This window comes from Nocardioides sp. LML1-1-1.1 (assembly GCF_040676175.1).
Classification (GTDB): domain Bacteria; phylum Actinomycetota; class Actinomycetes; order Propionibacteriales; family Nocardioidaceae; genus Nocardioides.
The window spans coordinates 664711-720574 of record NZ_JBEGHK010000002.1 but is presented as its reverse complement, the minus strand read 5'-3'; the positions used below and the strand labels follow the sequence as shown (position 1 = coordinate 720574).

At 72.3% G+C, this 55864-nt stretch carries 53 protein-coding genes and 1 pseudogene (2 of these 54 running past the window's edge); 40 read left to right on the top strand and 14 right to left on the bottom strand.

The window, feature by feature from the left end:
* The 17 genes and pseudogenes from MRBLML1_RS10265 to MRBLML1_RS10185 all read left to right on the top strand — a co-directional run.
* Positions 1–594 carry the 3' portion of a hypothetical protein gene (locus tag MRBLML1_RS10265; protein ID WP_364515160.1) on the top strand. 18 nt of this gene lie to the left of the window's left edge, so only the last 594 of its 612 coding nucleotides appear in the window; its start codon lies beyond the left edge, outside the window; its stop codon occupies positions 592–594.
* Positions 595–604: 10 nt separating this feature from the next.
* Positions 605–1222: a hypothetical protein gene (locus tag MRBLML1_RS10260; protein ID WP_364515156.1), complete on the top strand. Its 618-nt coding sequence runs from the start codon at positions 605–607 to the stop codon at positions 1220–1222.
* 9 nt (positions 1223–1231) lie between these two features.
* Positions 1232–1849, top strand: coding sequence for a hypothetical protein (locus tag MRBLML1_RS10255; protein ID WP_364515153.1), 618 nt, complete (start codon positions 1232–1234; stop codon positions 1847–1849).
* A gap of 286 nt (positions 1850–2135) precedes the next feature.
* Entirely contained in the window at positions 2136–3233 is a 1098-nt protein-coding gene (locus MRBLML1_RS10250) for a hypothetical protein (protein ID WP_364515151.1), read from the top strand.
* Between the two features lie 36 nt (positions 3234–3269).
* Positions 3270–3713: pseudogene (locus MRBLML1_RS10245) on the top strand (ABC transporter ATP-binding protein); the annotation flags it as partial.
* Positions 3714–4325: 612 nt separating this feature from the next.
* On the top strand, positions 4326–5042 hold the full coding sequence (locus MRBLML1_RS10240) for an MlaE family ABC transporter permease (protein ID WP_364515636.1): 717 nt from the start codon (positions 4326–4328) through the stop codon (positions 5040–5042).
* Positions 5042–5932 carry an MlaE family ABC transporter permease gene (locus MRBLML1_RS10235; protein ID WP_364515148.1) on the top strand — a complete coding sequence of 297 codons (891 nt, stop codon included), beginning with the start codon at positions 5042–5044 and terminating at the stop codon, positions 5930–5932. The genes MRBLML1_RS10240 and MRBLML1_RS10235 overlap by 1 nt, the downstream gene beginning before the upstream one ends.
* Positions 5929–7230, top strand: coding sequence for an MCE family protein (locus tag MRBLML1_RS10230; protein WP_364515145.1), 1302 nt, complete (start codon positions 5929–5931; stop codon positions 7228–7230). Before MRBLML1_RS10235 ends, MRBLML1_RS10230 begins: the two co-directional genes overlap by 4 nt.
* Complete coding sequence (locus MRBLML1_RS10225) at positions 7227–8261, top strand: MlaD family protein (RefSeq protein ID WP_364515142.1); 1035 nt, start codon at positions 7227–7229, stop codon at positions 8259–8261. Before MRBLML1_RS10230 ends, MRBLML1_RS10225 begins: the two co-directional genes overlap by 4 nt.
* Positions 8261–9286, top strand: coding sequence for an MCE family protein (locus MRBLML1_RS10220; protein ID WP_364515140.1), 1026 nt, complete (start codon positions 8261–8263; stop codon positions 9284–9286). The genes MRBLML1_RS10225 and MRBLML1_RS10220 overlap by 1 nt, the downstream gene beginning before the upstream one ends.
* Entirely contained in the window at positions 9283–10314 is a 1032-nt protein-coding gene (locus MRBLML1_RS10215; RefSeq protein ID WP_364515137.1) for an MCE family protein, read from the top strand. Before MRBLML1_RS10220 ends, MRBLML1_RS10215 begins: the two co-directional genes overlap by 4 nt.
* A complete protein-coding gene (locus tag MRBLML1_RS10210; RefSeq protein ID WP_364515135.1) occupies positions 10314–11630 on the top strand; it encodes an MCE family protein in 1317 nt (438 codons plus the stop codon). The genes MRBLML1_RS10215 and MRBLML1_RS10210 overlap by 1 nt, the downstream gene beginning before the upstream one ends.
* Positions 11630–12808 (top strand): MlaD family protein, encoded by a 1179-nt coding sequence (locus tag MRBLML1_RS10205; RefSeq protein ID WP_364515132.1) that lies wholly within the window; start codon positions 11630–11632, stop codon positions 12806–12808. The genes MRBLML1_RS10210 and MRBLML1_RS10205 overlap by 1 nt, the downstream gene beginning before the upstream one ends.
* Positions 12805–13443: a hypothetical protein gene (locus MRBLML1_RS10200; RefSeq protein WP_364515129.1), complete on the top strand. Its 639-nt coding sequence runs from the start codon at positions 12805–12807 to the stop codon at positions 13441–13443. The genes MRBLML1_RS10205 and MRBLML1_RS10200 overlap by 4 nt, the downstream gene beginning before the upstream one ends.
* A complete protein-coding gene (locus tag MRBLML1_RS10195) occupies positions 13440–13943 on the top strand; it encodes a hypothetical protein (protein ID WP_364515126.1) in 504 nt (167 codons plus the stop codon). The genes MRBLML1_RS10200 and MRBLML1_RS10195 overlap by 4 nt, the downstream gene beginning before the upstream one ends.
* A gap of 32 nt (positions 13944–13975) precedes the next feature.
* Positions 13976–14668 (top strand): hypothetical protein, encoded by a 693-nt coding sequence (locus MRBLML1_RS10190; protein WP_364515123.1) that lies wholly within the window; start codon positions 13976–13978, stop codon positions 14666–14668.
* Positions 14665–15300, top strand: a complete 636-nt coding sequence (locus tag MRBLML1_RS10185; RefSeq protein WP_364515120.1) for a class I SAM-dependent methyltransferase — start codon at positions 14665–14667, stop codon at positions 15298–15300. Before MRBLML1_RS10190 ends, MRBLML1_RS10185 begins: the two co-directional genes overlap by 4 nt.
* Here MRBLML1_RS10185 and MRBLML1_RS10180 read toward each other — a convergent pair.
* Entirely contained in the window at positions 15293–15889 is a 597-nt protein-coding gene (locus MRBLML1_RS10180; protein ID WP_364515117.1) for a mismatch-specific DNA-glycosylase, read from the bottom strand. The genes MRBLML1_RS10185 and MRBLML1_RS10180 overlap by 8 nt on opposite strands.
* A 25-nt stretch (positions 15890–15914) precedes the next feature.
* Here MRBLML1_RS10180 and MRBLML1_RS10175 point away from each other — a divergent pair, with 25 nt between their 5' ends.
* Complete coding sequence (locus tag MRBLML1_RS10175) at positions 15915–17099, top strand: site-specific DNA-methyltransferase (protein ID WP_364515114.1); 1185 nt, start codon at positions 15915–15917, stop codon at positions 17097–17099.
* Here the strand turns inward: MRBLML1_RS10175 and MRBLML1_RS10170 are convergent.
* Positions 17092–18555, bottom strand: coding sequence for a WS/DGAT/MGAT family O-acyltransferase (locus MRBLML1_RS10170; RefSeq protein ID WP_364515111.1), 1464 nt, complete (start codon positions 18553–18555; stop codon positions 17092–17094). The two genes, MRBLML1_RS10175 and MRBLML1_RS10170, sit on opposite strands and share 8 nt — an antisense overlap.
* 136 nt (positions 18556–18691) lie before the next feature.
* Here MRBLML1_RS10170 and MRBLML1_RS10165 point away from each other — a divergent pair, with 136 nt between their 5' ends.
* Positions 18692–20206: a DUF2510 domain-containing protein gene (locus MRBLML1_RS10165; protein ID WP_364515108.1), complete on the top strand. Its 1515-nt coding sequence runs from the start codon at positions 18692–18694 to the stop codon at positions 20204–20206.
* An 81-nt stretch (positions 20207–20287) separates the two neighbouring features.
* Here the strand turns inward: MRBLML1_RS10165 and MRBLML1_RS10160 are convergent, their stop codons facing one another.
* Positions 20288–21442, bottom strand: coding sequence for a glutamate--cysteine ligase (locus MRBLML1_RS10160; protein ID WP_364515105.1), 1155 nt, complete (start codon positions 21440–21442; stop codon positions 20288–20290).
* Positions 21443–21506: 64 nt separating this feature from the next.
* Between MRBLML1_RS10160 and MRBLML1_RS10155 the strand changes: the two genes are divergently transcribed.
* Both MRBLML1_RS10155 and MRBLML1_RS10150 read left to right on the top strand, forming a co-directional pair.
* Positions 21507–22856, top strand: a complete 1350-nt coding sequence (locus MRBLML1_RS10155) for a threonine/serine ThrE exporter family protein (protein WP_364515102.1) — start codon at positions 21507–21509, stop codon at positions 22854–22856.
* 73 nt (positions 22857–22929) lie between these two features.
* Positions 22930–23208, top strand: coding sequence for a hypothetical protein (locus tag MRBLML1_RS10150; RefSeq protein WP_364515100.1), 279 nt, complete (start codon positions 22930–22932; stop codon positions 23206–23208).
* A gap of 54 nt (positions 23209–23262) precedes the next feature.
* Here MRBLML1_RS10150 and MRBLML1_RS10145 read toward each other — a convergent pair whose 3' ends face one another.
* A complete protein-coding gene (locus MRBLML1_RS10145; RefSeq protein ID WP_364515097.1) occupies positions 23263–23862 on the bottom strand; it encodes a TetR/AcrR family transcriptional regulator in 600 nt (199 codons plus the stop codon).
* A 50-nt stretch (positions 23863–23912) separates the two neighbouring features.
* Between MRBLML1_RS10145 and MRBLML1_RS10140 the strand changes: the two genes are divergently transcribed.
* Genes MRBLML1_RS10140 through MRBLML1_RS10125 form a run of 4 tightly spaced genes read left to right on the top strand, consistent with a single transcriptional unit; the run spans position 23913 to position 27856 of the window.
* Positions 23913–25445 (top strand): flavin-containing monooxygenase, encoded by a 1533-nt coding sequence (locus tag MRBLML1_RS10140; protein WP_364515095.1) that lies wholly within the window; start codon positions 23913–23915, stop codon positions 25443–25445.
* Positions 25442–26278: an SDR family NAD(P)-dependent oxidoreductase gene (locus MRBLML1_RS10135; RefSeq protein WP_364515092.1), complete on the top strand. Its 837-nt coding sequence runs from the start codon at positions 25442–25444 to the stop codon at positions 26276–26278. Before MRBLML1_RS10140 ends, MRBLML1_RS10135 begins: the two co-directional genes overlap by 4 nt.
* Before the next feature lie 30 nt (positions 26279–26308).
* Entirely contained in the window at positions 26309–27403 is a 1095-nt protein-coding gene (locus tag MRBLML1_RS10130; protein WP_364515090.1) for an FUSC family protein, read from the top strand.
* Between the two features lie 12 nt (positions 27404–27415).
* Positions 27416–27856, top strand: coding sequence for an SRPBCC family protein (locus MRBLML1_RS10125; protein WP_364515087.1), 441 nt, complete (start codon positions 27416–27418; stop codon positions 27854–27856).
* 1 nt (position 27857) lies between these two features.
* On the opposite strand, the gene MRBLML1_RS10120 is transcribed toward MRBLML1_RS10125, so the two are convergent.
* Genes MRBLML1_RS10120 through rocD form a run of 4 tightly spaced genes read right to left on the bottom strand, consistent with a single transcriptional unit; the run spans position 27858 to position 32936 of the window.
* Positions 27858–29072 (bottom strand): VOC family protein, encoded by a 1215-nt coding sequence (locus MRBLML1_RS10120; protein WP_364515084.1) that lies wholly within the window; start codon positions 29070–29072, stop codon positions 27858–27860.
* On the bottom strand, positions 29069–30607 hold the full coding sequence (locus tag MRBLML1_RS10115; RefSeq protein ID WP_364515081.1) for an aldehyde dehydrogenase family protein: 1539 nt from the start codon (positions 30605–30607) through the stop codon (positions 29069–29071). The genes MRBLML1_RS10120 and MRBLML1_RS10115 overlap by 4 nt, the downstream gene beginning before the upstream one ends.
* Entirely contained in the window at positions 30607–31707 is a 1101-nt protein-coding gene (locus MRBLML1_RS10110; protein ID WP_364515078.1) for a saccharopine dehydrogenase family protein, read from the bottom strand. Before MRBLML1_RS10110 ends, MRBLML1_RS10115 begins: the two co-directional genes overlap by 1 nt.
* Entirely contained in the window at positions 31704–32936 is a 1233-nt protein-coding gene (gene rocD, locus MRBLML1_RS10105; protein ID WP_364515075.1) for an ornithine--oxo-acid transaminase, read from the bottom strand. The genes MRBLML1_RS10110 and rocD overlap by 4 nt, the downstream gene beginning before the upstream one ends.
* Before the next feature lie 173 nt (positions 32937–33109).
* Between rocD and MRBLML1_RS10100 the strand changes: the two genes are divergently transcribed.
* The 5 genes from MRBLML1_RS10100 to MRBLML1_RS10080 all read left to right on the top strand — a co-directional run bounded on the left by MRBLML1_RS10100 (position 33110) and on the right by MRBLML1_RS10080 (position 40326).
* The gene (locus tag MRBLML1_RS10100; RefSeq protein WP_364515072.1) at positions 33110–33592 is read left to right on the top strand and encodes a SigE family RNA polymerase sigma factor; all 483 of its coding nucleotides are present in this window, start codon (positions 33110–33112) and stop codon (positions 33590–33592) included.
* On the top strand, positions 33589–34188 hold the full coding sequence (locus tag MRBLML1_RS10095; protein ID WP_364515069.1) for a hypothetical protein: 600 nt from the start codon (positions 33589–33591) through the stop codon (positions 34186–34188). The genes MRBLML1_RS10100 and MRBLML1_RS10095 overlap by 4 nt, the downstream gene beginning before the upstream one ends.
* 51 nt (positions 34189–34239) lie before the next feature.
* Complete coding sequence (hrpA, locus tag MRBLML1_RS10090; protein WP_364515068.1) at positions 34240–38133, top strand: ATP-dependent RNA helicase HrpA; 3894 nt, start codon at positions 34240–34242, stop codon at positions 38131–38133.
* 4 nt (positions 38134–38137) lie between these two features.
* Positions 38138–38743, top strand: coding sequence for a hypothetical protein (locus MRBLML1_RS10085; RefSeq protein ID WP_364515065.1), 606 nt, complete (start codon positions 38138–38140; stop codon positions 38741–38743).
* A 170-nt stretch (positions 38744–38913) separates the two neighbouring features.
* Positions 38914–40326: an ABC transporter substrate-binding protein gene (locus MRBLML1_RS10080; RefSeq protein ID WP_364515633.1), complete on the top strand. Its 1413-nt coding sequence runs from the start codon at positions 38914–38916 to the stop codon at positions 40324–40326.
* On the opposite strand, the gene MRBLML1_RS10075 is transcribed toward MRBLML1_RS10080, so the two are convergent.
* Both MRBLML1_RS10075 and MRBLML1_RS10070 read right to left on the bottom strand, forming a co-directional pair.
* Positions 40239–41588 carry a ribonuclease D gene (locus tag MRBLML1_RS10075; RefSeq protein WP_364515062.1) on the bottom strand — a complete coding sequence of 450 codons (1350 nt, stop codon included), beginning with the start codon at positions 41586–41588 and terminating at the stop codon, positions 40239–40241. The genes MRBLML1_RS10080 and MRBLML1_RS10075 overlap by 88 nt on opposite strands.
* Positions 41588–42202, bottom strand: coding sequence for a DUF3000 domain-containing protein (locus tag MRBLML1_RS10070; protein ID WP_364515059.1), 615 nt, complete (start codon positions 42200–42202; stop codon positions 41588–41590). The genes MRBLML1_RS10075 and MRBLML1_RS10070 overlap by 1 nt, the downstream gene beginning before the upstream one ends.
* Before the next feature lie 31 nt (positions 42203–42233).
* Here MRBLML1_RS10070 and hemE point away from each other — a divergent pair, with 31 nt between their 5' ends.
* A complete protein-coding gene (gene hemE, locus MRBLML1_RS10065) occupies positions 42234–43319 on the top strand; it encodes a uroporphyrinogen decarboxylase (protein WP_414691236.1) in 1086 nt (361 codons plus the stop codon).
* Positions 43320–43325: 6 nt separating this feature from the next.
* Here hemE and MRBLML1_RS10060 read toward each other — a convergent pair whose 3' ends face one another.
* From MRBLML1_RS10060 to MRBLML1_RS10050, 3 genes are read right to left on the bottom strand one after another with little or no spacing between them, the layout of a single operon-like run.
* The gene (locus tag MRBLML1_RS10060; protein ID WP_364515054.1) at positions 43326–44096 is read right to left on the bottom strand and encodes an NYN domain-containing protein; all 771 of its coding nucleotides are present in this window, start codon (positions 44094–44096) and stop codon (positions 43326–43328) included.
* 10 nt (positions 44097–44106) lie between these two features.
* Positions 44107–44292 (bottom strand): hypothetical protein, encoded by a 186-nt coding sequence (locus MRBLML1_RS10055; protein ID WP_364515051.1) that lies wholly within the window; start codon positions 44290–44292, stop codon positions 44107–44109.
* 14 nt (positions 44293–44306) lie between these two features.
* The gene (locus tag MRBLML1_RS10050) at positions 44307–45242 is read right to left on the bottom strand and encodes a LysR family transcriptional regulator (RefSeq protein ID WP_364515048.1); all 936 of its coding nucleotides are present in this window, start codon (positions 45240–45242) and stop codon (positions 44307–44309) included.
* Between the two features lie 147 nt (positions 45243–45389).
* Here MRBLML1_RS10050 and MRBLML1_RS10045 point away from each other — a divergent pair, with 147 nt between their 5' ends.
* The 7 genes from MRBLML1_RS10045 (at position 45390) to MRBLML1_RS10015 (ending at position 53487) form a co-directional block, all read left to right on the top strand.
* The gene (locus MRBLML1_RS10045) at positions 45390–46640 is read left to right on the top strand and encodes an acyl-CoA dehydrogenase family protein (RefSeq protein WP_364515045.1); all 1251 of its coding nucleotides are present in this window, start codon (positions 45390–45392) and stop codon (positions 46638–46640) included.
* 10 nt (positions 46641–46650) lie between these two features.
* On the top strand, positions 46651–47886 hold the full coding sequence (locus MRBLML1_RS10040) for an acyl-CoA dehydrogenase family protein (protein WP_364515042.1): 1236 nt from the start codon (positions 46651–46653) through the stop codon (positions 47884–47886).
* Positions 47887–48030: 144 nt separating this feature from the next.
* Complete coding sequence (gene sfnG / locus MRBLML1_RS10035; RefSeq protein WP_364515039.1) at positions 48031–49149, top strand: dimethylsulfone monooxygenase SfnG; 1119 nt, start codon at positions 48031–48033, stop codon at positions 49147–49149.
* 28 nt (positions 49150–49177) lie between these two features.
* Positions 49178–50389 carry an SfnB family sulfur acquisition oxidoreductase gene (locus MRBLML1_RS10030; RefSeq protein ID WP_364515036.1) on the top strand — a complete coding sequence of 404 codons (1212 nt, stop codon included), beginning with the start codon at positions 49178–49180 and terminating at the stop codon, positions 50387–50389.
* Between the two features lie 55 nt (positions 50390–50444).
* Positions 50445–51614, top strand: a complete 1170-nt coding sequence (locus tag MRBLML1_RS10025; RefSeq protein WP_364515034.1) for an LLM class flavin-dependent oxidoreductase — start codon at positions 50445–50447, stop codon at positions 51612–51614.
* Complete coding sequence (locus MRBLML1_RS10020; protein ID WP_364515032.1) at positions 51611–52114, top strand: NADPH-dependent FMN reductase; 504 nt, start codon at positions 51611–51613, stop codon at positions 52112–52114. The genes MRBLML1_RS10025 and MRBLML1_RS10020 overlap by 4 nt, the downstream gene beginning before the upstream one ends.
* Complete coding sequence (locus MRBLML1_RS10015; RefSeq protein ID WP_364515029.1) at positions 52114–53487, top strand: MFS transporter; 1374 nt, start codon at positions 52114–52116, stop codon at positions 53485–53487. Before MRBLML1_RS10020 ends, MRBLML1_RS10015 begins: the two co-directional genes overlap by 1 nt.
* Here MRBLML1_RS10015 and MRBLML1_RS10010 read toward each other — a convergent pair.
* Positions 53393–54370 (bottom strand): DUF4349 domain-containing protein, encoded by a 978-nt coding sequence (locus tag MRBLML1_RS10010; protein WP_364515027.1) that lies wholly within the window; start codon positions 54368–54370, stop codon positions 53393–53395. The two genes, MRBLML1_RS10015 and MRBLML1_RS10010, sit on opposite strands and share 95 nt — an antisense overlap.
* A 35-nt stretch (positions 54371–54405) precedes the next feature.
* Here MRBLML1_RS10010 and MRBLML1_RS10005 point away from each other — a divergent pair, with 35 nt between their 5' ends.
* On the top strand, positions 54406–55758 hold the full coding sequence (locus MRBLML1_RS10005; RefSeq protein ID WP_364515025.1) for a protoporphyrinogen/coproporphyrinogen oxidase: 1353 nt from the start codon (positions 54406–54408) through the stop codon (positions 55756–55758).
* Positions 55755–55864, top strand: partial view of a hydrogen peroxide-dependent heme synthase gene (gene hemQ / locus MRBLML1_RS10000; protein WP_364515023.1) — the beginning only. Its footprint extends 616 nt past the window's final position; 110 of the gene's 726 nt are visible here — the first part of the coding sequence; its start codon is at positions 55755–55757; its stop codon lies off the right edge, out of view. The genes MRBLML1_RS10005 and hemQ overlap by 4 nt, the downstream gene beginning before the upstream one ends.

Genomic DNA, 55864 nt, shown 5'->3' with positions numbered 1-55864 from the left:
GCCCGGCTGGCGGCAACGGCGGCCCTCGTCGCCGGACTCGTCTCTGCAGGCCCCTCCGAAGCCCAAGCGAGCACGACGTACACCCCGTCGGGTGGGCCGAGCCTGAACCTCGTCGGCACGAACGTCGCGATCTGGTTCGAGGCCGGGCAGGCCATCAACTGCACAGACTTCCACCCGTCCGGCACGCTCACCGACCCCGGGACGGCGCGCCCGGTCGGCGCACCCGCCGGCTCGATCGCCTCGCTCTCCAGCGGCTGCACCACCGACTCCGGCGCCAGCCTCACGTTCACCAGCGGCACGTGGTCCTTCGAGGTCACCGGTCTTGCCACCGGGACCGCGTGGCCCGTGCGGTTCACCGGCGTCGAGCTCGACTGGAACGCCGATGGCTGCCAGGTGGACATGGCCGGTGACCTGGGCGGTGTCTTCGACACCTCGACCCAGCGCTTCATGCCGACGAGCTCGACGATCACGCCGACCGCGGTGACCGGCTCGGGCTGCGCAAGCCTCGGCATCTCCCCGGGCGACACCACCGAGTTCGGGGGCTACCTCACCAACGTCCCGCCGACCGGCAGCACCGCGCTGTCGCTGTCCTGAGTAGCTGACGATGCGACGCATCACCCGCCTGCTCGCCACGACGGCGCTCGCGCTGGGGCTGGTGGCAACGGCCGCCGTCGAGGCCCGCGCCGGTACGACGTACACGGCGGCAGGTGGCCCATCGGTCCGACTCGTCGGCAGCATCGTCACCATCACCGATGTCCCCGCGGGTCAGACGATCGCCTGCAGCCAGTACGACGTCGCGGGACGGGTCATCGATCCGGGAGCGGTTCGTTCCCACGGGACGGCGGCAGCCGACCTCGGAGCGCTGACGTCCCAGTGCGTCCATCCGATCGTCGGGAACCTGACCTCGACGGTCGATCCGGGGTGGACGGTGGATGTCACCGGTCCCGCCAACGGCACCGCCTGGCCAGCCAGGTTGAGCGGGGTGAGGATCCGAATGGTGGGGGTGGGCTGCGACCTGACCTTCTCCGGCACGGTGCCGGGCACGCTCGACACCGCTACTCAGCGCTTCACGCCGACGCCGGCGGCGTCGACCCTCGTGCTGACCGCTGTCGCCGGGGGCTTCTGTGTGCCCCTCGACTTCCAGGTCGGTGACCAGATGTCCTTCGGTGGCTACTTCACCAACGTCCCGCCGACCGGCAGCACGGCGCTGTCGCTGTCCTGAGGAGCTGACATGCGACGGATCACCCGCCTGCTCGCCACGACCGCGCTCGCGCTGGGGCTGGTGGCGACGGCCGCCGTCGATGCCCGCGCTGGCACGACGTACACACCGGCGGGTGGTCCGTCGGTGCGCCTGGTGGGCACGAGCATCGACATCACCGACGTGCCCGCCGGGCAGCAGTACCACTGCACGCAGTTCGACGTCGCCGGCCAGGTCGACCAGGCGGGCACGGCGCGTGCCTTCGGGAGTGCGGCGCTCGACCTGGGGGCGCTGACCTCTGCCTGCACCAACCCGGTCATGGGGCACGTCACGATCACGGTCGACCCGGCCTGGACCTTGGACGTCACGGGGCCGGCGACCGGCACCACCTGGCCGGCTCGGCTCAGCGGCGTGAGCATGAGGATCGTGGGGGCGGCGTGCGACCTGAGGTTCACGGGCTCGGTCCCCGGATCCTTCGACACCAGCACCCAACGCTTCACCCCGACGACGTCGGCGTCGACCATGGCCGTCACCTCGGCCACCGGGTCGTTCTGCGTGAACCTCGACTTCCAGCCCGGTGACCAGGTCGTGCTGAGCGGCTACTTCACCAACGTCCCACCCTCGGGCAGCACGCCGCTGTCCCTCTCCTGACCCCCATGAATCGGAGCCGCCGGTCCCGTCGGGGCCGGCGGCTCCACCCTTCCCCGGGGACGACGCGAGGCGCTCCTTGTCACCCGGCTGACAACGCCCCCGACCCCCACCTCGGCAGCCCGGGCCGCACCGGGGAAAGCAAAGGAGCAGCCCCCAAAAGTTGTCACCCGCATCACAACATCCGTGTGGGCATCGGATGAATTGCCGTTGACCACTAGCCGCGACAGCGCGTCCGGCATTGACTGTGCCCGGAGTCATGTGACCGTAGTCACGGGGAGGGAGGGCCATGTCTCGGGGAGGAAGGTCGGTCCGTCGGCGCCACGTCGCCACGGTGCTGGCGGGCGTGACGCTCGCGGCGGCCGGGACGATCGGAGGAGCAGTGCAGGTGATGAACCTGGCGGCGTCCGACACCACCCCTCCCACGCCGGAGCGGACCGAGGAGACCTCGGCAGCCGCACCGCTCACCACGGCCGCCGTGCCGGTGGTGGCGGCCGACCCCACGGTGACCGTACGACGCCAGCGGGTCGGGGGACCGAGCGACTTCCCGGGGTCGCTCGGCTCCACCCCGGTGGCGGTGGTGGCGGCCTACCAGCGCGCGGCGACGATCATGTCGAGCGCCTCGACCTGCGGGATCCGGTGGACGACGCTGGCGGCGATCGGCCGCGTGGAGTCCAACCACAACCGCGGACCGGCGCTGCTCGCGCCGCTCGACGGCAAGGGCGGGCGCGGCGAGCTGCCGGACACCGACCTCGGCAAGGTCGACGGCAACCCGACCTGGGACGCGCCGGTGGGCCCGATGGCCCTGCTGCCGAGCACGTGGCGCGCGGTCGCGGTCGACGCGGACTCCGACGGCCGGCGCAACCCGCACGACATCGACGACGCGGCCCTCGCGGCGGCCGTGCTGCTGTGCGCGAAGGGCGACCTGACGAAGCCGGCGGCGCTGCGGAGCGCGCTGACGTCCTACCACCGGGCGCCGGGCTTCGTGCCCACCGTGCTCGCGCTGGCCACGCGCTACGAGCGCCAGGCCGCGCAGGTGCCGCCGCCCCCCACCGTCATCGGGCCGCTCCCGGTCCTGCCCGACCTGTGCCGCTGCGCGGCGCGGCCGGTGCTGGGCGCGAGCGCGACGCCCTCCTTCGTCACCCCTCCCGGTGGACGACCGACTCTCGTCCCGCCGGCGGCATCTGCGACCGCCGGCGGGACGAGCCCCCACCCCTCGCCGAGTGGTACGACGAGCGGCACGCCCGGTGCGAGCCCCACCACCACCCCGAGCGGGACCCCCACTCCCACCGACACGGCCTCGCCGAGCGCGAGCCCGACGGACGCGACCAGTGCGACGGCCACCCCCAGCGGCACGCCTGCCCCCACGGCGGCCGAGAACCCATGAGCATGTGCAGCACCAGCGAGAGGCAGGAGGTCCGCCATGGGCGGCACCGTTGAGGTCACCGGACTCACCAAGAGCTTCGGCTCCCAGAACATCTGGAGCGACGTCACCCTGACGTTGCCCCCCGGTGAGATCACCGCGCTGCTCGGGCCCTCCGGCACCGGCAAGTCGGTCTTCCTCAAGTCCCTGATGGGACTGCTGCGCCCGGAGTCCGGCAGCTGCCTGGTCAACGGCGTCGACATGGTGACCGCGAAGGAGTCGCACCGTCTCGAGCTGCGCAAGAAGTTCGGCGTGCTCTTCCAGGACGGCGCGCTCTTCGGCTCGATGAGCGTCTACGACAACGTCGCCTTCCCGCTGCGCGCGCACACCAAGAAGGGCGAGACCGAGGTCCGCGAGATCACCATGCAGAAGCTCGACATGGTCGGTCTGCTGGGCCAGGAGCACAAGCTGCCCGGTGAGATCTCCGGCGGCATGCGCAAGCGTGCCGGCCTGGCCCGCTCGCTGGTGACCGAGCCCGAGATCATCCTGTGCGACGAGCCGGACTCCGGCCTCGACCCGGTCCGCACGGCCAACCTCGCCCAGCTGCTGCTCGACGTCAACGCGCAGACCGACGCCACCATGCTCGTGGTCACGCACAACATCGAGCTGGCGCGCACGCTGCCCGACAACCTCGGCATGCTCTACCGCCGCCAGCTGGTGATGTACGGCCCGCGTGAGCAGTTCCTGCTCACCGACCACCCGGTGGTCTCGCAGTTCATGGCCGGAGACCCGGTCGGCCCGATCGGGATGAGCGAGGAGGTCGACCACTCCAGCAACGCCCCGGTGCTCGACGACTACGGCTACCCGGTCGACGCCGTCGGCGCGCCGACGATGGTGCGCGCGGGCGCCCGTGCGATCGAGGTCCTGCCGCGCCAGCTGCTGCCCGCCAGCGGCATGCCGCGGCCCGCGACCGAACGACACGCCCGTCGGGTGGCGAGCGGCGAGTCGTCGCTGTACGTCGCCGACGACGAGGAGGCAGACCGACCACCTGCCATCGCCAAGCCCAACCCGCTGACCCGCGCCCTCGACCAGACCGGCGCCTTCTTCGCGCTCGGCATGGACACCATCCGGGCCACCTTCCGCCGCCCCTTCGCGGCACGTGAGCTGCTCGACCAGTTCTGGTTCGTCACCAGCGTCTCGTGGATCCCGGCGATGCTCATCGCGATCCCGTTCGGCGCCGTGATCGCCCTCCAGCTCGGCACCCTGACCGTCCAGGTCGGTGCGCAGTCCTTCACCGGTGCCGCCTCCGTGCTCGCCGTCGTGCAGCAGGCCGCACCGATCGTGACCACGCTGGTGATCGCGGGAGCCGGAGGTGCGGCCATCTGCGCCGACCTCGGCTCACGCACGATCCGCGACGAGATCGACGCGACCCGGGTGATGGGTGTCGACCCGGTCCAGCAGCTCGTCGTACCCCGGGTGATCGCCTGTGTCATCGCCGCCGTCCTGCTCAACGGCCTGGTCTCGGTGGTCGGCGTCCTCGGCGGCTACTTCTTCAACGTCGTCGTCCAGGGCGGTACGCCGGGCGCCTACCTCGCCAGCTTCACCGCCCTCGCGCAGATCTCCGACCTCATCGTGGGCGAGATGAAGGCCGTCCTCTTCGGCTTCCTCGCCGGCACCGTCGCGGCCTACCGCGGCCTCAACACCCGCCCCGGTCCGAAGGGCGTCGGGGAGGCGGTCAACCAGTCGGTGGTCGTGACCTTCCTGCTGCTCTTCTTCGTCAACTTCGTCGTCACCACGCTCTACCTGCAGCTGGTGCCCGGGAAGGGAGCCTGATGAGCACCGCCGCCGGCGAGCACACCGCCCCGCGTCCGCCCAAGGCCCGGCCGCCGCACCCCGTCGTCGCCAAGCGTCCCTGGTGGGACCGCCAGCTCGACCGGGTCGTCCAGGCCGGGCGCGACATCCGCTTCTACGGCCGTGTCCTGGCCGGCATCCCGACCGCGGTCCGGCTCTACCCCAAGGAGATCTGGCGCCTGCTGTCGGAGGTCAGCTTCGGCACCGGTGCGCTCGCCGTCATCGGCGGCACCGTCGGCGTGATGACCGGGATGAGCCTGTTCGTCGGCACCGTCGTGGGCCTCCAGGGCTACGCCGCGCTCGACCAGATCGGCACGGCCGCGCTCAACGGCTTCATCTCCGCCTACTTCAACACCCGCGAGATCGCCCCGCTGGTGGCGGCGCTGGCGATGTCGGCGACCGTGGGCGCGGGCTTCACCGCCCAACTGGGCGCGATGCGGATCAGCGAGGAGATCGACGCGGTCAAGGTGATCGGCCTCGACGCCGTGCCCTTCCTCGTCTCCACCCGCGTGGTGGCGGGCTTCATCGCGATCATCCCGCTCTACGTGATCGGCCTGCTCACGTCGTACTTCGGCAGCCGGTTGGTCACCGTGCAGCTGCGCGGTCAGTCCGCCGGCACCTACGACCACTACTTCCAGCTGTTCCTGCCGCCCGGCGACATCCTGCTCTCGTTCGGCAAGGTGCTGGTGTTCGCGGTGCTCATCATCCTCATCCACTGCCGGCTCGGCTTCTTCGCCAAGGGCGGGCCCGCGGGCGTCGGCCTGGCGGTGGGTCGCTCGGTGCGCCGCACCCTCGTCGTCGTCGCGCTGCTCGACCTGGCGCTGTCGATGGCCATGTGGGGCACCACCGTGACCGTGAGGATCGCGGGATGAGCGGCGGTCTGGGGCGTCTGCGCGACGCGCTCCTCGGGGTGGGCTACGGCGTGCTGGTGCTCGCCATCGGCGTCGGCACCTGGCTGGCCTACAACCAGGTCTTCGCCGACCGCAGCGACATCACGCTGACCACGGGCACGCTCGGCAACGCCCTGCAGAAGGGCTCGGACGTGAAGCTCAACGGTGTCCCGGTCGGCAAGGTGACCGAGATCGAGCCGCGCGACGGGGGAGCGAGGCTGACCCTGGCCCTGGAGCCCGACGTGCTCGACGAGCTGCCCAAGACGACCACCGCGCGACTGCTGCCGAAGACCCTCTTCGGTGAGCGGTACGTCGCGCTGGTCCAGCCGGGTGCGGGCGGTCCGACCCTCGACGCCGGCGACACCATCCACCAGGACTCCTCGGCCGCGGCCGTCGAGCTGGAGGAGGTCTTCGACGAGCTGCTGCCGGTGCTCAAGGCGATCAAGCCGGAGAAGCTGTCCGCGACCCTGGGCGAGCTCGCGCTGGCCCTGCGCGGCAACGGCGCCGACATCGGCGAGGCGATGGCGTCGTGGGGGGAGTACCTCACCAAGATCAACCCGCTGACCCCGAAGCTGGCCGACGACCTCGCGTCCTTCGGCCGGGTGGCCGACACCTACGCCGACGCCGCACCGGACCTGGTCGACGCGCTCGACAGCATGACGGTCACCTCGAAGACGCTGGTCGACCAGCAGAGCCAGGTCAACGCGCTCTTCGCCTCGGTCATCGCGGCCTCGGACGAGACGAACTCCTGGTTGGTCGCCAACTCCGACACGATCATCTCGCTGTCGAAGGAGAGCCGCCGTGCACTGGCCGCGGTGGCGCCGTACGCCACCGAGTTCCCGTGCCTGTTCCGCTCGCTGCGCGACTTCATCCCGGTCATGGACAAGACCCTGGGCAAGGGCACGAAGGAGCCGGGCGTGCACGTCGTCCTCAACGTCACCCCGAGCCGGGGCAAGTACGTCATCGGTCGTGACGACCCGACGTTCGCCACCAAGGGCGCGCCGCGCTGTCCCTACCAGGACGGCAGCGTCAAGCCGGCGCGTGCCACGGCCGACGGCGGCAGCGACGGCCCGGCGCGGATCCTGCCGCCGCCGAGCGACCGCACCCGTGCGATGTTCGCGGACACGCAGGGCCTGGGCGAGGCCAATTCCCCGGCCGAGAACCAGCTGATCGCCGAGCTGATGGCGCCCGAGGCGGGGGTCTCCCCGTCGGCGTACCCGGCCTGGGGCAGCCTGCTGGTCGGTCCGCTGCTGCGCGGCGCGGAGGTGGAGGTCCGATGAGCTCCACCACCACCCGCCGCGGTGTCGTCGTCACGCTGACCAAGTCGTTGGTGTTCGCGCTGGCCACGGTGCTCGCGACGCTCGCGCTGGCCGGCACGATCCGCAACAGCAGCGAGGGCGCGCGCGACGAGTACGTCGCCTACTTCAGCGACGCCACCAGCCTCAACAAGGGTGACGACGTCCGGATGGCCGGCGTCAAGGTCGGCACGGTGAGCGCCGTCGAGGTGAGCCGCAAGCGGCTGGCCAAGGTGACCTTCACCGTCAGCGAGAACGCCCCGCTGGGCGAGGGCGCCCGTGCCGAGCTGTTCTTCCGCAACCTGGTCGGCCAGCGCTACATCGCGCTGGAGCCGGGCGACGTCACCGGCGACCGGCTGAAGCCGGGCTACGTCTTCGACCTCGACCACACCCAGGCCGCGCTCGACCTGACGGTGCTGTTCAACGGCTTCCAGCCGCTGTTCCGCCTGCTCGACCCCAAGGACGTCAACGAGCTCAGCGCCCAGATCGTCGCGGTCTTCCAGGGCGAGGGCCCGACGGTGGAGGGCCTGCTCAAGAGCACGGCCAGCCTGACCTCGACGCTCGCCGACCGCGACCAGGTGATCGGTGACCTGATCACCAACCTCAGCTCCGTGCTGGGCGTCGTCAACGAGCGCTCCGACCAGCTCGACACCACCCTGGTCACGCTGCAGGAGCTGGTCAGCGGGCTGGCCCAGGACCGCACCACCATCGGCAGCACGCTCAAGGGCATGGGCGACCTCTCCGAGTCCGTCGCCGGGCTGCTCCAGGAGGGCCGGCCGGCGCTGAAGGCCTCGATCAAGTCGCTCGGCGACCTGTCCGGGATCCTCGCCGACAACGAGGACGTGATCGCCCGCTCGCTGCAGATCCTGCCGACGAAGCTGAACCGGCTGGCCAAGACGGCCAGCTACGGCTCGTGGGTCAACTTCTACGTCTGCTCGATCAACGGCCGGATCCCGTTGCCCGACGGCTACTACGGCGACCGCGGCGTCAAGCCGGTCGCAGGGAGGTGCAAGTGATGGCCGGACGGCTGAGGCGCTACCCGACCGCGTTCGCCGAGCGCAACCGGGTCGTGATCGCCCTCATCGGCATCGCTGCCCTGGTGGGTGTCTTCTTCGCGACCTTCTACGCCGACGACCTGCCGGTCGTCGGGGGAGGGGAGAAGCACGAGGCGTACATCGCCGAGACCGCCGGCCTGCGGGCCGGCGACGAGGTGCGGGTCGCCGGGGTCAAGGTCGGCAAGGTCACCTCGATCGAGCTCGACGGCAACAAGGTCCTCGTCGGCTTCCGGGTCAAGGGCGTCAGCCTCGGCGAGGAGACGACGGCCGCGGTGAAGATCAAGACGCTGCTCGGCAAGAAGTACCTCTCCCTCGACCCGCTGGGCTCCGGGGAGCTGGACGGGCCGATCGCGCTCGACCACACCACCACGCCGTACGACGTGCAGGCGGCCTTCTCCGACCTGTCCGCCACCCTCACCGAGATCGACACCGACCAGCTCGAGAAGAGCCTGGCCACCATGTCCGAGGTCTTCCAGGACACCCCGGAGTCCGTGCGCGGGCTCGTCGACGGGCTGAGCCGGCTCTCGCGGACGATCTCCAGCCGCGACGACGAGCTGGCCTCGCTCTTCAAGTCCACGAGCAAGGTCACCGGCACGCTCTCGGCGCGCAACGAGGAGCTCGGCAAGCTCGTCGACGACGGCAACCTGCTGCTCACCGAGCTCGCCAACCGGCGCGAGTCGATCCGCCAGCTGCTGCGCAGCACGACGACCCTCGGGCGTGAGCTGCAGGGCCTGGTGCGCGACAACGAGAAGCAGCTGCGACCGGCGCTGGAGAAGCTCGACCGGGTGGCGGCGCTGCTGCGCCGCAACCAGCGTCACCTCAACGACGCGGTCAACGTGCTCGGTCCCTACTACCGGATGCTGACCGCCGCCATGGGCAACGGTCGCTGGATCGACTCCTACATCTGTGGGCTCTTCGACGGCAAGGACGCACCGGTGCTCGACAACGACGTGGTCCGCGACTGCCGTCCCGGAGGTTCTCGATGAAGTCCCCGACGATGCGCTTCGTCGCCGTCCTGCTCGGCCTGGCCCTGGTGGTCACCGGGGCCGTGGTCGGTGCCAACCTGCTGCGCGACCCGATCACCTTCACGGCCGACTTCGACTCCGCGGTCGGTCTCTACCCGGGCTCCGACGTCCAGATCCTCGGCGTCCCGGTCGGCACCGTCACCAAGGTCGAGCCGGTCGGCAAGAAGGTCCGGGTCAGCATGGAGCTGGACGAGGACCAGAAGGTCGCGGCCGACACCGGCGCGGTCATCGTGGCGCCGACCCTGGTCAGCGACCGCTACGTCCAGCTCACCAAGCCGTGGGAGCGCGGCCCGGAGCTGGAGAGCGGGGCCCGGATCGACACCACCGCCGTGCCGGTGGAGATCGACGAGATGTACAAGAGCCTGGTCGACGTCGGCCAGCAGCTCGGCCCCAACGGCGCCAACAAGAACGGCGCCCTCTCGGACTTCCTCAAGACGCTGGCCGCCAACCTCGACGGCCAGGGCGCGGACCTCAACACGATGATCAGCGAGTTCTCCGAGGCCTCGGCGACGGTGTCCGGCTTCGACAAGGACTTCTTCGAGACCATCAAGAACCTCGACAGCCTCAACAGCACGCTGCTCGAGCACGACAGCGGCGTCGCAGGCGCCAACAAGCAGCTCGCCGTCGTGGCGCGCTACCTCTCCGAGGACCGGGAGAACCTCTCCTCGGCGATCACCGAGCTGGGCGACGCGCTGGCCCTGCTGGAGGGCTTCATCAAGGACAACCGGGCGGCCCTCAAGCGCAGCGTCGACGGCCTGCGCGGCCCGACCCAGGTCCTGGTGAAGCAGCGCAAGTCGTTGGAGGAGGCCGTGCGCACGATCCCGCTCGCGCTGCAGAACTTCATCAAGGCCTACGACCCGAGCAGCAACACGATCAGCGGTCGCGGCAACCTCAACGAGCTCACCATCTGGAGCAACGACGGCAGCCGGGCCCGCACCTCGCCCGACGCGCCGCCGGTGCTGCTGCCCGGCCTGGACGGAGCACGATGATGGCGATCCGACGTACGGTCGCGGCCGGCCTGGCCGCCGCGAGCCTCACCCTCAGCGGGTGCGGCATCCTCTCCGGCGGGGTCTACGACGCCCCACTGCCCGGCGGTGCGGACGTGGGCGACGAGCCGATCACGGTCACCGCCGACTTCACCGACGTGCTCGACCTGGTGCCCCAGTCGAGCGTCAAGGTCGACAACGTCGCGGTCGGCCGGGTCACCGACATCACCCTCTCCAAGGACGGCCGCACGGCCGAGGTGGAGATGCTGCTGCGCGGTGACCTCGACCTGCCCGGCGACACCGAGGCCCGGCTGCAGCAGACCTCGCTGCTCGGTGAGAAGTACGTCGCGCTGGTGCGCCCGGAGGGTTCGGTGGCGCAGGCCTCGAGCCGCCGGCTCGCGGACGGCGCGGAGCTCTCGACCGGCTCCACGGATGCGGCGGCCACGGCCGAGCAGGTGCTCGGCGCGCTCTCCCTGGTCCTCAACGGCGGCGGCATCGCGCAGTTCCAGGAGATCTCCCGCGAGCTGCAGCAGGTCGGCGACGGACGGACCGAGGAGATCCGGGCCTTCCTGGTCCAGCTCAACCGGTTCGTCGGCGTGCTCGACCGCAAGCGCGGCGCGATCACCGGCGCGATCGACGGCCTGGCCCGGCTCGGCAAGAGCCTCGACGGCGACCGCGCGCAGATCGCGAAGGTCCTCGACAACCTCTCGCCGGGGCTCAAGGTGCTCGCCGAGCAGCGTCCGCAGCTGACCCGGATGCTGACCTCGCTCGACCGGCTCTCCCGGATCACCGTGCGCACGCTCAACGCGTCGCAGGCCGACATGGTCCGCGACCTGCAGCTGCTCGACCCGATCCTCACCCAGCTCGCCAAGGCCGGCTCGGACCTCCCGTACTCCATGGAGATCCTGCTGACCTACCCGTTCCCGGACTCGGTCCTGGGCGCGATCAAGGGCGACTACCTCAATGTCTTCATGTCCACCAACTTCCGCACCCTCCCTAGCCCGTGCGCGGTGGGCATCGAAGAGAAGGACAAGTGCACGTGGCCACAACCCACGAGCGCTTCGGTGGCGCCGGGGCGCGTCTCTCCCCGCACCACGGCGCCACCACCCCTTCTCCCTCCGACGAGCAGCGCGACGGCGGGCAACCCGTCACCGAGCGTGACCGGCCCGTCGATCCTGCCGAGTGACCGGCCGAGCAGCTCCTCGTCCTCCGGCTCCTCGTCCTCCCCGTCCGGTACGCCGAGCGGGACGCCGTCCGGCTCCGGCTCGACGTCCACGCCGGGGTCCTCCGACACCGCCAGCACCGCAGGGGGTCAGTGATGCAGCAGCTCACTCGCAGCGTCCACACCAAGCTCGGCATGTTCGCGCTGGTGGCCCTGCTCGGCACGAGCTACGTCGGGGCGTCGTACGTCGGCATCACACCGTTCAGCAACGGCTACGAGGTCAAGGTCTCGCTGCCCGACGCGGGCGGGCTGTTCGTGAACTCCGAGGTGACCTACCGCGGGGTCCAGGTCGGCGAGGTCACCGACCTGGACGCGACCGAGGACGGGGTCGACGTCACCGTGGCGATCGACGGCGGCGCGCCCGACATCCCCGCGGACTCGACGGTCCAGGTGCGCAACCGCTCGGCCATCGGCGAGCAGTACCTCGACCTGCAGGGCGATGACACCAAGGACCTGCTCGCCGACGGCGACCACCTGCGTGGGGACGCCGAGGACCTGCCGCAGGAGCTGTCCGAGGTGCTGCGCACCGGCCGCGACTTCGTCGCCTCGGTGCCCTCCGAGGCGCTCAACACGGTCATCGACGAGAGCTACGACCTCTCGAAGGGGCTGAGCGGTGACGTGAGCCGCCTGGTCCGTACGTCGCTGGAGTTCCAGAAGGCCGCCGACGACAACTTCCTCGTCACCGCCTCGCTGATCCGCAACTCCGAGCAGGTGCTGCGCACCCAGGAGGAGTCGGCGAGCGCGATCACGGCCTACAGCAACGACCTGGCGCTGTTCTCCAAGACCCTCGCCGACTCCGACGCGGACCTGCGCACGCTGATCGGCGCCACGCCGGGTGCCGCGCGTGAGCTCGGCGTGCTGATCAAGGACGTGGGCCAGCCACTGGCGATCTTGATGAACAACCTGGTCTCGACGGCCACGATCTTCAGCGTCAACGCCTACGGCGTGCGCGACGCGCTGATCAAGCTGCCCGAGGCGGTGAGCATCGGCTGGGCGACCACCAGCTCGCGCGGGATCAACCTCGGCCTGGTGCCGACCTTCTTCAACCCGCTGCCGTGCACGTCCGGCTACAGTGGCACGACCCGGCGCCGGGGGACCGACGTGACCGACGGTCCGCTCAACCGGCAGGCGGGCTGCACCGCTCCGCGGAGCCAGGGCAACGTGCGGGGACCGCAGGCGGTCCCCTCGAAGCTCTCGCGCGCCACGGCGGTACCGGGCGTGGCCGACATCGACGTGGCCGACGACCTCGGTGACCTGATGGGAGGCGCCCGATGATCGGGCCGGACGTGGAGGAGAGGGCCATCGACAGCGAGGAGCCGCAGGCGGTCGAGGACGCGCCGAGCACGGAGACGTCGGCCGAGGGCGACGGGACGTCCGGCGACGAGGGCCGGCGGAGCGGTGAGCTGGTGCGCGTGCTCGAGCTCGCGGTCCTGCTGCTCGCCGTGGTGCTGCTCGCCTGGGGCGTGGTGTCCTGGGTCCGGGCGACCGGGCACGACGACGCCGAGGTCGCCCGTGCCGAGCTGCGCGACAAGGTGCTGATCACCGCGCGCAGCCACGTCGAGACCCTCAACACCCTGGACTCGCGCGACCTCGAGGGCGGTCTGAAGAAGTGGGAGTCGGTCTCGACCGGCACCTTCAAGGACCAGCTCGCGGCCACCACCAAGGAGACCCGCGACCTGCTCGCCGACCAGGGCAAGAGCAGCACGGCCAAGGTCGTCGACGCCGGCGTGATCGACCTCAAGGACGACTCCGCCACGGTCATCGCCGTGGTCGAGGTGAGCGTGGCCGACGCCGAGGACCCCACGGTGAAGCCCACCGTGAAACGCAGCCGGTTCACCGTCGACCTGACCAAGGTGGGCGGCAAGTGGCTCGTCGAGTCGCTGCTCTTCATCGGGGTGGACGTCCAGTGACCGCCGTACGCAAGCACGGCGCGGCGCTCCTGACGGTCGTGCTCCTCATCGGTGCGGGTGTCGCCTTCTGGCAGGCCGACCGCGCGCGGGACACCGACAACGTCGGCAACTTCGCCCAGGTCGACGACAGCGGCACCGAGGACGTCGTGTCCGCGGTCTCGACGGCGCTGGTGCGCTCCTTCACCTTCGACTACAGCAACCCGGAGGCGACCGAGAAGGCCGCCGACGAGGTGCTGCGCGGTGACGCTCGCAAGGACTACGACCTGCTCTTCGCCACGCTGCGCAAGAAGGCTCCAGGCCAGCAGCTCGTGCTCTCCGCCAAGGTGCAGGTCTCCGCGGTCAAGGAGCTCGAGGGCGACCGCGCGACGCTGCTCGTCTTCCTCGACCAGGCCACCCAGCGGGTCACCGACAAGGAGGCGTCCTACTACGCCGCCCAGCTCTCCGTCGACGCGCGGCGGATCGACGGCGACTGGCGGGTCACCGGGCTGAAGACGCTCTGAGTCGCTCGCCCGCGGCTTTGTAGGCTGCGCGCATGGCGAGGAAGAGACGGTGGAGCCGCTACCAGCCACCGGCCGAGCGTCGTGACGAGGCCGGAGGTCCGGCCGACCTGCCGGGCCCGGCGCCCCGGCCGGCAGCGAGGCCGAAGCCCACGCCGCGGCCCCAGCCGAAGTCCCAGCAGAAGCCCGCGACCCCGGCTCCGGGGGCTCCCTGGGTCAAGCCGCTCGTCGTGCTCGGCATCGTGGTCGCGGTCGTCGTCGCGATCGTGGTCGCGGTCCAGGCCGGTGGCGACGACGACGGGGACGGCCTCGGCACGGTCGACACCAAGCTGCTCGACGAGTCCTTCATCCGGTCGGGCCTCGCGGACGCGCGGGAGGCGGAAGGTGAGCGGCGGCCGGTCGCCGTCCACCTCGACGAGTACAGCATGACGGTGGAGTACTACGACCCGGCCAAGGACCAGACCCGGTACGTCGAGCGCAACAGCTACTCCGACGGCTACACCGTCCGGGTGGAGAACAACTTCTACAGCGACTACAAGCCGGTGCCCTTCGACCTCGCGGTGGCGGATCCCGCGCGGATGGTCGCGGCGGTGCACCAGGTGCTGGAGGAGTCCGAGGACCCCTACACCTGGGAGGTCAAGATCCGGGTCGAGCAGGGCGAGAGCACGCCGCGGATGGTCGCCCACGCGGGCGGCAAGGACAGCGTCGACATCACGAGCGCGCCGTGACCGAGGGCCGGGGCAGCCGCGGGCAGCGGTTCTTCGCGCGCTGGTACCCCTCCGTCATGGGCCGCGCCGAGGACGCCGGCCAGGCCGCGATCCGGGCGCGCCACCTGGCCCGGGCCCAGGGCCGCACCCTCGACCTGGGCACCGGCAACGGCTTCTCCGTCCCGCACTACCCGCCGGCCGTCACCGAGCTGGTGATGGTGGAGCCGAACCCGGCGCTGCGCGACCAGCTGCACCGTCGTACGGCGGACGTGCGGGCCCGCGCCTGGCAGGTCGTGGACGGCGACGCCTACGCCCTGCCGTTCCCGGACGCCTCCTTCGACACGGTCGCCGCGTCGCTGGTGTTCTGCTCGCTCGACCGGCCGGAGGCGGCGCTGGCCGAGCTGGCCCGGGTGCTGCGGCCCGGGGGCACCTTCCTGTTCCACGAGCACGTGCGGGGCACCGGGCTGCGCCGGGTGCTGCAGGAGGTGGCGACGCCGCTGCAGGTGCGGGTCGCCGACGGCTGCCACCCCAACCGGGACTTCCTGGGCTCGCTGCGCCGCTCGCCGTTCCGGGTCGAGGACGTGGAGCACCTGCGGATGCCCGGGGGAGCGGCGACCGTCGTACCGATGGTCGTGGGGGTGGCCCTCAGATGATCCCCGCGGCCTCGCCGACCGCGCGGTAGGCCGCGGCGAGCGTGTCCACGGTCTCGTGGGCGTTGAGCCCGCTCGGGTTGGGCACCACCCACAGCTCGGCGCCGGACCACAGGTCGTCGAGGGTCTCCGGCTGCCGGCCGGGCGTGGCCTTCGGCAGGCCGAACGCCGCACGGTAGGCGGTGATCCCGGCGATCGCGACCACCTTCGGCCGCTCCCGTGCGACCAGCGCGGTGAGCTCGGCGCCGCCGGCCTTCAGCTCCTCGTCACTCAGCTCGGAGGCCTTGGCGGTGGCGCGGTGCACGACGTTGGTGATCCCGATGCCGCGCTCGCGCAGCACGTCCCGCTCGGCGTCGTCCATCCCGTCGGCCGGGTCGATGGGCCGCGTGATCACGCCGGCGCGCAGCAGGGCGGGGTAGAACCGGTTGCCCGGGTGCGCGAAGTGGGTGCTGGTCGCCGCGGTCCACAGCCCGGGGTTGATGCCGACGAAGAGCAGGCGCAGCCGCTGCCCGGGCTTCGTCGGGAGCAGGTCGGGGACGACGGCGTCGCGGAAGGACTCGAGCTCGGCCCGGGTGAAGGTACGGCGTGCCACGCCCCGAGCCTGTCACGATGAGCCCGTGACGGCCGAGCCAGCACCGTGGAACACCTTCGTCGAGGGCGACAACCTCGACGTGCTGGCCACGCTGCCCACCGGCTCGGCGGACCTGGTCTACATCGACCCGCCGTACAACACCGGCAACGACTTCGCCTACCGCGACGACTTCCGCGGCGCGCGCGGCGCCGGCGCCCGCGGCCGGCACGCGGCCTGGGTGGACTTCATGCGTCCGCGGCTGGAGGCGGGTCACCGCGTGCTGGCGGACAGCGGCGTGCTCTTCGTCAGCATCGACGACCACGAGGTCGCACACCTGCGCCTGCTGCTCGACGAGGTGCACGGCGAGGACGCCTTCCTGGCGCAGGTCGTCGTCAACCTCAACCCCAAGGGACGCCAGCTCGGGCGCGGCTTCGCGACGTCGCACGAGTACGTCCTCGTCTACGCCAAGGACCCGGCCCGCTGCGTGCTCGACGCGTCGTCGACGACGACGGTGGTGGAGTCGGACTTCCCGCTGGTCGCCGAGGACGGTCGCCGCTACCGCCGGCTGCCGCTGCGCAACACCAACAAGAAGTTCAACCCGCTGACCGCGCCCACCCTGCACTTCCCCGTCCACGGCGACCCGGACTCCGGCCGGGTGTCGACCGTGCCCTTCGCCGGGTCGGTGGAGGTCGAGCCGGTCTTCGGTGACGGTGCGCCCGCGGTCTGGCGCTGGTCGCGACCGCGGATCGAGGAGCGGCTCGACGACCTCGAGTGCCGGCTGGTGCGCGGCCCGGCCGGGGACCGCGTCGACGTCTTCCAGCGCGACTGGCGGCACCCGGTCGGTGGCCGCCGCAAGAAGCTGCGCACGATCTGGCTCGCCGAGGAGGTCGGCTCCACCGACACCGCCGTGTCCGAGCTCAAGGACCTCGTGGGCCACGTCTTCGAGTCTCCGAAGCCCACCGGCCTGGTCCGCCGGATCCTGGAGACCATGCCCGCGGACGCCCGGGTGCTCGACTACTTCGCCGGCAGCGGGACCACCGGGCACGCGGTGGCGCTGGCGAACGCGGCCGACGGGGGGCGTCGTACCTGCCTGTCGGTGAACGCGCCCGAGCCCACCCGGGTCGGCTCCAACGCCGAGCGGGCCGGCTACGCCACGGTCTCGGCGATCACCCGGGCGCGGCTGCGTGCCGTCGCCGAGCAGTTCGGCGGCGGCTTCCGCGAGCTCAGCTGACGCCGGCCGCGCGCTCCAGGGCGGCGAGCTCGCCGTCGAGGAAGGTCAGCAGGCGCTGCAGGTGCGGGACGGTACGACGGCAGCCGGTCAGCCCGAAGCCCATGTTGCCGGCGTACGACGTGCAGGTGATGTTGAGCGCCTGGCCGTTGATCGGGATGGAGACGGGGTAATTGCCCACCAGCTGCGCGCCGTTCCAGTAGTGCGGCACCCGCGGGCCCGGCACGTTGCTGATGATCAGGTTGAACGGCGGGCGGACCATGCCCTGCATCCCCAGCGCCGGTACGACGATCGAGGGTGCCATCCCGATGGCGCTCATCGCGACGATCTGGGTCGGCGTCATCGAGGAGAGGGCCTCCTTGCCGTCCTTCATCGACCGGTTGATCGTGCGCAGCCGCTCGGCCGGGTCGGCCAGGTCGGTGGCCAGGCGCACCATGACCGCGCCGATCGCGTTGCCGCCGTCGGCCGAGGCGGTGCCGGCCTGCTTGGCGTTGAGACCGACCGGGACCATCGAGACCAGCGAGCGGTCCGGCAGTGCGTCCAGCTCGGCGAGGTAGGAGCGCAGCGCGCCGCTGCACATGGCGAGCACGACGTCGTTGATCGTCGTGCCGGTCGCCTTGCCGACGGCCCGCATCCGCTCGACCGGCCAGTCCTGGGCGGCGAAGCGGCGGGCACCGGTGATGGACTGGTTGAAGATGGTGCGCGGCGCCGACAGGGACACCGCGGAGGTCTCGTTCTTGAAGCCCTTGCGCAGCGTCTTGACCAGCGCGGCTGGCATCCCGGCGGCCTCGGCGCTGATGCTGAGCGCCCCGCGCAGCGCGTCGGCGGGCAGGTCGGCCAGCGTGCGGGCCGCGGTGGTGGCCGCGTCGACCGCGGCGGCCGGCAGCGAGTCGGCCGCTGGTTCCTCGGTACGCCGCTTGCGGGCGGCGCCCTCGGCGAAGGGCGCCGGCATGTTGCGGCGATCGGCGTCGGAGGACAGCACGCTCGCCATCAGCCGCATCGCGGAGATGCCGTCGACGAGGGAGTGGTGGAGCTTGGTGTACATCGCGACCCGGCCGTCGGCGAGACCCTCGATGACGTGGGTCTCCCACAGCGGACGCTCCCAGGCCAGCCGGGTGGAGTGCAGCCGGCCGACCAGCTCGAGCAGCTCGCGGACCCGGCCCGGCTGCGGCAGCGCGCTGTGCCGGACGTGGTGCTCGATGTCGAACTGCTCGTCGTCGCGCCAGACCAGCGTGCCGCCCGTCTTCACCGAGCGGTGCGGGTGCTTGCGGAAGAGCGGCGCGATCGACTCGGTGTCGCGCATCGACTCGAACATCTCCCGGACGTAGCCCGGACCCGCGTCCGCGGGCGGCTCGAACAGCTGCAGCCCGCCCACGTGCATGGGCTGGCTGCGGTTCTCGGCGAGCAGGAACGCAGCGGAGGTCGGATCGATCGGACGGAAACCGGGTACGGACACCACGCGGAGCCACCTTTCGTCGCGGGAGCCCGATCCTTGCGTGTCGTGACGCTGCTCACAACCCGATCGGGCGTTTCGGCACCCCCACTTCCGGGGGAGGAAGGTCTGGAATGCTCCCTCAGGTGGAAAGGAAGCGGGCGTGAGCGAATTCTCGACCCCGGCCGGGTGGTACCCCGACGGCGATGGCTGGGAGCGCCGCTGGGACGGCTCCGGCTGGACCGACGAGCGGCGCCGGATGGCCGAGCCGACCCAGGTCCGGCCTCCCCAGCCCCCGGCAGCCCCGGCGGGCCCGCCCGCCGCGCCCCCGCAGCAGCTCGCCCCGCAGCCGCCGCAGCACTACTCGCCGCAACCGCCCCCCACGGCGCCGCCCGACTACGGGCACATCCCCTCCGGCGGGGTGCCCCAGGCGCACCCGCAGCACGGCGGCTACGGCTACCCGCCGGCGAGCCCGCCGCGCAAGAGCCGGCTGGGGCTGTGGATCGGCCTCGCCGTCGTACTGCTGCTGGTGGCCGGGACCGCGATCACCCTCGTCGTGCTCAAGCCCTGGGACGACGGCGGCACCACCGCGGACGACCCCAAGGACCCGAAGAAGGGCGGCGGCTCCTCGGCCGTGCTCGGCGACATCAACGGTGACGGCAAGGGCGACGCGCGCTACTACGTCTACCAGGACTACGACGACGTCCGTAAGGTCCAGGCGCTCAGCAACGGCAACGGCTTCGACGTGACCGACGTCGCCGTCGACCCCTACCGCGAGCCCAAGGACCTCTACCTCGACTGGGACGGCGACGGCGTCAACGAGCACCTCACCTGGGCCTTCGTGGCCTCGGGCAAGCAGATCACGCTGTCCTCGGAGGACAAGGACTTCCCGGGCCAGCAGAACTTCACGCTGTCCGTCTCCACGCTGAAGAAGTACGGCGATCCCGACATCCAGCTCGTCGCCGGCGACTTCGACGGCGACGGCGACCAGGACCTCGCCGTGGCCGCGCCCAACGACCGGGTCGTCGACGTGTCGGTGCTCGCCAACGACGGCAAGGGCACCTTCTCCGACCCCAACCTGTGGCTCTCGATCCCGAACGCGGTCATCGACGTGGTCCGGATCTACCCCGGCGACTTCGACAAGGACGGCGACACCGACCTGTGGGTCCAGCTGCCGGCCGAGCAGCTCGACGACGAGGCCTACAGCGGCTACTACTCCGGCGACCGCGGCTTCGCGCTGCTCAAGTCGAGCGGCAAGAACTTCGAGGCCGGCGCGGTGTCCAAGTCCAACGAGTTCTTCGACGCCACCCTCGTCGGCGACGTCACCGGTGACGGCACCAGCAGCATCGTCGGGGTCAAGGCGAGCTCCTACAAGGAGGAGCTCACCGTCCAGGTCTACGACGTCTCCTCCGGCCGCCTCGAGCCGGTCGCCGGCTTCACCGGCACCTCCAAGATCGGTCAGCGCAACCTCCAGGGCGCGACGCTGAGCGACCTGGACGGCGACGGCAAGGCCGACCTCGTGTTCGTGGTGAAGGCCTACAAGGAGGCCAAGTTCACCGGCGTGCAGGTGATGAAGTCCACCGGCGCGGTGCTCGACCCGGCGCTGGTCTGGGCCGAGACCCCGGCGTGCAAGGACGACGACTGCCGCATCGAGTTCATCGGCACCAAGCGCTACTGAGCTGGATGGCCGAGCGCGTCTTCGGCGCGGCGGTCGGCAACAAGCTGCTGGGCGCGCGCCTCTCGCCGCGCTGCCGGCGGACTATCGCGCCCCAGCGCCGGCCGGGCTCTCCAGGTCGTCCCGGAGCTCGGTGACGACCGAGTCCACGACGGCGACCAGGTCGCCCCCGGTGCGTTCTGCGACCGCCCGCTGGCGCACGTACGACGGCCCGCGGGTGGGGATGGCGAGCACCGAGACCAGCTCGGCCTCGCAGCCCAGCCGGCGGGCGGTCGGGAGGAGCTGCTCGACCAGGTCGGCGAGGTCGTCGGTGACGAGGCGCTCGTTGGACTGGGCGTCCAGGATCACGATCGCGTCGACGCCGTAGCGGGCGGCGCGCCACTTGTTCTCCTGCACGTGCCAGGGCGGCATGGTGGGGAGCTTCTCGCCGGCGGCCGCGCGGGCGTCGAGCCAGACGACGAGGCAGTGCATGAGCGCGACCAGGGCGGCCATGTCGGTGAGGGTGGAGACGCCGTCGCAGATCCGGTTCTCCAGGGTGCCGTGCTTGACGGCGGGACGCAGGTCCCAGCGGATCTCGCTCAGCTCGTCGATGACGCCGGTGGTGACCTGGTCGTGGGCGAAGGCCTCGAACTCCTCCCAGCGCTCGAACTGGAAGGGCAGGCCGGCGGTGGGGAGCTGCTGGAACATCAGTGCCCGGTTGGAGGCGTAGCCGGTGTCGACGCCCATCCAGATCGGCGAGGACGCCGAGAGCGCCTGCAGGTGGGGGTAGTAGGTCAGCAGCGCGGACAGCACCGGCATCACCCGCGCCTGCTCGGGGAGGCCGACGTGCACGTGCACGCCCCAGATCAGCATCTGGCGGCCCCACCACTGCGTGCGGTTGATCAGCTCCTCGTACCGGTTGCCCTCGGTCAGCTGCTGGCCGGTCCAGTCGGCGAAGGGGTGCGTCCCGGCGCCGTACAGGTCGATGTCGAGCTCGTCGGCCGCGGCCGTGACGTAGCGCAGGGTCGTGCGCAGGTCGTCCATCGCGGCGGCGACGGTCGGGTTGATGCCGGTGACCACCTCGACGGTGTTGCGCAGCAGCTCCTTGTGCAGCTTGCCGGGGTCGGGCATCCGCGGCTTGGCCCGGGCGAAGAGGTGGGCGGCCTCGTTGCGGAGGTCGCGGGTGCGCCGGTCCACCAGCGCGAACTCCCACTCCACCCCGATCGTCGGCTCCGGCGAGCCGTGGAAGTCGATGCGCACGGCCTCAGCGTAGGGCGTGGGCCCACCCTGGGCACGCTCACCGCGCACCTGCCAGCATGAGCGGATGGACGACCCGCGGACCCTCAACCGCACGCTCGACCTGTGCCTGCGCGTCGGCGAGGTGCTGCTCTCCTCCGGGGCAGGTGCCGCCGACGTCGTCGCGACCATGCGCGCGCTGGCCCGTGCGCTCGGCGTCCGGCACAGCCAGGTGGACGTCACCTTCACCTCGCTCGCGATGAGCGTCCAGCAGGGCGCCGACGAGCCGCCCGTCGTCCAGATCCGGCAGGTCACCCAGCGCGAGATCGACTACGAGGACCTGACCCGGGTCGACCACCTGGTCCGCGCCGTCGTGGGCGGTACGACGGACCTGGAGGGGGCGCGCACCGAGCTCGCCCAGATCGTCTCCTCCGGCCACGCCCGGCCGCGCTGGGCGGCCACCCTCGGCGCGGGCGCCATGTGCGCCGGCGTCGCCCTGCAGCTCGGCGGTGGCCCGATCGTGGTGCTCGTGGCGCTGCTCGCCGCGCTCTGCATCGACCGGCTGCAGCTGCTGATGACCCGGCGCCGCCTGCCCGGCTTCTACCAGCAGGTCGCCGGCGGCGTGGTCGCCACCGTGCTGGCTGCCGTCGGCACCCGGTTGGCCGAGCCGTGGGTGCACCTCAACGCCTCGCTCGTCGTCACCGCGAACATCGTCATGCTGCTGGCCGGCATCGGTTTCATGGGCGCCATCCAGGACGCGCTGTCCGGCTTCTTCGTCACCGGCGGTGCGCGGGTGCTGGAGGCGGTGCTCGCGACCGCCGGCATCCTGGCGGGGGTCAGTGGCGGGCTCTCGCTGTGCTCGCGGGTGGGCCTGGAGATCCCGCGGCTGGTCCTGCCCCGCTTCGACCTGGTCGGGGTGAGCTCGGCCGCGCTCGGTGCGGCCATCGCGGCAGCCGCCTTCGCCTTCTCCTCCTACGCGCCCAAGCGCACCCTGCTGCCCGTCGCGGTGCTCGGCGGCGGCGCGATCGCGGCGACCGAGCTGATCGCGCAGGCGGGCTTCGGCCGGCCCTGGGCGGTCGGTGTCGCGGCCTTCGGCATCGGCCTGTTCGGCTACACCGTGGGCCGCCGGTTCCGGGTGCCGCCGCTCGTCGTGGTGGTCTCGGCCGTCGTACCGCTGCTGCCGGGCCTGTCGATCTACCGGGGCCTGTTCCTGCTCGGCGAGCAGGGTGGCCAGCAGGCCGCGCAGGGGCTGCTGGCGATGGTCACCGCGGCGTCGGTCGCGATCGCGCTGGCCTCCGGCGTGATCCTCGGTGAGTACGTCGCCCAGCCGGTCATGCGCGAGGCCCGCCGGGTCGAGGCGCGGCTCGCCGGCCCGCGTCTGGTGGGCGTCACCCGGTCGGTGCGCAAGCGCCGTGGACGTGGCGAGACCGAGGAGTGAGATGGTGAGGTTTCACAGGAGTTTCTCAGGGGAGGCTCACCGCGTTCCGTCATCCCGACACAGGAGTACCCCCATGAAGAAGACCACGCTCGGCCTCGCCAGCATCGCCCTGGCCGCCACGTTCTCGCTGACCGCGTGCGGCGCCGACGAGGGCAAGCTGGCCAAGGAGTTCTGCGACCTGAACAAGGACCTGACCGCCGCCACCAAGTCGGGCGACGCGGACAAGGTGAACAAGGCCAGCAAGGCGCTGACCGACTGGGCGGAGGAGAACAAGGACGTCAAGGGCGACGAGGACAAGTTCACCGACGCCGTCAAGGAGGAGTGCGGCGACGACGTGCCGAACCTGCCCTGATCCCTTCAGGCTCCGCGAGCCGGGCTCCCCGTCGGGAGCCCGGCTCGTTGCATGTCAGGGCAGGGTCTCGATGATCGCCGGCAGCGCGCTGGTGATCACCGCGACCAGGTCCTCGCGGGTCAGCCCCGCGGGGCGCGCGCACCAGGTCAGGACCAGGTCCTCGACCATCGCCTGCCAGGCGTGGATGACCAGGCGCACGGCCGGGGTGTCGGGCAGGTCGAGGGTGCCCGGCTCCTCGTCGAAGAACCGGTCGGCGAGCGCGGTGAAGGTGGTCTCGTAGATCGCGCGCAGCGCCTCGTTGCTGCCTGCGGCGGTCTTGAGCAGGGACCGGTAGGCGTCCTGGTTCTCGATGACGTAGTCGACGTAGCCGGTGATCGAGCCGAGCAGGCGCTCGAGCGGCGCGCCGTCCGCCGGGGGAGCGGTACGCCGGTAGAGGTCGTCGGCCGCGTGCTGGACGACGGCCTCGAAGTAGCCCTGCTTGCCGCCGAAGTAGTGGTAGAGCAGGCCGCGGGAGATGCCGGCCTCCTCGGCCAGGGTGTCGATGGACAGCTCCTCCAGCGACCGGTTGGTCAGCAGCCGGATGCCGAGCTCCAGGAGCTGCTGGCGGCGCTCGTCCGGGCTCAGCCGGGTGCGCGGGGAGGTGGTGGCCGTCACGTCGCCCACTCTATTGACATATGTTCAATAGCGCCAATAGCGTCCCTCCCATGAGCGTTACTCCCGGTCGCACCAACGTCGACCACCTCGTCGTCGGCGCGGGTTTCGCCGGTCTCGCGGCCGCGATCAAGCTCGACGAGGCCGCCGAGCGCGACTTCGTCGTGATCGAGAAGGACAGCGACGTCGGCGGCACGTGGCACATCAACACCTACCCCGGTGCCGAGTGCGACGTGCCGAGCCAGCTGTACTCCTACTCCTTCGCGCTCAACCCGGACTGGTCGAAGGTCTACTCGCCGCAGCAGGAGATCTGGGACTACACCCGCAAGGTCGCCGAGCGCTCCGGCACGCTCGACCGCTTCGTGTTCGACACCGCCGTGCTCGACGCGGCCTGGGACGAGGACGCGCAGCGCTGGATCGTGCGCACCGAGGGGCCCACCGGCGTCCATGAGTACGCCGCGCGCACCGTCATCTCCGGCTCCGGCGGGCTCTCCGAGCCGCGGCTGCCCGAGATCGAGGGCATCGAGGACTTCCAGGGCGAGATCTTCCACTCCGCGCGCTGGGACCACGACGTCGACCTCACCGGCAAGCGGGTCGCCGTCATCGGCACCGGCGCCTCCGCCGTCCAGCTCGTGCCCGAGCTGCAGAAGGTCGTCGGCCACATGGACGTCTACCAGCGCACGCCGAACTGGATCATCCCGCGCAACGAGCGCGCGTTCACCGGCCTGGAGAAGGCCGTCTTCAAGCACGTCCCCGGCGCCCAGCGCGCGCTCCGCTCGCTCGTCTACGGCACCCTGGAGGCGCGGGTCCCGGCGTTCGCCCGGTTCCCCCAGCTGATGCGCGCGGTCGAGCTCCAGGGCAAGCGCAACATCGCCAAGGGGACCACCGACCCGGCGCTGCGCGCGAAGGTCACCCCGGACTTCCGCGCCGGCTGCAAGCGGATCCTGATCTCCAACAAGTGGTATCCCGCGCTCGACGCCGACAACGTCGACCTGGTCACCGACCCGATCGCCACGATCACCGCCGACGCCGTCGTCACCGCCGACGGCGTCGAGCGGCCGATCGACGTGCTCGTGGTGGCCACCGGCTTCTACGTCACCGAGCCGCCGATCGCCCAGCACATCACCGGCAGGGAGGGCCGCACCCTGGCCGACGTCTGGGACGAGGGCGGCATGGCGGCGTACAAGGGGACGACGATCCACGGCTTCCCCAACCTCTTCCAGCTCGTCGGCCCCAACACCGCGCTCGGCCACAGCAGCATGATCTTCATCATCGAGTCCCAGGTGCGCTACGTCGTCGAGGCGGCCAAGGCGATGCGCCGCGAGGGCCTCGCGGTCGTGGAGCCGACGCAGGCCGCGCAGGACGCCTGGACCGCCGGCATCCGCCGCAAGATGAAGCCGACCGTGTGGCAGACCGGCGGCTGCGCCAGCTGGTACCTCGACAAGTTCGGCAACAACACCACGCTCTGGCCGGGACAGACGTTCACGTTCCGGCAGCACCTGTCCCAGTTCGACATCGACAAGTACGACGTCCAGGCGGCCCACACCGCCCCGTCGGCACCCGCCAAGGAGAAGGTCAGCTCGTGAAGAACCTCAGCAACAAGGTCGTCGTCATCACCGGTGCGGGATCCGGCATCGGCCGCGCCCTCGCGGTCAACCTCGCCGGCAAGGGCGCCCGCCTGGCGCTCTCCGACGTCAACGAGGCCGGTCTCGGGGAGACCGTCGAGCTGGCGGTGAAGGCCGGCTCGCCGGACGTGCACACCGCCCGGCTCGACGTCGCCGACAAGGCCGCCTTCGCGGCGTACGCCACCGAGGTCGCCGAGCACTTCGGCCAGGTCAACGTCGTCATCAACAACGCGGGCGTCGCGCTCGCCGGTGACGTGACCGACCTGACCTACGAGGACATGGAGTGGATCGTCGGGATCAACTTCTGGGGCGTCGTCTACGGCACCAAGGAGTTCCTCCCGCACCTCATCGCCTCCGGCGACGGGCACATCGTCAACCTGTCCTCGCTCTTCGGCCTGCTCGCCATGCCCGGCCAGAGCGCCTACAACGCCACCAAGTTCGCGGTCCGCGGCTTCACCGAGGCGCTGCGCGAGGAGATGCTCATCGCCCGCCACAAGGTCGGTGTCACCTCGGTGCACCCCGGCGGCATCAAGACCGCGATCGCCCGCAGCGCCCGGGTCTCCGACAAGGAGGACCAGGCCGCGACGGCGAAGCTGTTCGACGAGAAGCTCGCCCGGATGACGCCGGACCGCGCCGCCGAGATCATCGTCAAGGGCATCACGAAGAACCAGGCTCGCGTCCTGGTCGGCCTCGACGCCCACGCGCTGCACAACTTCCAGAAGTTCACCGGCTCGCGCTACGAGGACATCGTCGCGGTGCTCTCGAAGCGGGTGCTGCCCACCAAGGTGGTCTGAGCCCACGAGCCACCCACTAGTCTCGCCTCCGTGGAGGCGTCGCTCGATCGGATGTGGTCGCGCAGCCGTCTGTCGCTGCGCGGCCGCATCGACCGCTGGCGCGACAAGCTGTGGGTGGTCGCGCAGTGCTCGATCGCGGCCGGGGTGGCCTGGTTCGTCGCGCACGACCTGATCGGCCACAAGCTGCCGTTCTTCGCCCCGATCGCGGCCGTGCTGTGCCTCGGCACGTCGTACGGCCAGCGGCTGCGGCGGGTCGTCGAGGTCACCCTCGGGGTCGCCATCGGCGTCTTCATGGCCGACGTGCTGGTCGCCGGCATCGGTTCGGGTGCCTGGCAGCTCGGGCTGATCGTCTTCCTGTCCATGTCGATGGCCCTGCTCCTCGACGCGGGCATCATGTTCGTCTCCCAGGCGGCCGTGCAGTCGATCGTGGTCACCGTCCTGCTCCCGGGTGCGGGAGGCGCGTTCGTGCGGTGGACCGACGCCGTCATCGGCGGCTGCGTCGCGCTGGTCGCGGCGATGGTGGTGCCGGCGGCGCCGCTGCGCCGGCCGCGCGAGCAGGCGGCCGGCGTCGTCCGCAAGATCGCCGAGCTGCTGCGCGCCTCCTCCGACGTGATGGTCGACGGCGAGGTCACCCCCGCGCTGGAGCTGCTCGCCGACGCGCGCGCCACCGATCGGATGATCCGGGAGCTGCAGGCCGCCGCGGAGGAGGGCATGTCGGTGGTCACCTCCTCGCCCTTCCGGGTGCGCCACCGTGAGCCGCTGCGCCGCATGGTCGAGCTCGTCGACCCGCTCGACCGAGCCCTGCGCAGCACCCGTGTGCTGGTGCGCCAGACCTCGATCGCGGCCTACCGGCGCCGGCCCGTGCCGCCGTCGTACGCCGTGCTGGCGGCCGACCTCGCCGACGCCGCCGACGCGGTCGCCGCCGAGCTCGCGGCCGACCGGCTGGCGGTCAGCGCGCGCGACGACGTGCTCGCGGTCGGCGCCGCCACCGGGGTCGTCGAGCGCAGCGAGGTGCTCACCGCCGAGGCGATCCTCGCCCAGCTGCGTGCGATCGTCGCCGACCTGTTGATGGTCACCGGGATGGGCCAGCTGGAGGCGACCGACGCGCTGCCGCCGCCGCGTTGAGAGGATGAGCCGGTGAGCAACATCGTGGAGCACAGCGTCGAGATCGACGCACCCGTCGAGAAGGTGTTCGCCTACGTCGACGACTTCACCCACACCAAGGACTGGATGTACGGGCTCTCCCGGATCGAGCCGGTCGGCGAGCAGCTCACCGGCGTCGGTGCCCAGTACGACGGCACGATGCAGGTCGGGGTGCCCCTCAAGTCGCGGATCGAGTGCACGGCCTGGGAGCGGGACCGGCTGATCGAGCTCACCTCGGTCAAGGGGATCCGGAACACGCAGCGCTGGTCGTTCACCGACCTCGGCGGCGACCGGACCCGGGTGGAGGCATGGATCAGCTACACCCTCCCCGGCGGGCCCGCGGGCAAGGCGATCGCCAGCGCGGTCAAGCCGGTCGTCGGGATCGCGGTGCGGCACACCAGCGAGTCGCTGGTGCGCAACATCGAGGCGCTCTGACTCAGCGCACCTGCGCGTCGTAGAGGGCGTACGGGTCGTGCAGCTCGCGGCCCAGGGCGTCCTGGAGCCAGGCCGCGTCGCGAGCGGCGGCCCGTTGGGCACCGTCGACCGCGCCGTCGGAGGTGAGGTTGGAGGCGAAGATCCCGGCCGCGGACTTCGGCAGGAAGTCCTCGTAGACGATCGGCTGGAGCAACCCGTCGGCGTCGCGGCGGTAGTAGGCCAGCCCGGCCTCGTGCAGCCCCTGCTCGGTGTCGGGGAAGGCGTCGATGCCGCGCTCGTCGTAGAGCGCACGGCCGGCGGGTGTCAGGGCGACCCCGCGTGCCTCGACCTCGCCGAAGCGCACGCTCAGCTCGCCGCGCACGACCGCGCCGTCGGCCTCGCGGAAGGCACGGGGCTCGGCGAGCGCGCGGAAGGAGGTCTGGCGCAGCAGCACCGCCGGCTTGGCGGTCAGCGGCGGGCCCTGGATCCGGTCGATCATCGTGATCCCGCGCTCGGTCATCCGGCGGTAGAGGTCGTCGATGTCGAGCACCCGCGGCGTCAGGTGGTTGATGTGCGTGGAGGCGACGCCACCGATGTCCGCGGCGACCGAGGAGATCGCCTGGAGGTGGTCGTACCAGGCCCGGTCGACCGGCTCGGGCGACAGCGCGAACGCCGCCGTGGCCAGCTCCAAGAAGCGCACGGCGTCGGCCGCCTCCAGGCCACCGGACTTCTCCGCGAGGTCGGCCAGGTCGAGCAGCTCGTCGGGGAAGAGCCGGCGCGCGCCGAGGAACTCCTCCAGCTGAGCCTGGGTCGCGGCGTCGAAGAAGCGCCGGTCGTCGACCACCAGCATCGAGGTGAAGACCCGGAACGGGTTGGCCGCGAGCTCCGCGGCGTCGATCGGGCGGAACGCCGTGGACACCACCGGGATGGGCGGGTTCGCCTCACGCAGGTCGTAGAACCCGACGGGGTACATCCCGCACGCCCCGAAGATCCGGCCGACCTGGGCGATCTCCTCCGGCGTGCCGACCCGGATCGCCCCGTGCCGCTCCGCCGTCACCCGCGCGATGGACCCGAGGCGCTCGGCCTCGGGTCCCATCGCGGCGAGGACGTCGGCGTTGACCGCCTCGGAGACCTCCACCAGCGTCGTGTACGCCGGCACCTCGGTGCCGTAGAGCTCCGAGAGCGACCGCGCGAAGCGGGCGCGCAGCTCGGTCGCACTGACGCCGGGACGGCTCATCCGAACTCGACCCCCTGGGCCAGCGGCAGCTCGGCGGAGTAGTTGATCGTGTTCGTGGTGCGGCGCATGTAGGACTTCCACGCGTCGGACCCGGACTCGCGGCCGCCGCCGGTCTCCTTCTCGCCGCCGAAGGCGCCGCCGATCTCCGCGCCCGACGTACCGATGTTGACGTTGGCGATGCCGCAGTCCGAGCCGGTCGCGGAGGTGAAGGTCTCGGCCTCGCGCACGTCGAGGGTGAAGATCGCCGAGGACAGGCCCTGGTCGACCTCGTTGTGCAGGGCGATCGCCTCGTCGAGCTCGCGGTAGGTGAGCACGTAGAGCAGGGGAGCGAAGGTCTCCTGCTTGACGATGTCGGTCTGGGCCGGCATGTCGACGATGGCCGGTACGACGTACTGCCCGCCGCGCAGCGCCGCCTGTCCTGAGCCCGTCGAAGGGTCGGCACGTCCGCCGCCGGTGACGAGGCGGCCGCCGTCGGCCTGGGCCTGCTCGACCGCGGCGAGGAAGGCCTGCGTCGCGGCCTCGTCGACCAGCGGGCCGACGAGGGTCTTGGGGTCCAGCGGCGAGCCGATGGACAGGGTGCCGTAGGCCTTGGAGAGCCGGTCGACGAGCTCGTCGTGGATCGACTCGTGCACGATCACCCGGCGCAGCGAGGTGCAGCGCTGGCCGGCGGTGCCGACGGCGGAGAAGACGATGCCGCGCACGGCGAGGTCGAGGTCGGCCGAGGGCGCGATGACGGCGGCGTTGTTGCCGCCGAGCTCCAGCAGGCTGCGGCCCAGGCGGGCGGCCACCCGCGGCGCGACCAGCTTGCCCATCCGGGTCGAGCCGGTGGCCGAGACCAGCGGCACGCGCGGGTCGTCGACGAGCGTCTCGCCCACCGAGCTGCCGCCCAGGACGACCTGGGACAGCGCCTCCGGCGCCCCCACCCGGCGCGCGGCCTCGGTGGCCAGCGCCTGGCACGCGAGCGCGGTGAGCAGGGTCTTCTCCGACGGCTTCCAGACCACGGCGTCGCCGGCGACCAGCGCGAGGGCGGTGTTCCAGGACCAGACGGCGACCGGGAAGTTGAAGGCGGAGATGACGCCGACGACACCGAGCGGGTGCCACTGCTCCATCATCCGGTGGCCGGGCCGCTCGGAGGCGATGGTCAGGCCGTGCAGCTGGCGGGAGAGACCGACCGCGAACTCGCAGATGTCGATCATCTCCTGGACCTCGCCGAGGCCCTCGGAGCGGATCTTGCCGGCCTCGATCGAGACCAGCTCGCCGAGCAGCTCCTTGTGCTCGCGCAGCAGCTCGCCGAGCTCGCGGACCAGGTGGCCGCGGACCGGGCCGGGCACCGAGCGCCACTCCTCGAAGGCGGCCTGCGCCGTACCGATGGCGGCGGTGACCTCGTCGGTCGTGTGCGCGGTCAGCCGGCCCAGCTCGGAGCCGTCGACCGGCGAGGTGGCGACCAGGTCGCCGTCCGCGGCGAACGGGTCACCGGCGCCGAGCTCGGCGAGGATCTGGCGGGCGCGGGTGGGCAGGTCGGTGGGGGTGCTCATCAGGCGATCTTTCCGTAGTCGGCGAAACGGCGACCCGAGGTGGTCGCGTACAGGTCCTCGAGGGCGATGTCCTCCTGGCGCACGAAGCCCTCCTGGGGCAGCTTGCCATCGGCGACCAGCTCGACCACGGCGACGGCGGAGGCCGCGGTGGTCCAGGAGATGGCGCGCCAGGTGCGGTCGTTGCCCTCGGCGTCGGTCAGCGTGATCGGGAGGTAGCCGCGCACGTGGTTCTCGCGGAACGGCATGCCGTTCTTGACGCCCTCGACGGCGGCGTGGAGGTAGACGATGTCGTCGTTGACCGGCGGCTTGGCCTCGACCAGGATCCGGCCCACCTCCTCGCGGCGCTCGCGCAGGCCCAGCTCGTCGAACAGGAAGTGCATCTGCTCGAAGTGGCCGGGGTAGCGCATGGTCTTGTAGTCGAGGCGCTGCACGCGGCCCTCGTAGGTCTGGCACATCGTGCCGAGCCCGCCGGAGGTCAGCGCCGCCTCCAGCTCGATGCCGCCGATGACGACGCGCTCCTTCTCCTCCATCGCCGGCACCATCTGGCGGCGGCCGGAGCGGAGCACCTCGCAGTCGTTGAGGTACTCGTTGACGACGCCCTCCGCCGACCAGTTGAAGGCGTAGCCCAGCAGCCCGGTGGGGTTCTGCGGGAGCGCGCCGACCTTGAGCTCGATCGAGCGGATGGTGTCGAAGCCCTTCGCGAGCGAGGCGCCGACGATGCCGATCAGCCCCGGGGCCAGGCCGCACTGCGGCACGAAGGCCACGCCGGGGTGCTGCTGGGCGAGCTCGACGACGCGCTGCGTGGTGGGCACGTCCTCGGTGAGGTCGAAGTAGTGGCAGCCGACGCTCGCCGCCGCCTCGGCGACCTCGATGTTCTTGTCGTAGGGCAGGCAGGACACGACCGCGTCCACCCCGCGCAGCGCCTCGCGCAGGGCGTGCTCGTCGGTCACGTCCAGCTCCGTGGTCTCGAAGCGCAGGCCGGGGCGGGCCTGGGCGTCGTACCCGCTGACCTTGAAGCCGGCGTCGGTCAGCAGCCCGGCGACGAGCTCGCCGACCTTGCCGAGTCCGATCACGCCGACCTGGTTGATGCTTCGCTTCATCGCAGTGTCTCCTCGAGATGGTCCAGTCCCCGGTGCAGGTCGTCGGCCGAGATGACCAGCGGCGGGGCGAGCCGGATGGTCGAGCCGTGGGTGTCCTTGGCGAGCACGCCGCGGGACAGGAGCCGCTCGCAGACCTCACGGCCGGTGCCGAGCGCGGGATCGATGTCGACCCCGGCCCACAGGCCGCGCGAGCGGAAGGAGACGACGCCGTTGCCGACCATCGCCCCGAGTCGATCGGCCAGCACCGCGCCGAGCGCGTCCGCGTGCCGCTGGTGCTCGCCCGTGGCGAGCATGGCGACGACCTCCAGCCCGACCGCGCAGGCCAGCGGGTTGCCGCCGAAGGTGGAGCCGTGCTGGCCCGGGTGCAGGACGCCGAGCACGTCGCGGTCACCGACCACGGCCGAGACCGGGACCACCCCGCCGCCCAGCGCCTTGCCGAGCACGTAGAGGTCCGGGACCACGTCCTCGTGGTCGCACGCGAAGGTGCGCCCGGTGCGACCCAGGCCGGCCTGGATCTCGTCGGCCACGAAGAGCACGCCCTCGCGGGTGCAGACCTCGCGGATCCCGCGCAGGTAGCCCTCCGGCGGGATCACCACGCCGCCCTCGCCCTGGATCGGCTCGACCAGGACCGCCACCGTGCTCGGCGTGATCGCCGCCTCCAGGGCGGCCAGGTCGCCGTAGGGGACGATGTCGAAGCCGGGCGTGAACGGGCCGAAGCCGCCGCGGGCGTCGGGGTCGTCGGAGAAGCCGACGATGGTCGTCGTACGACCGTGGAAGTTGCCGGCCGCCACGATGATCCGGGCGGTGTCGGCGGGGACCCCCTTGACGTCGTAGCCCCACTTGCGGGCGACCTTGAGGGCCGTCTCCACGGCCTCGGCGCCGGTGTTCATCGGCAGCACCAGCTCCTTGCCGGCGAGGTCGCCGAGCGCGGCGCAGAAGTCGGCGAACCGGTCGTGCACGAACGCGCGGCTGGTCAGCGTGAGCTTGTCCAGCTGGGCGTGCGCCGCGGCGAGCAGGCGCGGGTGCCCGTGGCCGAAGTTGAGGGCGGAGTACCCGGCCAGGAAGTCGAGGAAGCGGCGACCGTCGACGTCGGTCAGCCAGGCGCCCTCCGCGTCGCTGAGGACCACGGGCAGGGGGTGGTAGTTGTGCGCGGTGCGCTCCTCGGCACGGGCCACCTCCGCGGCGGTGCGCTGCGGGGTGACATCGGGCCGATCGGTGGTGAGACTCATCGAGCACTCCCTCGAGACCGGAAGATCTGCGGTGAATTGAGCAATTGTCCGACAATCTTCCTTTACTGTAACCCAGGACACATCGATCGTGACACCCCGCCCCGGCGTGGCGGCCCAACCGATCCGGCGCCCGCTCCGTCATCTCGGTGAGGATGACGACGAGGAGGCGGTCGATGGCTCGGCGGGACGAGGCGTTCGCGGCGTACGTCGCCCGGCGGCGGCCCCAGCTGTTCCGGACGGCGTGGCTGCTGTGCGGCGACCCGCACCGGGCCGAGGACGTGGTGCAGGCCGCCCTCACCCGTCTGTACGTCGCCTGGCCCCGCGTGCAGCGCGCGGACTCCGTCGACGCCTACGTCCGGCGGGCCGTGGTCAACGCCCATCTCGACGAGGGCCGGCGGCCCTGGCGGCGCGAGGCGCCGGCGAGCGACCACCTGCCCGAGGAGGCGGTGCCGGCGCCGGAGGAGCACGGGGACCTCTGGGCCGCGCTGCGGGTGCTGCCGCCGGGCCAGCGCCGGGTCGTGGTGCTGCGGCACTGGTGGGGGCTGAGCGTCGAGGAGACCGCCGCCGACCTCGGCATCAGCCCGGGGACCGTGAAGAGCCAGACGTCCGCCGCGCTCGCCGCGCTGCGGGCCAGCCTGCAAGGAGAGAACGCATGACGGGGATCGACGAGCGGCTCGCCGCTCTCGCCGAGCACGCGCCGGTGCCGCACGCACCGGTCTCGGCCGACGTACGACGGGGGCGGCAGCGGCTGCGGACCCGGCGGCTCGCCGCGACGGGGGCGGTGGCCACCGTCGCGGTGGTCGCCGGCCTCGCCTGGGGCGGCACGGCGAGCGAGCCGGACGACCGGCGCGCCGTCGACCGGCCCCCGGCCAGCGACCCGGTGCTGGCGGACGTGGTCGACGGCCTGGCCCGTGCGGCCGACGACGACGGTGACGGGACGGTGGACGCGAGCGAGATGATCGCGCTGGCCCAGAAGAGCCGGCCCGGCCGCAGGGGTGGGACGGTCTTCCGCTTCGACACCGGCACGCAGTGGGCCGCAGTGGTCGGCCGGCCCTGTCCGGCCGGTTGGACCTGTGCTCCGGCGACGCTGCCCGGCTCCGACGACGCGGCCGTGGCCGTGTCCTCCGACTTCACCCAGGTGGCCGCAGAGTACGGCGACGACGTCTACGTGATCACGCTGCTCGAGCGGGAGTCGCTCACCCTCGAGCAGGTGCGGCGCTCCGTGCTCGCCTACCGCGTCCCGCGCCCCTGAGTCGAATCCGATTGCGCCGGGCTGGCCCCCACCCGGGAGAATGGTCGGGCTGTGAAGATCACCTACCCGCCCGACCTCCCGGTCAGCGCCCGCCGCGACGACATCGCCGCCGCGATCCGCGACCACCAGGTCGTCATCGTCGCCGGCGAGACGGGCTCGGGGAAGACCACCCAGCTGCCGAAGATCTGCCTCGAGCTGGGCCGGGGCACGCCGGGCGAGGACGGCCGGCCGCGGATGATCGGGCACACCCAGCCGCGCCGGATCGCGGCGCGGTCGGTGGCGGAGCGGATCGCCGAGGAGCTGGGCGCCGAGCTGGGCGACCTGGTCGGCTACCAGGTCCGCTTCACCGACAAGACCTCGAAGCAGAGCCGGGTCAAGCTGATGACCGACGGCATCCTGCTGGCCGAGCTGCAGCGCGACCGCATGCTGCGCCGCTACGACACGATCATCATCGACGAGGCGCACGAGCGCAGCCTCAACATCGACTTCCTGCTGGGCTACCTGCGCCAGCTCCTGCCGAAGCGCCCGGACCTGAAGCTGGTCATCACCTCGGCGACCATCGACGTGGAGCGCTTCGCGAAGCACTTCGACGCGCCGGTGGTGGAGGTCAGCGGGCGCACGTACCCGGTCGAGGTGCGCTACCGGCCGCTGATGGAGCTCGCGGAGGACGACGAGGACGGCGAGCCGATCGTCCGAGACCAGACCGAGGCGATCGTCGAGGCGGTCGAGGAGCTCTCGGCCGAGGGCCCGGGCGACGTGCTGGTCTTCCTGCCCGGTGAGCGGGAGATCCGCGACACCGCCGAGGCGCTGGCACCGCTGGCCGAGGGGGTCCGGGGCATCGACGTGCTGCCGCTGTTCTCCCGGCTCTCAGCTGCCGAGCAGCACCGGGTGTTCGCGCCGGCGAAGGGCTCGCGTCGCCGGGTGGTGCTGGCGACCAACGTGGCCGAGACCTCGCTCACCGTCCCCGGCATCCGGTACGTCGTCGACACCGGCGTCGCCCGGATCTCCCGCTACTCCGCGCGCACCAAGGTCCAGCGCCTGCCGATCGAGCCGATCAGCCAGGCCTCGGCCAACCAGCGCTCGGGCCGCTGCGGGCGGGTCGCGGCCGGCATCGCGATCCGGTTGTACGCCGAGGAGGACTTCGAGAGCCGCCCGGAGTTCACCGACCCGGAGATCCTGCGCACCAACCTGGCCTCGGTCATCCTGCAGATGACCTCGCTCGGGCTGGGCGACATCGCCCGCTTCCCGTTCGTGGAGCCGCCGGACCGGCGCAACGTGCAGGCGGGGGTGCAGCTGCTGGAGGAGCTGGGGGCGGTCTCGACAGGCTCGACCGGCGGTGCAGGCTCGACCGGCGGTGCAGGCTCGACCGGCGGTGCAGGCTCGACCGGCGGACGGGGCGGCGAGCTCACCAAGGTCGGCCGGCGACTCGCGCGGCTGCCCATCGACCCGCGCCTGGGCCGGATGCTGCTGGAGGCCGAGCGGCTGGGCTGCGTGCGCGACGTCCTGGTCATCGTGGCGGCGCTCTCGCTCCAGGACCCGCGCGAGCGGCCCGGCGCCGAGCACCCCAAGGAGCGCGCCCAGGCCGACCAGCTGCACGCCCGGTTCAAGGCGGAGGGCTCGGACTTCCTCACCCTCCTCAACCTGATGAGCCACCTGCGCCAGCAGCAGCAGGAGCTCTCCGGCAGCGCCTTCCGCCGGATGTGCAAGCGGGAGTTCCTCAACTACGTGCGGGTGCGCGAGTGGCAGGAGCTCGTCTCCCAGCTGCGCCAGGTCACCAAGGAGATGGGCATCCGGCTGGAGGCGCCCTCCGACACCCCGGACGCCGACGGCATCCACCAGGCGCTGCTCTCGGGCCTGCTGTCGCACATCGGGGTGCTGGAGGAGCGGGAGAAGCCCAAGCAGGGGTCTCGGCAGGCTCGGCCGCCGGGCGACAAGCGCCGGCCCGGTCCGCGGGAGTACCTCGGGGCGCGCGGCGCGAAGTTCGCGATCTTCCCCGGCAGCGGCCTGGCCCGGCAGAACCCGCCGTTCGTGATGGCTGCCGAGCTGGTCGAGACCGGGCGGCTCTGGGCCCGCCAGAACGCCACCATCCAGCCGCAGTGGGCCGAGCGGCTCGGCGCGCACCTGGTCAAGCGCACCTACTCCGAGCCGCACTGGTCCCGCAAGCGCCAGGCGGTGATGGCCCAGGAGCGGGTCACGCTCTACGGCGTGCCGCTCGCCAGCGACCGGCCGGTCAACTACTCCCGGATCGACCCCGAGCTGTCCCGTGAGCTGTTCATCCGGCACGCGCTCGTCTACGGCGAGTGGGACACCCGGCACCACTTCTTCCGCGACAACCGGCGCCTGCTGGAGCAGGCCGAGGAGCTGGAGCACCGGGCCCGCCGGCGCGACCTCGTCGTCGACGAGCACACCCTCTTCGACTTCTACGACGCCCGGGTGCCCGGGACGGCGGTCAGCGGCGCCCACTTCGACCGCTGGTGGCGCGACGAGCGGCGCAAGCAACCGGACCTGCTGACCTTCGACCCCGCGATGCTCACCCACGACGCGGCCGAGGAGGTCACCGAGACCGACTACCCCGAGCAGTGGTCGGTGTCGGGCGGGCTGACCTTCCCGATCAGCTATCACTTCGAGCCGGGCGCGAAGGACGACGGGCTGACCATCGACATCCCCGTCTCCACGCTCAACCGGGTCGACGACGAGGACTTCTCCTGGATCGTGCCCGGCCTGCGCGAGGAGCTGGTGGTCGAGCTGATCCGGGGCCTGCCGAAGCGGCTGCGGGTGAGCTTCGTGCCGGCGCCCAACACGGCGCGGGAGTTCCTCGCCGCCGTACCGGCGGGGGAGGAGCCGCTGCTGACCGCCCTCGAGCGCTACCTGCGCTCCACCACGGGCGTGCACGTGCCGCGCGAGGAGTGGGACCTGGCGGCGTTGCCGGCCCACCTCACCCCGACCTACCGGGTGGTCGACGAGGGCGGGAGGGTCCAGGGCCGCGGCAAGTCGCTGGCCGCGCTGAAGGAGCCGCTGCAGCCGCAGCTCGACCGGGCCCTCGCCGCGGTCGCCAGCGACTCGGGCGTCGCGCGCACCGGCGAGACCGACTGGGTCTTCGAGGAGATCCCGGCGACCGCGACCTGGACCCGGGCCGGCCACGAGGTCGAGGCCTTCCCCGGCCTGGTCGACGAGGGGACGACGGTCGGACTCCAGGTCTCGGGGTCGGCCGACGAGCGCGACGCGCGGCACCGCCTCGGCGTCGTCCGGCTGCTGCTGTGCGCGCTCGGCGACACCCCGGTCAAGGGCATCGCCGAGGGCCTGTCCAACGCCGAGAAGCTGGGCCTGTCCGGGACGCCCTACGCCGGCGTACCGGCCCTGCTCGCCGACTGCCTGCGCGCGGTCGTGGTCGACGCGGTGGACGCGCGCGAGCCGGTCCGCACCCGCGCGCAGTACGACGACCTGCTCACCGCGCTGCGTGCCAGCGCCGCCGCGGACGTGCGCACCACCCTGGCCGAGCTGCTGCGGGTGCTGGAGGCGTGGCGCGAGGTCGAGCGGCTGCTGAGCGGCCGCGCGGAGCTGCCGCTGCTGCCCGCACTCACCGACCTGAAGGCCCAGCTCGGCCGGCTCGTCCACGACGGCTTCGTCGGCGAGGCGGGCGCGGCCCGGCTGCGCCGCTACCGCACCTACCTGCACGCGATGCGCGAGCGCCGGGGCGCCCTGGCGACCGGCGGACCCACCGCGCTCGGCAAGGACCGGCAGCGCCTCGACCAGCTCCAGCCGCTGCTCGACGCCTACCTCGACCGGGTCACGGCGCTGCCCGAGGGCCGCCCGCCGGGCGCGGGGCTGCGCACGATCCGCTGGATGCTGGAGGAGTACCGGGTCTCGTTGTGGGCCCAGCAGCTCGGCGTGGACGGCCCCGTCTCCGACGTACGGCTGCGCAAGGCGTTCGACGGGCTAGCCTGAACGGATGGCCGATCGCCCCCACCGCAAGCCCGTGCCGCGGGAGGCCGCCTTCTTCGACGAGCAGCAGGACGGCGTCGACCCGGCGCTGGTGACTGAGGCCGCCGAGCGGGCGGCGGTGCTGCTGGTCCGCGGCGCGCACGACAGCGCCGACGCCGGCGTGGCCGAGCGGCTGGTGCACCTCGCCGACACCGAGGGCATCGAGGCGATCGCCCAGGTCTGGTCGCACGCTGCCGCCGACTCCCTGGCCGGCTGCCTGTGGCGGCTCTACCTCCTCCGTTCGTGGGTGTACGCCGACCCGGCCGGTGTCGCCCGCCAGTTCGAGGCCGGACGGGGCCGGGCGGAGTTCGCCCGGGTGGTCGCGGGGGTCGCGGACCCGCCGGGCCCCGATGAGCTCCGTCACATGGTCGACGAGGTGCTGCGCGGGATCGCGGCGAGCGAGTTCGCCGACGTGCTCTTCCGCGCCGCGGCGTTCGCGCGGGTGGTCGCGGCGGGCCGGGCGACGTTGAGCGAGGTCCCCGACGCCGACGTACGACGGATGCTGGTCCTGGCCGAGCAATTGGAGTCCGCAGGTCACGTGGAGCTGGCCCGGGGGCTGGGGTCGACCGAGTAGAGTGGGCACTCGAGCACGCCGGGTCGCGGCAGCCCCGGGTCCCAAAAACAAGCCGCTACGAGCGGCCCTGCGCCGTGAGGCGCTCCCGGCCCGGTGTGCTCGATCTTCCCGGGTAGGGTGACGGGGTTCCGCCGACGGCGGGGGAAGCGAGGGTGACGCGCGTGGCTCGGATGGGCTGGCGGACCGGTGCGGTCGTCGTCGTGGTGGCGGTGAGCGTCCTGGTCGGCATGATGGTGCTGGCCCGCGGGGCGGAGGAGGACAAGCCGCACCCCAAGCCTCCGACGGAGCCCACGCTGACCCAGCTCGACTTCGCGGTGTGGGGCAGCAAGCCCGAGATCGCCGCCTACCAGGCCGTCGTCAACGACTACAACGCCGCCAGCAAGGACACCCGGGTCACCGTGTCGTCGTGGCCGAGCGCGGAGTCGATGCTCGCCGACGTCCGGGCCGGCAAGGCCAAGCCCGACCTCTACCTGCTCCCGCGCTCGGAGCTCGCCGCGACCATGGCGGAGAAGCGCAACCACCCGCTCCTCGACCTGGTCAACGAGCGTGAGATCCCGATCGGCGACGACTTCGCCCGCGAGGCCGTGGCGGCCTTCTCGGTCGACGACGACCTGCAGTGCATGCCGTACACCGTCTCGCCGATGGTCATCTACTACAACAAGGCACTCGTCGACTTCGACGCGATGAAGGCCCAGGACCTGCCGGTCCCGCGACCGGACCACTCGGGCTGGAACTTCAGCGAGTTCCGCGCGGCGGCGGAGTTCGCCAGCCGGCCCCGGGTCAACACCCGCGGCGTCTTCATCGAGCCCACGCTGCGCGGCCTGGCGCCGTTCATCTACTCCGGTGGCGGCCAGGTCTTCGACGACGAGACCAAGCCGACCAGCCTGGCGCTCGGCGAGGACGGCGCGACCGACGCGCTGCGCCAGACCCTCGAGCTGCTCCGCGACCCGCGGCTGACGCTGTCGTCCAAGCAGCTCGCGCAGCGCTCGCCGCTGGCGTGGTTCAAGCGCGGCAAGCTCGGCATGATCGCCGGCTTCCGCGGGCTCACGCCCGAGCTGCGCGCGGCCGGCATCGACTTCGACGTGATGCCGATGCCCTCGCTCGGCGCCAACAAGACCGTCGGCGAGCTCAACGGCGTCTGCCTCTCGCCCGGACGGCCCAGCCGCGCGGAGGCCTCGGCCAACTTCCTCAGCTACCTCGTCGACGACGGCGCGGTGCGCACCCTGGTCGAGACCGGCTACATCCAGCCGGCCCGCCTGACCGTCGCGTTGACCGACGCCTTCCGGCAGCCCGAGCAGGCGCCGGAGCACGCGTCGGTGTTCACCCAGGGGGTGCGCAACATCGTGCTGCCGCCGCTGATGACGGACAACCACGAGCTGGCCACCCTGGTCACCCCGGACCTGCGGGCGCTGGTGCTGACCCTGCCCGACGTACCGGACCTGCAGGAGGCGCTCGCCGCGATCGACGAGAAGTCGCGGGCGCTGCTCGACCCGGACTACGAGCCGTCGGAGTCGCCGTCGGGCACGCCGTCCGGCTCCGCGACGCCCTCGTCCTCGGCGACCGACGACCGCGAGCGCGACTGACGCCGCGGGGTCTGCTCGGCCTCCAGGATCGCCCGGCTCAGTGCGGGCGCGGTCAGCCCGACCTGCCAGCTGCGCGCGCCCAGCCCGTGGAGCTGGTCGATGACCGCCTCCAGCAGCTCGACCGGCTCGCGGGTCGACGGCGGGGTCCACAGGGTGCGGCGCAGGGTGTCGGGGGTGAGCAGGTTCTCCAGCGGGACCTGGTGCTCCTCGGCGATCTCGGCGACCGCCGCGCGGGCCAGCTCGAGCCGCCGGGCGGCGACCGGGTCCTTGTCGGCCCAGGCGCGCGGTGCGGGCGGGCCGTCGCCGTGCGAGACCCGGGTCGGCAGCTGGTCCTCGGGGAGGTCCGCCGCCTCGCGGATCGCGGCGAGCCACTCGTTGGCGTAGCGCGAGGCGCCGCGCCCGTGGAAGCCCTGGGTCGACATCAGCGCGCCCCGGCTGGTGGGCATCGCGGTCGCCGCGGCGACGAGCGCCGCGTCCGGGATCAGCCGGCCGGGGGTCACGTCGCGCTCCTGGGCGATCCGGTCGCGGGTCTCCCACAGCGACCGCACCGCGCCGAGGGTACGGCGCCCGCGGACCTTGTGCAGGCCCGACGTCCGCCGCCACGCGTCCACCCGGACCGCCGGCTCGAAGCCGCGCAGGTTCTCGAACTCCTGGCGCGCCCAGTCGGCCTTGCCGGCCTCCTCGAGCTGGTCGGCCAGCAGGTTGCGCAGCTCCACCAGCACCTCGACGTCGAGGGCGGCGTACTCCAGCCACGGCTCGGGCAGCGGCCGGGTCGACCAGTCGACCGCGGAGTGCTCCTTGAGCAGCTGGCGGTCCAGGAGCACCTCCACCAAGGTGGCGAGGCCGACCCGCGGGTAGTTCAGCAGGCGGCCGGCCAGCTCGGTGTCGAAGAGCGCGGCCGGGCGCAGGCCGACCTCGGCCAGGCAGGGCAGGTCCTGGGTGGCGGCGTGCAGGATCCACTCGCTGTCACCGATCGCCTCGGCCAGGGGGGAGAGGTCCTCGAACGGGATCGGGTCGATCAGGCCGATCCCGGCGCCCTCGCGCTTGACCTGGATCAGGTAGGCGCGGTTGGAGTAGCGGTAGCCCGAGGCGCGCTCGGCGTCGATCGCGACGGGCCCGGAGCCCGCGGCGATCGCCGCGCAGTAGTCAGCGAGCGCATCCGGGGTGTCGATGACCGGCGGCAGCCCGCCGGCGAGGGTCAGCAGCTCGACGGGGGGAGTGTCCTCCGCCGCGGTGTCCTGCTCGTCCGGCTGGTCCACCATCAGCCGGCGCCGCCCCGCTGGCCACGACGCGAGGGCATCACGGCCACCCCGTCCGGCACCGGCTCCAGGCCTCCGGCGGTGCACATCAGCTCGCCCCACGCCTCGGCGTGGGAGGACAGGTCGGCGCTGTCGACCGGGGTCCAGGAGGCCCGGACCTCCAGCTGCGCGTTGCCGGGCTCGCCCGCCATCGAGCCGTAGCTCTCGGTGGCCACCCGGGTCACGGTGCCCGACTCGGCGACGTACTCGGCCCCGTGGGCGGCGAGCGCGTCGGTCAGCCAGGTCCAGCCGACGTCGGTCAGCAGCGGGTCGGTGGCCAGGTCGCTGTCGATCTCGGCGCGGCAGTAGGCCACGCAGCGGAAGGTGCCCTCCCACGCGTCGTTGCCGGCGGGGTCGTGCAGCACGACCAGGCGCCCGGTCGCGACCTCCTCGTCGTCGACGGTGACGTCGGCGGACAGGGCGGTGGCGTACGGCGCGATCCGCTGCGGCGCGGGCATCTCCTCGCAGAACACCTCCGGGCGGAAGGTCGCCGCGCGCAGGCTGTCCACTGCCTGGGTGAACTCCCGCGGGGTGCCGGCAGCGCCGGACCCCGGGTGCGTCTCTTGCCGAGCGACCATGAGGTCACCCTAGGCCCGACGCACCGGATCGATGTGCGTCCCACGCCGGTCACCTGCGACCCTTGGGTCCGTGACCACCGGACTCGAGCACAGCGCATTCCTCAAGGCCGCCCGCGGGGAGGCGGTGCCGCACACGCCCGTGTGGTTCATGCGCCAGGCGGGCCGCTCGCTGCCGGAGTACCTGAAGGTACGCGAGGGCGTCGGCATGCTCGAGTCCTGCATGGACGCCGAGCTGATCACCGAGATCACCCTCCAGCCCGTGCGCCGCTACGGCGTGGACGCGGCCATCTTCTTCTCCGACATCGTGCTGCCGCTCAAGGCCGTCGGCGTCGACCTCGACATCGTCCCCGGCGTCGGCCCGGTGGTCGCCAACCCGGTGCGCACCCTCGACGACGTCGCCGCGATCCCGGAGCTGACCCCCGAGCAGGTCCCGTTCGTCACCGACGCGGTCCGCGCGCTGACCGGCGAGCTCGCCGGGATCAACGGCGGCACCCCGCTGATCGGGTTCGCGGGCGCCCCGTTCACCGTGGCGTCGTACCTCGTCGAGGGCGGGCCGTCGAAGGAGCACGCCAAGACGAAGGCGCTGATGTTCGGCGCCCCGGACGTCTGGGACGCGCTGATGCGCAGGATCGGCGACATCGCCGCCGTCTTCCTGGAGACCCAGGTGGCGGCGGGCGCGTCCGCGATCCAGCTCTTCGACTCCTGGGCCGGCGCGCTGACCCCCGCCGACTACGTCCGCCACGTCCAGCCGCACTCCGCCCGGGTGCTCGCCCGGGTCGGCGAGCTGGGCGTGCCGCGCATCCACTTCGGCGTCGGTACGACGAACCTGCTCGACCTGATGGGCGAGGCGGGTGCCGACGTGGTCGGCGTCGACTGGCGCACCCCGCTGGACCGGGCGATCCCGGTCGTCGGCGACCGGGCCGTCCAGGGCAACCTCGACCCGACCCTGGTGTTCGCGCCGACCGAGGTGATGACCGCCCGCGCCGCCGAGGTGATCGAGGCCGGCCGGGCCGCCCGCGGCCACGTCTTCAACCTCGGCCACGGCGTCATCCCGAGCACCGACCCCGACCAGCTCGCGCGGCTGACGGAGTTCGTGCAGACCTACCCGCTGGGCTGAGCCGGGCTACTTCTTGGGCGCGGCCTTCTTCTTCGGTGCCACCTTCTTGGCAGCGGCGTTCTTCGTCGATGCCCGGCCCTTGACGCTCACGCGCAGACTGTTGCCCGCCCCCTCGGTGCTCAGGAAGCCCTGTGCCTGGACCAAGTCGATGAGCTTGGCGAAGCCGTAGGCGCGGGGGTCGAAGGCAGGGTAGGCCGTGCGCAGATAGGTCCCGAGCGTCGGCAGGCCCACCCAGCCGTCGTCGTCGCTGGCGTTGTTGACGGCCCGGGTGAGCAGGCTCTGCAGGTTGGGCAGGGTGGCCGGCTCGGCGGTGCGCTCGTCCTCGGCCCCGGCCGTGTCGTCGGGGGACTGGTCGAGCAGCTCCAGCCGGATGAAGCGGTCGCACGCCTCCTGGAGCGCGATCGGGGTGTTGGAGCGCCCGACGGCGTAGACGGTCCTGCCGGACTCGCGCAGCCGGGTCGCGAGCCGGGTGAAGTCGCTGTCGCTCGAGACGATCGCGAAGGCGTCGACGTTGCCGGAGTAGAGCAGGTCCATCGCGTCGATGATCAGTGCGGAGTCGGTGGAGTTCTTGCCGACGGTGTAGGCGAAGGTCTGCTCGGGGCTGATCGCGTGCCGGTTGAGCTTGGCCTTCCAGCCGCGCAGGCCGTCGGCGGTCCAGTCGCCGTAGGCCCGCTTGACGGTGGGCCGGCCGTACTTCGCCAGCTCGGCGAGCAGGTCGCCGACGTAGCGGTGGGAGGTGTTGTCGGCGTCGATGAGCACGGCGAGGCGGTCGGTCACCCCGCCATTCTCACCGACGGCCGCCGAGCCCGCGCAGCCCCACTCCGAGCAGGACCAGCGCCACCACGGCCAGCACCGCGGCCAGCCGGTCGAGGTCGCCGGCGACCAGGGCGGCCGCCGCGCCGACCCCGGTGAGGATGCCGGCCCCGAGCCAGGGCCAGGGGCCGGAGGTGGGCTGGTGCTCGACGTCGGTCACCGGCCCATCATGCGTCAGGACGCGGCGCTGGCGCTGGTCCCGGTCGTCGCGGCGCGGTACTCCGCGGCCCGGGCGGCGAGCGCGTTCTGCAGCTCGCGCACCGGCAGCGGCTGCTGAAGGGTCTTGCGCTGGCGCAGCTGGAGGGTGACGAAGGTCTGGTTGCCGGCGATCGGGCGGGACTCGATCATGCCGACGCGGTGCAGCGGGCAGCCGATGACGGAGTAGTCGGGGAGGATCGTCACGCCGACGCCCTCGGCGACCAGCGCCTTGCCCATCTCCGCGCCGTCGGTGCTGTGCGCGGCCGGCGGGACCTCGGGGCCGAAGGCGCGGTGCACGTAGCGGTGCATGACGTAGCCCGCGCGCATCATCACGAAGCGCTCCAGGCGCAGCTCGTCGATGCTCACCTGCGGGCGCGCGGTGAGCGCGTGCCCCGCCGGGAGCACGGCGACCGGCCGGCCGTGCAGGAGGTCGATCCCGTCGAGGCCGATCGGCGCGTCGTCGCCGTCGAGCACGTTGACGAGGCCCAGGTCGAGGGTGCCCTCGGCGAGCTGCTCGTCGATCTGGGCCTGCTGGAGGGTGAGCACCTCGACGGTCGTGCCGGGGTGGCGCTCCTGGAAGCTGCGGACGGCGGGGACGAGCAGGGTCGAGGTGGCGGCGTGCACGGTGCCGACCCGGATGACGCGGGTGTCGACGCGCTGGTCGCCGGCGGCGGTGCGCAGCCGGTCGACGGCCGCGAGCACCTCGGTCATGTAGGGGAGCAGCTCGCGGCCCTCGCGGCTGATCCGGGCGCCCGAGCGGCGGCGGTCGAGCAGGGTGACCCGGAGCTCGCGCTCGAGCTTGGTGATCGCCTCGCTGAGCGCGGGCTGCGAGAGGTGCAGCTTCTCGCTGGCGCGGCGGAGCGAGCCGTGCTGCGTCACCGCAGCGAGGTACTCCAGCTGTTCGATCCGCATGTCGTGCTCCTGATTCCTGGCCCTGAGTGCTCCGGCCGATACCGCGATCGGCGAATCCTGCCGCGGCAGGGGTTGTCGCTCCCGCTAAGTCAAGTAAGTCTGTAGACAAACAGTAACACGAACCCCTGACCCGAGGAGAGAACGTCCATGACCGCAGACCTGACTGCTCCCCGCGGCACTGCCGCCGGCGGCTGGACCGAGCGCCCCCGCACCCCCGAGGAGTGGGTCGAGCGCGCCCGCCAGGTGGCCACCACGCTGGCGGCCGACGCGGTCGAGCGCGACCGCGCGCTCGCCGTGCCGACCGCGGAGGTGCGCCTGCTCAAGGAGTCCGGCCTGGTCACCCTGCTCGGCCCGGCCGAGCACGGTGGCGGCGGCCAGGACTGGACCACCGCGCTGCGGGTGATCCGCGCGGTCAGTGCCGGCGACGGCTCGATCGGCCAGCTGCTGGGCTACCACCTGCTGTGGTTCTGGGCCGTGCGCCTGGTCGGTACGCCGGAGCAGGTCGCCGCCGTCGAGGAGCAGGCGACCACCGAGCAGTGGTTCTTCGGCGGCGCGGTCAACCCGCGCGACGCGGACCTCGTCATCACCGACGAGGGCGAGGAGATCGTGTTCCGGGGCGAGAAGTCCTTCTCCACCGGCGGCCGGATCTCCGACGTCACGGTCCTGGAGGGCGTGCTGGAGGGCACCGACAAGCACGTCTTCGCGATCGTGCCGACCGACCAGGAGGCGATCCGGTTCAAGGGCGACTGGGACACCCTGGGCCAGCGGCTCACCGAGAGCGGTGGCGTGGTGGTCGACGGCGTCCGGGTGCCGTGGGAGGCCGCGGCGGGCTACGTGCGGACCGATGCCGGCTGGGAGTTCCAGCCGCGGGTCTACAACACCCTCAACGTGCCGCTGATCCAGATCATCTTCGCCAACATCTACCTCGGCATCGCCGAGGGCGCGTTGGCGACGGCCGCGACGTACACCCGCGAGAAGACGCGGCCCTGGCCGTACACCCCGGACCTCAAGGAGTCGGCCAGCCAGGAGTTCTACATCCTGGAGACCTACGGCGACCTGCGCTCCAAGCTCTGGGCCGCCGAGGCGCTCGCCGAGCGGGCCGCGGGCCTGATCGAGGCGATCAACGCGCACGCCGACACGGTCACCGAGGCCGAGCGTGGCGAGGCCGAGGTCGTCATCGCCGCCGCCAAGCAGGTCGCGATCGACACCGGCCTGGAGATCGGCACCCGGGTCTACGACGTCACCGGCGCCCGCGCGACCGCGAGCTCGGTCGGCCTGGACATCTTCTGGCGCAACATCCGCACCCACAGCCTGCACGACCCGGTCGCCCACAAGCGCGCCGAGGTGGGCCGCTACGCGTTGCTCGGCGAGCTGCCCGAGCCGACCTGGTACACGTGAGGAGGCGGCGATGAGCATCACGGATGCCCGCACCCTGCTGGAGGAGCTCCGGGCGTCGTACGGGCCGGTGTTCGAGGAGATCGGCCTCGGCACCCTGCAGCGCGAGCTCGACGACGTGCTGCCCGACCAGGAGGTGCGCCGGCTCAAGGAGCGCGGCTTCGGGGCGCTGCGCGTCCCGACCCAGTACGGCGGCCGCGGGGTGACGGTGCCCGAGCTCACGCAGCTCTGGATCGACCTCGCGGCCGCGGACAGCAACCTGCCGCAGGCGCTGCGCGGGCACGCCGCGCTCGTCGAGGACCGCCTGTGGCAGCACGCCCAGGGGCGTGACCAGCGGGCGTGGTTCGCCCGGTTCGCCGACGGCGAGATCGCCGGCAACGCCTGGTCGGAGGTCGGGGCGACCGCGATCGACACGCAGTCGACCGTGCTCACCTGGCAGCCGGACGGGTCGTACCGGCTGACGGGCAGCAAGTTCTACACGACCGGCACGATCTACGCCGAGTGGGCCGACGTCTACGCCAGGCGGGAGCGACCCGGCCAGGAGCCGGACTTCGCGATCGCCCTCGTCGACACCCGGGAGCCGGAGGTCACCGTCACCGACGACTGGGACGGCTTCGGCCAGCGCGGCACCGGCAGCGGCACGACGAGCTTCGGCGACGCGGTCGTGCCGGCCGAGCACGTGCTGGCGTTCGGCCAGCGCTTCCCGTACCAGACCGCGCTCTACCAGCTGAACCTGCTGGCGGTGCTCACCGGCATCGGCAAGGCCGCGCTCGCCGACTTCGTCGGCCACGTCCGCGCGCGGGAGCGGAACTACTCCCACGCCAACGCCGCCCGGGTCCGCGACGACCCGCAGGTGCTGGCCCGGATCGGCGAGGCCTCCGCCGCCGTGTACGCCGCCGAGGCGGCCACGCTGCGGGTGGCGCAGACGATCCAGGAGGTCGCCGACCTCGCCCCGGTGGCCGAGGGCCTGCCGGAGCAGGTGGCGGCCGCCAACGAGCGGGCCGAGGTCGAGTCGTCGGCCGCTCAGGTGGTCGTCACCCAGCTGGTCCTGGACCTGACGACCGACCTGTTCGACACGCTCGGTGCGTCGGGCACCGCGCTGTCGAAGGGCTTGGACCGGCACTGGCGCAACGCCCGCACGGTCTCCTCGCACAACCCGCGCATCCTCAAGGCGCGGGTGGTCGGTGGCCACCTCGTCAACGGCACCGCCCCGCCGTACGCGTGGGCGATCGGGCGCACCACGGTGTGATCACAAGGTGCAAGGTCCTGCCTGTCACGGGGTCGTCGGTTCCACGGGGCCGGCGACCCCTGCGCATCTTGCGGGACGCGCAACTTCCAGTAATGTCTATTGAACTACTCGACTTATGCTCGACCGATTCCCTGGAGACGCACCATGACCGAGATCTTCGACCGCGAGGCCTTCGCGGAGCCGCTCAAGTTCGCCTACTGGGTCCCCAACGTCAGCGGGGGACTGGTGGTCAGCAAGATCGAGCAGCGCACCGACTGGAGCTACGACTACAACGTCAAGCTGGCCCGGCTCGCCGAGGACAACGGCTTCGAGTACGCCCTGTCCCAGGTCCGCTACATCGCGTCGTACGGCGCGGCGTACCAGCACGAGTCGACGAGCTTCAGCCTCGCGCTGCTGCTCGCCACCGAGCGGCTGAAGGTGATCGCCGCGGTGCACCCGGGCCTGTGGCAGCCCGGCGTGCTCGCCAAGCTGATCGCGACCGCGGACCAGATCTCGGGCGGCCGGGCGGCGATCAACGTCGTCAGCGGCTGGTTCAAGGACGAGTTCACCAAGCTCGGCGAGCCGTGGCTGGAGCACGGCGAGCGCTACCGCCGGGCCGAGGAGTTCATCTCCTACGTCCGCGAGATCTGGACCTCCGAGCACGCGGAGTTCAACGGGGACTTCTACCGCCTGCACGACTTCGACCTGAAGCCGAAGCCGCTCAACAGCGAGACCCGCCCGCATCCGGAGATCTTCCAGGGTGGCAACTCCACCGACGCCCGCGGCATGGCCGGCCGGGTCTCGGACTGGTACTTCGCCAACGGCAACACCCCCGAGGGCATCTCCGAGCAGATCCAGGACGTCACCGACGTGGCCACCGTCCACGGCCGCAAGGTCAGGTTCGGCGTCAACGGCTTCTTCATCGGCCGCGACACCGAGGCCGAGGCCCGCGACGTGCTGCGCGAGATCATCGACAAGGCCGACCGCGAGGCCGTCGAGGGCTTCGGCTCCGCGGTCAAGCAGGCCGGCCAGAGCGCCGGTGACAAGAAGGGCATGTGGCAGGACTCGGAGTTCGCCGACCTGGTGCAGTACAACGACGGCTTCCGCACCGGCCTGATCGGGACGCCCGAGCAGATCGCCACCCGGATCATCGAGTACAAGAAGCGCGGCGTGAACCTGCTCCTGCTCGGCTTCCTGCACTACCTGGAGGACGTGGAGTACTTCGGCCGCGAGGTGCTGCCGCTCGTGCGCGAGCTTGAGGCCGCGGAGCTGGAGCGGGTGTGAGCGGGCGCGTCGAGACGGAGCGGGTCTGATGACCGTCGCCGCCCCACCCCGCCACACCGCGGACTCGGCCGTCGCGGCCGCCGCGGAGCTGGCGGAGCGATTCGCGGAGGAGTCGGTGCTCCGTGACCGCGAGCGCCGGCTCCCGGTCGCGGAGGTCGAGGCGCTCTCGGCGTCCGGCCTGCTGGCGATCACCGTCCCGGTCGCGTACGGCGGACCCGGGCTGGGCGCCGAGGTGCTGACCGAGGTGGTGCGCCTGGTCGCGACCGGCGACCCGAACATCGCGCAGATCCCGCACAGCCACTACGTCTACGTCAACGCGCTCGTCGAGCAGGGCACCGAGGAGCAGAAGTCCTTCCTGCTCGGCGAGGTGCTCGCCGGCAAGAGGTTCGGCAACGCGCAGTCGGAGGTCAAGAGCGCCCACGTGCGCGACCACGCCACCACGCTGCGAGCCGACCCCGACCGCCCCGGCGGCTGGGTGCTGGACGGCGAGAAGGGCTACGCGACGGGTGCCTACCTCGCGCACTGGATCCCGGTGCTGGCGCACCAGGGCGAGGGCGGTCCGCTCGCCGTCGCCTGGGTCGAGCGCGAGGCGCCCGGCGTCACGGTCATCGACGACTGGGACGGCCTCGGCCAGCGCACGACGGCCAGCGGCACGGTCCGCCTCGACGGGGTCCGGGTCGCGGGGGACCGCGTCACGCCGTACCACCTCACCTTCGAGCGGCCCCAGGTCTACGGCGCCTTCGCGCAGCTGCTCCATGCGGCGATCGACGCCGGCATCGCCCGGGCGGCGGTGCGTGAGGCCGCGGCCTTCGTCACCACCAGGAGCCGGCCCTACCCGGACGCGCTCGCGCTCTACGACACCGGTGGTGCCGCCGGCGACCCGCTCGTCGTGCAGGCCTTCGGCGAGGTGGAGCTGCAGGTCCGCGCCGCCGAGGCGCTGCTCGCCGAGGCGGGCCGGGCCGTCGACCGGGCCCGGGGCGGCCTGACCGCCGCCACCGCGGCCGAGGCGAGCCTGGCTGTCGCGGCCGCTCGCGCCGCCACCACCGCCGCCTCGCTGGAGTCGTCCAGCCGGCTCTTCGAGGTCTCCGGCACCCGCTCCGCGCTGCGCGGCCTCGACCTCGACCGGCACTGGCGCAACGCGCGCACGCACACCCTGCACGACCCCGCCGCCTGGAAGGTGCACCACCTCGGTCGCTTCGCCATCGACGGCACCCCGCCCCCCAACCACGGCCAGATCTGAGGATTCGAGGCTCGTCGCCGGCGCTCCTCGCACCTCAACCAACGAGAAGGTTCCGATGTCCCTGAAGTTCCACTGGTTCCTGCCCACCAACGGCGGCGACGGCCGCCACGTCGTCGGCGGCGGCCACGGCGTCAACACCGGCACCGCCGGCCGGCCGGCCGACGTCGCCTACCTCACCCAGGTGGCGCGGGCGGCCGAGGACAACGGCTTCGAGGCCGCGCTGACGCCGACCGGCGCCTGGTGCGAGGACGCCTGGCTGAGCACCGCGATGCTCAGCCAGACCAGCGACCGGCTGAAGTTCCTGGTCGCCTTCCGGCCGGGGATCGTGGCGCCGTACCTCGCGGCGCAGATGGCCGGCACCTTCCAGAACCTCACCCACGGCCGGCTGCTGCTCAACGTCGTCACCGGCGGCGAGAGCCACGAGCAGCGGATGTTCGGCGACTTCCTCGACAAGCAGGAGCGCTACGAGCGCTGCGGGGAGTTCCTGGAGATCGTGCGTCGCCTGTGGACCGGCGAGACCGTCGACTTCACCGGCAAGCACCTCTCGGTGGAGTCGGCGAAGCTCGGCCAGCTGCCCGACCCGGTGCCGGACATCTACTTCGGCGGCTCCTCGCCGGCGGCGGGCAAGGTCGCGGCCGAGCACGCCGACGTCTACCTCACCTGGGGCGAGCCGCCGCAGGCCGTCGCCGAGAAGATCGCCTGGATCCGCGAGCTCGCCGCCGCCGAGGGCCGCGGCCCCGACCACCGGCCGATCCGGTTCGGCATCCGCATGCACGTGATCACCCGGGACACCTCCGAGGAGGCGTGGGCCGAGGCCGACCGCCTGCTCCAGGGCATCGACCCGGAGACGATCAAGCAGGTCCAGGACGGCCTGCGCCGCAGCGAGTCCGAGGGCCAGCGCCGGATGCTCGACCTGCACAGCGGGCGCACCGACGACCTCGAGATCTACCCCAACGTCTGGGCCGGTGTCGGCCTGGTCCGCGGCGGAGCGGGCACCGCGCTCGTCGGTAGCCACGAGGAGGTGGCTGACCGGATCCAGGAGTACGCCGAGCTCGGCCTCGACGAGTTCGTGCTGTCGGCGTACCCGCACCTGGAGGGCGCCTACTGGTTCGGCGAGGGCGTGCTGCCGATCCTCGCCGAGCGCGGGCTGTGGAAGGACCAGCGCCCGCAGCGGCACCACTCCTCCTCGGTCCCGTTCGCGACCGTCGGGAAGGGCGCGCGATGAGCGGGCTCCGCACCGCCGTCGTCGTCGGCAACCCGAAGCCCGCGAGCCGCACGCTGGCCGCCGCGCTGCACCTGCACCGCGCGCTCGTCGACCGCGACCCGGACCTCGTCGTCGACATCGCCACGCTCGGCACCGGGCTGGTCGACTGGTCCGACCCGACCATCGACGACCTGGTCACCGAGGTCGGCCGGGCCGACCTGGTGGTGGTCGCGTCGCCGACCTACAAGGCGACCTACACCGGGCTGCTGAAGCTCTTCCTCGACCGCTTCGCGGCCGGCCAGCTCTCCGGCGTCGCGGTCCCGCTGATGCTCGGCGGCGGGCCGGGCCACGCGCTGGCGCCCGAGCAGGGCCTGGTGCCGCTGCTCAGCCACCTCGGCGGCGTGGTGCCGGGGTCCCCGCTCTACGTCCTCGACAAGCAGCACGACGACCCGGCGGCGTACGACGCCTGGCTGGAGCGCAGCCGGCCGGTCGTCCAGAAGCTGCTGCGGCCCGCCGCCTGATGGCCGCCGCGGCGGCCGGACCCAGCCCCCGTCGCGTCGCGGTCGCGGCGGCGGTCGGCGCGACCATCGAGTGGTACGACTTCTTCCTCTACGGCACCGCGGCCGGGCTGGTCTTCGACAAGCTCTACTTCAACGGCCTCAGCGGCTCGGCCGCGACCTTCGCCGCCTTCGGCACCTTCGCGGTCGGCTTCCTGGCCCGGCCGGTCGGCGGGCTGGTCTTCGGTCACTTCGGCGACCGGGTCGGCCGCAAGGCGATGCTGATCTGGACCCTCGTCATCATGGGGGCAGGCACGGCGCTGATCGGCCTGCTGCCGTCGTACGACTCGATCGGCGTGGCCGCGCCGATCCTGCTCGTCGTGCTGCGGGTGCTGCAGGGCATCGGCGTCGGCGGTGAGTACGGCGGCGCGGTGCTCCTCGCGGTGGAGTTCGCCCCGCCCGAGCGGCGCGGCTTCTTCGGCTCCTTCGCCCACATCGGTGTCCCCGGCGGGCTCTTCCTCGCCTCCGGCGCCTTCGCGATCGCCAGCCGGCTGCCGGACGAGGAGTTCCTGGCCTGGGGCTGGCGGGCCTGCTTCCTGCTGAGCATCGTGCTGCTCGCGATCGGCGCGTGGATCCGGCTCTCGGTGATGGAGACGCCGGCCTTCCGCGAGGTGCAGCAGCGCAAGGAGGTCAGCGCGGTGCCGGTGCGCGAGCTGTTCCAGCGCCAGCCGCGGACGCTGCTGCTCGGCATGGGCACCCGCTTCGTCGAGGGCTTCACGTTCAACCTCTACTCCGTCTTCCTGCTCGCCTACGCCGTCAACACCGTCGGTGTCGCGAAGTCGCTCGTGCTGAACGCGATCATGGCCGGTGCCGTGCTCGGCGTGGTGCTGACGCTGGTGGCCGGTGCGCTGAGCGACCGGTTCGGCCGGCGGCCGGTCTACCGGGCGGGCGCGCTCACCGGCCTGGCGATCGCCTTCCCGGTCGCCGCGGCGGTGCAGTCCGGCGGCGGGGTCGCGGTGAGCGCGGCCTTCGTCGGCGGGCTCGGGCTGGTCTACGGCACGGTCTACGGGCCGCTCGCGGCGTTCTGGAGCGAGTTGTTCGACACCCGTTACCGCTACTCGGCGCTCAGTGCGCTCTACCAGCTCTCCGGCATCGTCGCGTCCGGGCTGACCCCGCTCGTCGCCGCCTGGCTGGTGGAGCTGGGCGACGACTCGCTGTGGCTCGTGGCGTCGTACAACGTGGCGGTGGCGGTGCTCAGCCTGGTCTGCATGGCGCTGCTGCCGGAGACCCGCGGGCGCGACCTCACGGAGTCGCCAGCGGAGGGCCGGCCGGCCGCCGGGCGGCACGCCGCCGCAGCAGCAGCCACAGCGGGAAGCCCAGCGCCGCAACGAGGATGAGCCACGGCAGGGCGAACCCGAGCACGGTCAGCAGCACCACGACCCCGCCCACGAAGGCGTCCCAGCCGTCGTGGAGACCGCCGAGGAAGCCGCCCGCGGTCTCCTCGTCCTTCTTCTCGCCCTCGTCGTCGGGCTGCGCGATCGACACGGTGATCGTCGACAGGCTGGTCTGGTCGGCGAGGTTGCGCTGACGGGCGACCAGGGCGTCGAGGTTCGCCTGCCGGTCCGCGAGCTGACGCTCGATCGAGACCACCTCGGCCAGGTTCTGCGCACGGTCCAGCAGCGCCTCGATCCGCGCCACGCTGCGCTGCTGCGCCCGCACCCGGGCCGCGACGTCGACCACCTGCGCCGAGACGTCCTCCTCGGAGGAGCTGGAGTCGGTCAGCGTGCCGACCCCCTCCAGCGCGTCCTTGGCGGCCTGGAAGCGCCCGCTCGGCACCCGTACGACGAGCCGGGCCGCGCTCACCTCGCCGTCGTCGCCGGTGCTGGTCTCCTGCTGGGTGACCATGCCCTGCTGCAGGTCCACGATCTTGCGCACCTCCAGCCGCGCCCGCGCGACGTCCTCGGCCTCCAGCGCCACCGCGCCGGTCGCGATGATCGCCGGGCCACCCACCTCCGGCTCGGGTGCGCCGTCCTTGGCGCTCGACCCGCCCGCGGAGTCGGCCACCTCGGAGCGGGCGCCGGTGTCGGAGAGGGACTCCAGGGCCGGGGAGTCGGCGGCGGAGGGTGCGGCGGCGTCCCGGTCGGCCGTCGCGGCGGAACGGCTCTCGGAGGAGCCGGAGGAGCCGGAGCAGCCGGTCAGCGCGGCGAGCGCGGCGACGCCGGCGAGGGTGAGGGCGAGGCGGGTGCGGGTCGGGTGCATGCCGGTGCGACGCGGGGGCACGCGGATCGGTTCCCGGCCTCTGGCAGGCTGGTGCCGTGGGTCGAGCAATCGTCGTGGGCGCGGGGGTCGCCGGGCTGACCGCCGCCCGTGACCTCGCCGAGGCCGGCGCCGACGTGCTCGTGCTGGAGGGCACCGACCGCGCGGGCGGCAAGCTGCGGGCCGGTCAGGTCGCCGGGATCACCGTCGACGTCGGGGCCGAGGCGATGCTGCACCGCCGGCCCGAGGGCGCCGCGCTCGCGACCGCGCTCGGCCTGCCGCTGACCCACCCGAGCGCCGCCACCTCCCGGGTCTGGACGCGCGAGGCGCTGCGTCCGCTGCCGCGCACCGTGATGGGCGCCCCGGTCGACCTCGACCAGCTCGCGGACAGCGGCATCCTGTCCGCCGACGGGCTCGCCCGGGCGCGCGACCAGCGCCCGGTCGACAGCACCGCCGACACCTCCGTCGGTGACCTCGTCGCCGCCCGGTACGGCGCGGAGGTCGTCGACCGCCTCGTCGAGCCGCTCCTCGGCGGGGTCTACGCCGGCCAGGCCCGCCGGATCTCGGTCCGCTCCGCCGTGCCCCAGCTCGCGAGCCTGCTCGCCCAGCCCGAGGTCGCCGTCCCGCTCCCGCCCGCGGACGCCCCGCCGGTCTTCGCCGCCACCGAGGGGGGCATGTGGCGGCTCGTGGCGGCGCTCGCCGACGACCTGGCGGCACGCCCCGGCGTCGAGGTCCGGTACGACGCCCCGGTGACCGCGCTGCGTCGTACCGGCGCGGGCTTCGTGGCCACCACCCCGCAGGGCGACGAGGCCGCCGACCACCTGGTGCTGGCGACCCCCGCGGCGCCGAGCGCCCGCTTGCTGGCCGACGTCGCGCCGGACGCGGCCCGGGAGCTGGCGGAGATCGGCTACGCCTCGGTCGCTCTGGTCACCCTCGCCTTCCGTGCCGACGAGACCGCGGAGGTGCTCGACGTGGGCGCCGCCGGCTTCCTGGTCCCGCCGGTCGACCGACGCCGGATCAAGGCCTCCACCTTCTCCTTCGCCAAGTGGGACGGCGTGCGGGTCGCGGGCGACGGCCTGCTGGTGCTGCGCACGTCCCTGGGCCGCTACGGCGAGGAGGACACCCTCCAGGTCCCGGACGCCGAGCTGGTGGCGGCCTCGCTGGCCGACCTCGCCGCGGCGACCGGCCTGCGGGTGCCGCCGGTCGACGCCGTCGTGCAGCGCTGGGGCGGGGGACTGCCGCAGTACTGGGTCGGCCACGCCGACCGGGTCGCCCGGGTCCGGGCCGCCGTCGCGGCGGTCCCGGGGCTCGCGGTCTGCGGGGCGTCGTACGACGGCGTGGGGATCCCGGCCACCATCGGCTCGGCCCACCGTGCGGTCGCCGACCTGCTCGGCGGCACAATGGGGGCATGACCGATCCCCAGGCGCACCTGAAGTCCAACGCGGCGAAGATCAACGAGCTCAACGACACCATCCGCTTCACGATGTGGTCGGTCTTCCAGCTCGCGCAGCCGCTGGG

Excerpts from the sequence above, each read along its gene's own strand:
- MRBLML1_RS10150 (WP_364515100.1), top strand. The coding sequence starts at position 22,930 with ATGAAGAAGACCACGCTCGGCCTCGCCAGCATCGCCCTGGCCGCCACG.
- MRBLML1_RS10155 (WP_364515102.1), top strand. The coding sequence starts at position 21,507 with ATGGACGACCCGCGGACCCTCAACCGCACGCTCGACCTGTGCCTGCGC.
- MRBLML1_RS10075 (WP_364515062.1), bottom strand. The coding sequence starts at position 41,588 with ATGGTGGACCAGCCGGACGAGCAGGACACCGCGGCGGAGGACACTCCC.
- MRBLML1_RS10015 (WP_364515029.1), top strand. The coding sequence starts at position 52,114 with ATGGCCGCCGCGGCGGCCGGACCCAGCCCCCGTCGCGTCGCGGTCGCG.
- MRBLML1_RS10115 (WP_364515081.1), bottom strand. The coding sequence starts at position 30,607 with ATGAGCACCCCCACCGACCTGCCCACCCGCGCCCGCCAGATCCTCGCC.
- MRBLML1_RS10085 (WP_364515065.1), top strand. The coding sequence starts at position 38,138 with ATGGCCGATCGCCCCCACCGCAAGCCCGTGCCGCGGGAGGCCGCCTTC.
- MRBLML1_RS10110 (WP_364515078.1), bottom strand. The coding sequence starts at position 31,707 with ATGAAGCGAAGCATCAACCAGGTCGGCGTGATCGGACTCGGCAAGGTC.
- MRBLML1_RS10095 (WP_364515069.1), top strand. The coding sequence starts at position 33,589 with ATGACGGGGATCGACGAGCGGCTCGCCGCTCTCGCCGAGCACGCGCCG.
- MRBLML1_RS10220 (WP_364515140.1), top strand. The coding sequence starts at position 8,261 with ATGGCCGGACGGCTGAGGCGCTACCCGACCGCGTTCGCCGAGCGCAAC.
- MRBLML1_RS10190 (WP_364515123.1), top strand. The coding sequence starts at position 13,976 with ATGGCGAGGAAGAGACGGTGGAGCCGCTACCAGCCACCGGCCGAGCGT.
- MRBLML1_RS10205 (WP_364515132.1), top strand. The coding sequence starts at position 11,630 with ATGCAGCAGCTCACTCGCAGCGTCCACACCAAGCTCGGCATGTTCGCG.
- MRBLML1_RS10260 (WP_364515156.1), top strand. The coding sequence starts at position 605 with ATGCGACGCATCACCCGCCTGCTCGCCACGACGGCGCTCGCGCTGGGG.
- hemE (WP_414691236.1), top strand. The coding sequence starts at position 42,234 with ATGTGCGTCCCACGCCGGTCACCTGCGACCCTTGGGTCCGTGACCACC.
- rocD (WP_364515075.1), bottom strand. The coding sequence starts at position 32,936 with ATGAGTCTCACCACCGATCGGCCCGATGTCACCCCGCAGCGCACCGCC.
- MRBLML1_RS10040 (WP_364515042.1), top strand. The coding sequence starts at position 46,651 with ATGAGCATCACGGATGCCCGCACCCTGCTGGAGGAGCTCCGGGCGTCG.
- MRBLML1_RS10210 (WP_364515135.1), top strand. The coding sequence starts at position 10,314 with ATGGCGATCCGACGTACGGTCGCGGCCGGCCTGGCCGCCGCGAGCCTC.
- MRBLML1_RS10100 (WP_364515072.1), top strand. The coding sequence starts at position 33,110 with ATGGCTCGGCGGGACGAGGCGTTCGCGGCGTACGTCGCCCGGCGGCGG.
- MRBLML1_RS10230 (WP_364515145.1), top strand. The coding sequence starts at position 5,929 with ATGAGCGGCGGTCTGGGGCGTCTGCGCGACGCGCTCCTCGGGGTGGGC.
- sfnG (WP_364515039.1), top strand. The coding sequence starts at position 48,031 with ATGACCGAGATCTTCGACCGCGAGGCCTTCGCGGAGCCGCTCAAGTTC.
- MRBLML1_RS10250 (WP_364515151.1), top strand. The coding sequence starts at position 2,136 with ATGTCTCGGGGAGGAAGGTCGGTCCGTCGGCGCCACGTCGCCACGGTG.
- MRBLML1_RS10045 (WP_364515045.1), top strand. The coding sequence starts at position 45,390 with ATGACCGCAGACCTGACTGCTCCCCGCGGCACTGCCGCCGGCGGCTGG.
- MRBLML1_RS10030 (WP_364515036.1), top strand. The coding sequence starts at position 49,178 with ATGACCGTCGCCGCCCCACCCCGCCACACCGCGGACTCGGCCGTCGCG.
- MRBLML1_RS10200 (WP_364515129.1), top strand. The coding sequence starts at position 12,805 with ATGATCGGGCCGGACGTGGAGGAGAGGGCCATCGACAGCGAGGAGCCG.
- MRBLML1_RS10235 (WP_364515148.1), top strand. The coding sequence starts at position 5,042 with ATGAGCACCGCCGCCGGCGAGCACACCGCCCCGCGTCCGCCCAAGGCC.
- MRBLML1_RS10020 (WP_364515032.1), top strand. The coding sequence starts at position 51,611 with ATGAGCGGGCTCCGCACCGCCGTCGTCGTCGGCAACCCGAAGCCCGCG.
- MRBLML1_RS10070 (WP_364515059.1), bottom strand. The coding sequence starts at position 42,202 with ATGGTCGCTCGGCAAGAGACGCACCCGGGGTCCGGCGCTGCCGGCACC.
- MRBLML1_RS10225 (WP_364515142.1), top strand. The coding sequence starts at position 7,227 with ATGAGCTCCACCACCACCCGCCGCGGTGTCGTCGTCACGCTGACCAAG.
- MRBLML1_RS10255 (WP_364515153.1), top strand. The coding sequence starts at position 1,232 with ATGCGACGGATCACCCGCCTGCTCGCCACGACCGCGCTCGCGCTGGGG.
- MRBLML1_RS10025 (WP_364515034.1), top strand. The coding sequence starts at position 50,445 with ATGTCCCTGAAGTTCCACTGGTTCCTGCCCACCAACGGCGGCGACGGC.
- MRBLML1_RS10080 (WP_364515633.1), top strand. The coding sequence starts at position 38,914 with ATGGGCTGGCGGACCGGTGCGGTCGTCGTCGTGGTGGCGGTGAGCGTC.
- MRBLML1_RS10050 (WP_364515048.1), bottom strand. The coding sequence starts at position 45,242 with ATGCGGATCGAACAGCTGGAGTACCTCGCTGCGGTGACGCAGCACGGC.
- MRBLML1_RS10240 (WP_364515636.1), top strand. The coding sequence starts at position 4,326 with ATGGACACCATCCGGGCCACCTTCCGCCGCCCCTTCGCGGCACGTGAG.
- MRBLML1_RS10140 (WP_364515095.1), top strand. The coding sequence starts at position 23,913 with ATGAGCGTTACTCCCGGTCGCACCAACGTCGACCACCTCGTCGTCGGC.
- MRBLML1_RS10215 (WP_364515137.1), top strand. The coding sequence starts at position 9,283 with ATGAAGTCCCCGACGATGCGCTTCGTCGCCGTCCTGCTCGGCCTGGCC.
- MRBLML1_RS10120 (WP_364515084.1), bottom strand. The coding sequence starts at position 29,072 with ATGAGCCGTCCCGGCGTCAGTGCGACCGAGCTGCGCGCCCGCTTCGCG.